Here is a 54,281-nt window from a genome sequence, read left to right as displayed (position 1 = left end):
ATTCGTTTTGTTTATTAATTGTTAGTATTTCAAAGATACATTTTCATATTTTTAATCTATGTCAAAGATATGAGCCCCGATAGAGCCGGTATCCTTTTTGACCGCTTTTTTGCGGGTAAAAAGATATAGGCGAAAGCGGGAAACAGCTCCTGATTATTCGCTTTCTTGCTTAAAACAAAATTATCATTTTTTTTGAAACGAAATAGCTTTATCTTTGCGTTCATCTAAAAATAAATTTATGAGTTTACGTAATTATTTAACGAGCCGTGTGTTTTTTTTACAACTGTTGGGCGCAGCTGCTATTATTGTAGTTTTGGGCTATTTGTTTATGCACTGGCTGACGTTTACAACGGATCACGGACATGAAATTGCGGTTCCGGATTTATCGAAACTGACGGAAGAGCAGGTTGAGGAAAAACTGGACGAACTGGATTTGGATTATGTGCTTTTGGACAGTGTTGATTACAGAAGTGAATATCCTAAATTTAGTGTGGTAGAGCAGGATCCGTCACCAGGAACAAAGGTAAAAGTAGGACGAAAAATATATATTAAAATTAATGCATCGGGTTTTTCATCTGTTCGAATTCCGGATTTAATAGAAAAAACATATCGTGAAGCGGTTCCGACCCTTAAAGCTTTAGGGCTTCAGGAAGGAACGATTACGTATATTCCGAATCTTGGAAAAGATATGGTTTTGGAGATGCGTTATAAAGGAAGAAACCTGAAAGTAGGTGACCGTGTACTTAAAGCGTCTAAAATTGACCTGGTTTTAGGTGACGGAAAAGCAACTTATGTAGATGAAAGTGAGGTTGTAGACAGTACTGCTGCGCCAATTGAAGAAACCCCGGCTGATGAACAATAATAATGAAGAAAATTTAGATCTGGAAGACGAGTTATTCGAACATTACAGATTTGAAGTCCCAAAAGGTCAGGCGTTTTTACGTATTGACAAATATTTGATGTATTTGATTCCGAATGCCACGCGAAATAAAATTCAGAATGCGGCCACTAACGGAAACATTTTTGTGAATGATATTCCGGTAAAGTCAAATTACAAAGTTAAACCTTTTGATGTTATAACGGTTATGCTGTCGCATCCGCCGTTTGAGAATAGAGTAGATCCGGAGGATATTCCGCTGGATATCGTTTATGAAGATGAAGCGCTCTTGCTTATCAATAAACCGCCAGGGCTGGTAGTGCATCCCGGGCATGGCAATTATACCGGAACTTTGGTGAATGCTTTGGCTTTCCATTTTGAAAATCTGCCAATGAACAGCAGCGAACGTCCAGGTTTGGTTCACCGAATTGATAAGGATACGTCCGGACTTTTGATTATAGCCAAAACAGAAGCTGCCATGACACATTTAGCAAAACAATTTGAGGCTAAAACCACAGAGCGTGAGTATGTTGCGCTTGTTTGGGGAAATGTTGCGGCAGACAGCGGTACGATTGAAGGTAATCTTGCCAGACATTTGAAAGACCGTATGCAAATGGCGGTTTTTGCTGATCCTGAAATAGGTAAACCGGCCATCACGCATTATAAAGTTCTGGAACGCTTTGGTTACGTGACTTTAATTTCGTGTAAACTGGAAACAGGAAGAACGCACCAGATTCGTGCACACATGAAACATATCGGTCATCCGTTATTTAATGATGAACGCTATGGAGGCCATTTGATTCTGAAAGGAACTACATTCACAAAATACAAACAGTTTATTGAAAACTGCTTTAAAGCCCTGCCACGTCAGGCGCTGCATGCCAAGACACTTGGATTTGTTCATCCTAATACAGGCGAAATGATGCGTTTTGATACCGAACTGCCTCAGGATTTTCAGGATTGTATCGAAAAATGGAGGAATTATGTGAAATCGCATAATACTGAAGATCAGGAATAATAATTTGATAATGAGATAATTTGTCAATTAGATAATTCTTTTGAATATAATAAAAGCTCCTGGTGGAGCTTTTTATTTTTAATACTATTTATGGGAATTTTGAAATCGAAAAATTGATGAAGTATAAGAATTCAATTGTCTAAAAGAGTAAGTTTGTAGTATAGTAAATACTGTATAAGAAATATATTTTACTTATATGAAAAACAATTTCGATCTCAGAACGGTCAATGTTACCCGATATATTACGCCATTGCGAGAAGGCGGGTCTTTGCCGGCGTTGGCTGAAGCTGATGATGACTTTAAATATGTCCTTAAATTCAAAGGTGCCGGTCATGGCGTAAAAGCACTGATTGCCGAATTGGTCGGCGGACAGATTGCCAAGGCTTTAAAACTACAGCTGCCGGAATTAGTTTTTGCCAATCTGGATGAAGCTTTTGGGCGTACAGAAGCTGATGAAGAGATTCAGGATTTACTGCAGGGAAGCCAGGGACTCAATCTGGCACTTCATTTCTTGTCAGGAGCGATAACTTTTGATCCGGTGGTGACGACTGTGGATGCGAAACAAGCTTCCCAGATTGTCTGGCTGGATGCTTACATTACCAATGTTGACCGAACTTTCAAAAATACTAATATGCTGATCTGGCATAAAGAACTGTGGCTGATCGATCACGGAGCATGTCTTTACTTTCATCATTCCTGGAACAATTGGGAATCGCATGCCAAAAGTCCGTTTGCACTGATTAAAGATCATGTTTTACTGCCTCAGGCTGCACTTTTAAAAGAGGTCGATGCCGAATTTAAAGCGATTTTAACGCCCGAAATTTTAGAAGAAATTGTAAATACAATTCCGTTAGAATGGCTACAGTGGGAAGATACCGACGAAACACCGGAAGGTTTGAGAAATGTGTATTTGCAATTTCTAAAAACGAGATTAGAGAATTCAGAAATTTTTGTAAATCAGGCTCAAAATGCAAGATAGTTACTTATACGAATATGCCGTAATTCGTGTTGTGCCAAGGGTAGAGCGCGAAGAGTTCCTGAATATCGGAATCATTTTGTTTTGCAAAAAAGCAAAATTTATAAAAGTGCTATCGCATATCGACGATGCTAAAATACAAGCCCTTTCAAGCGATTTTGATCTGGATCAGCTACACTGCAATGTAACTGCCCTTAAGAAAATTGCGAGCGGAGACAAAGATGGGGGAGCAATTGGTGAAATGGATATTCCGTCCCGTTTTCGGTGGCTGACAGCTATCAGAAGTTCTGCTATTCAAACCTCAAGACCACATCCCGGAATGTGTGAAGATTTAGACAAGACAATTCAGCGTTTGTTTGAAGAGCTTGTTCTGTAAAATTATAAGTTTTTTCAGGAGCTGTTCCTGCTGTCCGCTATATCTTTTGTGGCGAACCCCGCCACAAAAGTATGCCGCTTCCATCAGGGCTACGGCACTCGTTTTCATAAGAGGTTTTTATGAATTTTGTACACAGATTTTAAAAAAAATCGCAAAGTCTCAGAAGCACAAAGTTTTATATTTTACTCAGATTTTTTCTCATTTTTGTCATTCCGAGGAACGAGGAATCTCCGCAAGAAACTCCGTAATCAGAATCGCCAATCTTTGTCGAATTACGAGTTTAATTTCTCCTTCATCGAAATTACAAACTATCTGGTTACTTTATGCTGAATAGGGAAAAACTTTGCACCTTTGTGACTTTTGGGGATTAAAAAAGAAAAACTTAGAGAACCTCTGCGAAACCCTTTGATAATCTCTGCGGTAAAAACCCCTAAAGTTTTTCATAAATTTATTTATTGAGTCAACTCTTATTTTATTGAGTTAATATTTGTTATTGAAATAATATAACTTGTGTAAAAGCAAATAATAATCCAAATTTAAATTACAGAATGCACTCAAAATACCTATTGATTCTTATTATTCTATTTTCAATCCCAGTAAATTCCCAAATTTTAGAACCTATTTTAGAGACTAAAAAAAATTTTCGCGCAGCAGATTCCCTGTTGAAAGAACCTAGTTTTTCGGTTCATAAAGACAATTATTTTTTGACAGGAATCCCAATCAATACACACGTTACCCGTGATAATGCCGATGTTAAATATCAGGTAAGTTTTAAGCTCAGATTGAATTCAGAGCCTTTGTGGGGAGGCTTTTTTCCTTACCTCATGTACACCCAAAAAGCTTTTTGGGATATTTACGCGAGCTCAAAGCCGTTTGAAGAAATTAATTTCAATCCTGGTGTAGCCATAGTCCGTCCATTTTATTTAAAGGGAGGAAAACTAACATATGGAACAATCTCGCTGGAACACGAATCTAACGGAAGGGATTCTATTTATTCACGAACCTGGAACATGCTTGCTTTTTCTTTAAAATCACAGATTTCACCACGCTGGGTAGTGGGTTTGAGAGGTTGGATTCCACTTGTGGATAAAGATGATAATCCCGGACTGACGAAATATGTGGGTTATGGTGAAGCGAGTGCCACTTATCAAATACAGCCCGGAAGATGGAGTGCGGACATTCTTTTCAGAAAAGGAAGCGGTCTTATCAACTATGGATCTTTGCAGACACAGGTAAACTGGAGACCGTACAAAAACGAAAATTATTATCTCACCCTTCAGTGGTTTGTGGGTTATACAGAAAGTTTAATTGATTATCAGGAACATAAGAGTATGGTACGGATCGGATTTACGATAAAGCCGGAGAATATGGGGATTTTTTAAGTGTAATTTTTTTTTCTTTATAATATGAACTTTGTGACTTTGCGAGATTGGAAAAGACGTTGTGAATTTGTAATCGTAGCGAATTAAAAACACTGACTAAAGAATAAAATAGATTTTATTTCACGCAGATTTTGCAGATTTGAGCAGATTTAAAAAGATCTGCGTACATCTGCTTAAATCTTTTTAAATCTGCGTGAAAAACTTCGGCTTCGCAACTAAGCGAATAAAAAGAACTTCGTGAATCTCTGCGTAACTCTTGGTGAATCTTTGCGGTAAAACCCTAAACCAGCTTTTTCTCCAAATAAATAAACTCCAAAGGAACCTCAGATACCGTAACATGAATCTCACTCTCAGGAAAAGCCTCACGCTCACCAGTATCCACATAACCATGGCGTTTGTACCATGCAATAAGTTCCTCCCGAACGGAAATAACAGTCATAATAATACTCGATAACCCTAAAGCTTTAGCCTGATTTTCAGCTTCAGCCAAAAGTTTTTTCCCGATGCCGCTGTTTTGTAGTTCCGGCGAAACCGTCAGCATTCCCAAATACAATTGATGTCCTTTTTCGACCAATAAAACTGATCCGATAATGGTGTCATTCTCTGTAAATTTTAGAACCGTGTTTTTTGGATCAAGAAAGATTTCGGTCATTTCTTGTTCATCGGTTCTTTTTCCTTCGAGTAAATGCGCTTCGGTTGTCCAGCCTTTTTTAGAGGTTTTGCCTCTGTAAGCGGAGTTGATTAAGGTTACTAATGCGGGGATATCTTCTAAAGTTGCTTTTGTAATCATTTTTTTTATGAAATGTGTAATGTGAAATGTGAAATGTGTGGCTAGGGCTAAAATAAAAGTAAAATTACAATTTGATGTGGAATGAAAAACTGCTATTTTAAATTTATGTAAACTTGTTAGTGCTAATTATTAGAATCGTCAGTTCGAGTGTTTTTTTTGCAGAGAAACGGAACAAAAAAATGTATCGAGAACCATTTTGAATGATAATTTTCTGTTCTCGATACAATCCCGATGAAAAATCGGAATCACTCGAACTGACGAAAAATATCATCAAAAACTAATTAAACTTAACGAGTTATAAGTGGATTTGTAAATAAAATTATTGAAATTTGTATAAAACCCAAATCAATAATGTATGAGCAGAATACACTTGTTCGAATTTGAAGATCAGCAATGGCTTCCGGAATTTATTAGAAATTACATGACCGATTTTCTACAGTTTCTTTCTAATAAAACTGCGATGTACAAAGGCATAGTTCCGATAATCGAAAAAGGGTTAAAAGAAAGCCGGACCAATCAGATTATTGATCTCGCTTCTGGCGGTGGTGGCGGACTTATCTGGCTTAACACCGAATTGCGACAAAACAACCCCGATTTAAAAATTCTGCTCACCGATTATTTTCCCAATATTCCAGCATTTGAGCACACGCAAAAACAAGCCAACAATTTCGATTTTGTAAGAACATCAGTCGATGCCAGAAACGTTCCCGAAAACCTAAAAGGACTTCGAACGCAATTTTTATCCTTTCATCATTTTAAGCCCAAAGATGCACAGCAGATTTTACAAAATGCAATTGACACGAATAGTTCTATTGCGATTTTTGAAGGGCAGGAAAGAAGTTTTCAGAGTATTACGGCTATGATTTTTTCGCCGTTTACCGTATTGGTGACAGCACCCTTTATAAGGCCATTTCATATTGGCAGAATCATTTTTACGTATCTTATTCCGATTGTACCAGTTTTAATTTTATGGGATGGCGTAGTTTCTTCTTTAAGAACGTATTCTGTTGAAGAAATGAACGAATTGATTTCTAAGTTAGATAACAAAGAAAATTTTAATTGGGAAGTTGGAAGGGTGAAATCCGGACCAACTAAGATTTTGTATTTGTTAGGGACGAGAAAGTGATACTATATTTTATGCTGGCACGAGCGTTTTCGTAATTAGTTTTTTGACTTTCTTTGCGTTCACCAGCGGGACACTTGTGCCAGTGTGATAGATTTTAAAATGCTTCACCAATTCTAAAATAGATTCCCCAGTCTCCTTTACCGACGGCAGCATCCAAACCTACATTAAATTTTGTTTTTTTGAATGGATTATAGCGATAACCTAGTCCGGCACCCGGATATAACTTCCAATCGAATTCAGGACTGTCAGATCCGTAAATAGTAGCAAGTCCTGCAAAACCTACCAATCCCATTTTTTTTCCAAAATTATAACGGTATTCACCCTGTATATCCATAAGTCCTGCGCCTCTGTATTTACCTTCAGAATATCCACGAATATCTCTGTTTCCAAGTGTAGATTGTTGTTCAAATGCCACATCTCCAAGTCCAAATTTTCCATAAATTCTCACCGCAATCACATCCTTCTGATCCCGATTTTGAAAATACCTGTTAGCTGCAACTGATATTCTGTTCGAGGCAAGTTCGTTGTCGAAAAACTTGGGATAAGTTGACCAGTCCAGTTTAATTTTATATCCATTAGAAGGATAGTAAACAGCATCTCTTGTGTCGTACAATAAATTGACGACCAATGCATTGCTATGCGAAATAGAAGAGGGCGAGATGTCATCCTCATAAACTGTATTGTAGTGTGAGTAAGTGTAGGAGAGACCACCATAAAATTTTCCTGTAATTTTGCGCTGAACGCCGGCACTTAAAATCGTAATTTTGGTTCCGTAATCATAAAAATCGGCTTCTTCGATATCGTCAACAAAAAATTGTGAATTTTGATTGCCTGTCATAAAGAAAAGTTTTAAGCGCCATCTGTCTTCGCTCATATACCATTTATTAAAAACAGCTACTACATAAGATTTGTTTGTAGTGTAAATACCCGACATTCCGGACAATGATTTAGGTGAAATGCTATCTTCTGAATTGAGTTTGTACATCATCATGGGAATCGCACCAAACATAAATTTCAGGTTTCGGTTATAACTCACGTAAGGCATTACCCTGAGTTCGATTTTCTTTTCTTTTGATTCTTTTGGAAGGCTATCAGCAGTTTTCTGTCCAAATGAATATGGAATAAAACTTATAAAAATCAACAACGGTATAAACTTTATCATTTTATAAATTTATTTAGTAACGGTTACAGTGAGACAACTTTTTTTACTTAGTATAAATATAATATTTTTAAAATTATCATATAAGTAACTGAAATAAAGTTTTTTATATGGCGAAAAAGTTTGCACCTAAAGCTATAAGTGAAGATCAGATTTGTTTTTAAAAAGATAACCACAAAATACACTAAAACGTAATGTAAATTGAGGTTTTAAATTTTGTAATTGCAAAGCTTATCCGAGGAAACTCTTTAACTCCTCATAAGTTTTTGCGTTTACGAGTGTGACGCTTCAGCTAGCGATCGTCCACTGTCATTAAGTTAAGGGATATTGTCGTCAGTTCGAGTGTTTTCTTTAAAAATGCGATAGCTTTTTTTAAAGAAAATGTATCGAGAACCTTAGTATTAGAAAGCTTCTCGATACAATTTTTAATAATAAAGCTATCGCATTATGATTAAAAATCACTCGAAGTGACGTTAACTTAATGACATTGCGCTCGTGCTAGCATGGGGCTAGAATGGGGGAAACCTTAGTGCTAAAAACTTCTCGATACAATTTTTAATCATAAAAGCTATCGCATTATAATTAAAAATCACTCGAAGTGACGAATACGATTCCTCAACTTAAGGACAATGTGTCTGCATAGCGTAGGTTTCGATTTAATTTCTTACTGATTATGAACTTGTACTGTACGTTGTCAAAAATCAAAATAAATACTTAAGTATAAATACTTATTTTTTTTCAAAAAACTGCGTTTTGGCAGTTTTTATTCCAAGTTAAGCTTATAATTTTGCCATGTAAATAAGTAAAATACTTAGATATAAGTTTGATACTTAGAAAATAAAAAAAAGTACTTAACGATTAATTTTTTTTGATATGAGTTCAATTTCAACAAATCAACCGCTTTCAAGTTTAAACATTTTTAGTGGCAAAGGAGTTCAGATGCGTACCTTCCACATTACATGGTTAACATTTTTCTTTTGCTTTTTTGCATGGTTTGGTATGGCATCGCTTATGCCTATCGCCAAAGAGCAATTGCACCTGACAAAAGACCAATTAGGTAACATTCAGATTGCGTCGGTATCGGCAACCATTATCGCGAGATTATTAATAGGCCGATTAGTCGATAAATTTGGACCAAGAATAATTTATACCTGGTTATTACTGATTTGCTCCGTACCAGTATTATTGATTGGTATTTCACAATCGTATGAAAGTTTCCTGTTTTTTAGATTGGCTATCGGAGTTATTGGTGCTTCTTTTGTGATCACACAGTTTCATACTTCAGTAATGTTTGCGCCGTCCATTAAAGGGACTGCCAATGCTACAGCAGGTGGATTCGGTAATGCAGGTGCCGGTTTGGCCAATATTACCATGCCTCTTATTGCAGCAGGTTTCGTGGGATTAGGAGTGTGTACTGAGGAAGACAGCTGGAGATATGCCATGATTGTTCCCGGAGTACTATTATTGGTTTTTGCTTTTTTATATTTCCGATTTACCAAAGATTTGCCAAATGGTAATTATAAAGAACTCGGAATAGAAACAACCAATAAAGAAAATACCTTTATGCTGGCTGTAAAAGACTACCGTACCTGGGTTTTGACCATTGCTTATGCAGCTTGTTTTGGAGTTGAGATCACGATTGATAATTTTGCCCCGATTTATTTTACAGATACTTTTGGTGCCAGTTTGAAAACGGCAGGAATCTGCGCAGGTATTTTTGGATTAATAAATCTTTTTGCAAGACCATTAGGCGGAATCGTTGCCGACAAAGTAGGTAAGAGATATGGTTTTTCAGGGAAAAATTTATTGCTTGCATTACTGCTTCTTGTAGAAGGTGTTGGTGTTATTTTCTTTGGTCTGACAAATCAATTAGGGGTTGCTATATTTTTAATGTTCTTGTTTGGAATGAGTTTAAAAATGGCAAATGGAGCAACTTACAGTCTTGTACCCTTCGTAAATCCAAAAGCGGTAGGTAGTGTTGCCGGAATTGTAGGAGCAGGCGGAAATATAGGGGCGATGTTGATTGCTTTCCTGTTCAAAGCCAAGGCTGTTAAATTCACTAAGGATGTGATTGACGAAAGCGGAGTATCACAAACCAAGGATTTAATTGATTACACAAGTGCTTTTTATGTATTAGGAATCATTATTCTGGTAACAGGATTTGTAGTTTTGGCTATAAAACTTTTAGTTAAAGATAAAGAAGAAGAGAAATTACCTGCAGCTGTAAATTTAGCGTATCAAACAGTAAAATCTTAAATCTAAAAAATAGAAATAGTAAATGTTTTTGTTTAAAAAGAAAGGCTCTCAAGATAATGAGGGCCTTTCTTTTTTTACATGTTCAGCAGTTGTTTTTTTTAGTAAAAATAGCTTTATATTTTTGTCTTTGTGGGTAAAGATAATTTTTAGGAGCAGAAAATTCATTTTCATATGAAATTCAGTCCCGCTTTCCGTTGCAATCTTGTTTGCCGAACCCCGGCAAACAAGGATTTTCACTGCAATCGGGTCTAAGCGAGAAATTTAAATTTTCATATTTTTTTGCCAATTGTAGTCGTTAGTGCTGGTGCGAGCGTCTCGCTCGTACGCACGTCGCGTTCACGAGTAATTAAGTTTTTAAATATTTATCTTATAATCAAAATTTTGAATCAATTTGTACATCTCTAGTTAAGCTATCAAGTAAGTTCTCAAATGACTCATTTGGTGTTTTTCCTCCGGCTAAGTCATATATCAAGTTTTTTATATTGAACTTACAATATGTTCCTTTTCTAGGATTGTATAATCCTGCATATTTCCAATTTAAGCCAGATGAAACTTGTTGTAATGCTAGATATAATAATAATTGCTTTAGATCACTTGATCTAAAGTTTCTATTCACAGTTTTAATCTCAAATAGAGTATCGTCTATTGATAAATCACCTACTAAATCAGGTATAAAGCCATACCCCGTAAATGTTGGCTTAAATTTTACTTGTTTTTTTTTAATTTTTTGTATAAATTCTATTAGATTTTGACAAATTCTTTTTATTTCTGTTATTTCAATTTCATTTAATAAAAAATCTTTCTCAGAAAAATTACCTGATTTCCAGATAGACTTTGCTGTAAACTCAACTATTTTTTTAAGTTTTATTTCGTTTTCTATGTAATCTTCAATATATGATTCTTCTATTATGACTTTTTCAACTATATTAAAGGAAATTTCCGAAACAATGTCATTTCTAACATTTTCCTTTATAGGTATTGGAGCGTTTATATTAAAAATATGAGCTTCATTAAAAACTCTCATAAAGGTTGGAGTGAGTAATGGAAAATGTTGTTTCCAGATAACACTAAATTTTTCAGCAATCTCTCTTTCGGTTATCATACTAATATTATTTTTTTATTCTGATATCTTTCGCTGCACCAATCTCTTATTAGACTCTCTTCCTTGCTAAATAAGTTTTTGTTATGATTGCGCCAATGCTTTCCTTCATCACCAAGTACAAATGAAGCATAGATAAAAGCTCTTCTTTCCCAAGTTGTCATTGTTGTAAATTGATTTTTAATGTCTACTAACCAATAGTGGCAGTTCCAATTTGCCATTGCAACAATGATTTGACGTTTAAGAAAGTGATTGGTTTCAGTTTCATATAATTTAACGAATAACTTTTCTTTTTCTTGAGAATGCCTAATAGATAGTATTTGTACTAAATAGTTTAAATTGATTTCGATTTTAGTTAAGTAACTTTCATTCTTAAAAAGTTCTAACAGAGATTTATCAACTAAAATTTTTCCTTCATCTTTTAAATCTTCATAAATACTTCTAACAGATCGTATTATTGTTGTAAAAACTGGAGCAAGGGTTATTAGATTATTTTGATCTAAAAGTATTTTTATTGCTCGAACTTGATTAAGTCTTGATAAAACTTTAATTGAGTTAATTGCTTGTTTAGTAACAGTTTGGTCAATTCGAGTCTTATTAACTTCTTTCGAAAGAATACTGATTATATCAATTTCTCTAATTGCTTCTTTGAGTGTTTCGTAATCTTCCTCTGCAGTTGGTGAATACGGATCAAAACGTATAGAGATATTTAATAGTTTTTGTTCATCTTCTGAATTTTTGTCTTCTGCAGGTTTTGGATCCAAAAAATGATGAATATCTCTAAATTCATCTGAAGACATTATTTTAGTTTTATTTTTTTGTAATCCCAATTGATCATTTGAAAGTTTTTCAGATAATAGAATTAGAATTTTATATGCCTCTGATTCAGAATTACAAAAAATAGTGTAATCATCAGCATATCTACAAAAGACAATACTTCTTGATTTCAAATGAAAGTCTGTGTGATTTAACGCAAGTTCTGCTAATATTCGTGAAGCAGGACCTCCAACAGGTAAACCATATGATATCGTGCCTGAGAAAACACTTAAAAGTTTAATGATTTTTTTAGGAATATCTGTTGTGTTATCAACTCTTTTAAGTTCATTTTCTAATTTATGATGATTTATTCTAGGATAAAAGTTAGATATATCAGTTTGTAAAACTATATCGTAATCTTTTGAAAATTCTATACATTGCTTCTTATAATCTATCCAATTTGATTCCTTAAAAAGTAAACTTTTGGTTTAATTCCATTCAAATCTATATGAAAATACTTTTTTATCACTTTCTTTGACTCTTGTGTTTTCAATATTTTCTGACAAAGCGATAACCAGACTTAAAAAATATGCATTCCAAAATGGTTCAATCATTGTTGCTTGTCTAAAACCATAGTATCCAACTTGACTTAGTTTAACTAGTGTTAAAGGAGGAGACTCACTTAAAGCTTTTTCTAAATCTTTATGTATATTTTCTAAAATTTTTATTGAGTCTTCTAATTTTTCATCAAAAAGTAGTCTTTCGAATGGAAAAGGAAAAACATCAGTATCTCCGTGCCTAATTATATTTTGTAATGCTTTTTTAAAATTTTGCTTCATTGCTATATGTTTTACTGAATTAGGAAGGTATAGGTTTAATTTTTTGGTTGAATTATAACGCTATCAAACATAATGATTTTACTTACTAAAAACTAATCGGTAAATAAAAGAAAACCATAAACTACACTAAAAAAATAGCATAATTTATGGTTTGAAATAATAAAGGATAACTCTTACCCCAAGAAACTCTTCAACTCCTCATAACTCCCAATCTTCGTACTCACTTTCTCCTCATTAATAACACTCTCAATTTGAACAGGAATAGGAAGCGTAATTCCTAAAGCAGGTTCAACCACATCTAAGAATTTAATTGGGTGGGCGGTTTCTAAGAAAATACCAATGGCATTCGGGTATTTTTCAAGCTCTTTTTTCAAACCTAAATAACCAACCGCGCCGTGCGGTTCTGCGATATAACCATTTGTGTTATAAATATTTTTTAGAGCAACTAAAGTTTCTTCATCAGTATAACTATAAGAAGAGAAGTCTTTTTCGAACGCTTTTAAGTCATTATTGTACAATTCCTGAATCCTGATAAAGTTGCTTGGGTTTCCAACGTCCATTGCGTTAGAGATGGTTGCTTTAGAAGGTTTTGGGTCGTATTTTCCGTTTTCTAAGAATCTTGGTACGGTGTCGTTTACGTTTGTAGATGCTACAAAATGTTCAATTGGTAAACCTAATTTCTTTGCCATGATTCCGGCGCAGATATTCCCGAAGTTGCCACTTGGACAAGAGAAAACCAATGGTTTGTTCTGGCTTTTCAAAGCCTTGTAGGCAAAGAAGAAATAAAACATTTGTGGCAGCCAACGCGCAATATTAATAGAGTTGGCAGAAGTCAGGTTTTTGTGCGCTAAAGTTTCATCTAAAAACGCTTTTTTAACCATATCCTGGCAATCGTCAAAAACGCCATCAACTTCCAGCGCTTTGATATTCTGTCCTAAAGTTGTCAATTGCTTTTCCTGAATGTCGCTCACTTTTCCAGACGGATATAAAATGACAACATCAACGCCGTCAACGCCTAAAAATCCGCTGGCAACCGCTCCGCCTGTATCTCCGGAAGTCGCTACTAAAACGGTGTTTTTTGCCTCTTTTTTGTCTTTGTTGAAATAACCCAGACAACGAGACATAAAACGCGCTCCAACGTCTTTAAACGCCATTGTAGGTCCGTGAAATAATTCTAACGAATAGATTCCGTCTTCGACTTTCACCACAGGGAAATCAAAAACTAAAGTCTCAGCGATGATTTCTTTTAGTTTTGCTGCAGGTATTTCATCACCAACAAATTGTTTGATTGCTTCAAAAGCAATTTCTTCGTGGCTTAAACTTTCAATTTTATCAAAAAATGAAGGATCAAGAGGCGTAATGTTTTCCGGGAAATATAATCCTTTGTCACTCGCTAATCCTTGTATTACAGCTTCCTGAAAAGAAACTTTTGGGGCATTATGGTTTAAACTGTAGTATTTCATTGTGTTGTTTTAATTTAACCGCAAAGAGCGCAAGGAATTATTTTCTTTTGAAAACGCAGTGAGCGCAAAGCTTTGTGGTGATATTTTTTATTTCAATAATTTATATTTTCAATTATCTGTTAGTCTTGTCAGGCTGAGCGGAGTCGAAGCCCCGCAAAGTGAATTAACATAGTTTTGTCATTTCGACGGAGGAGAAATCTTCGCAAGTAACTCCGCAATGCGAATCCAATCTTTGTCGAGCTTATCGCGAAGATTCCTCGTTCCTCGGAATGACAAACTGAGCGTGACATACTTTGTCGCTCAATTTCCGTGGGCTTCGACTCCGCTCAGCCTGACAAACGTTTCGTATAAGTCTTAATACTTAATTCTTCGTACTTAATACTTTTTACAATTCACATTTCACATTTTACAAAACCCTTACGCCATCCGGATTAATTTTCGAAACGTGAATTTCATACGGTAAATTCATTTTCTCGTAAACGTCGCTCATGGCTTTTGCGATTTGGTCAGCTGTATTTTTTCCTTTGCTTAAAGCGAAAATAGACGGGCCGGAACCTGAAATTCCGGAGCCTAAAGCGCCGTTTTCGTAAGCTGTTTGTTTGATTAAATCAAATCCCGGAATTAAAACGCTTCGTATCGGTTCAACGATTTCGTCGTGAAGTGATCTTCCAATCAAATCGTAATCTTTAGTGTAAAGACCAGCGACCAATCCGCCTACATTTCCCCATTGCATAATGGCGCTTTTCAGTGAAACTGTTTGTTTTAATACAGAACGCGCATCAGACGTTTTTAACTCAATTTGTGGATGAACCACCGTTGCATACAATTCTTCAGGACTATCAATTCTGATAATATCCAAAGGCGAATAACTTCTTACCAAAGTAAAAGCGCCTAAAAGGGCAGGAGCGACGTTGTCGGCATGAGCATTTCCGCTGGCTAATTTTTCGCCCTGCATCGCAAACTGAACCAGATCTTTACGGGAATAAGGTCTTCCTAATAATTCATTAATTCCGAAAACCGCTCCCGCAGAACTGGCAGCACTGCTTCCGATTCCGCTTCCGGCTTTGATGTTTTTATAAATTTCGATTTCGAATCCAAAATCCAGTTCGTTCAAAGTTGCCAACATTGCCAAAGCCGCCACACCCGAAACGTTTTTCTCTGTTTCAAGAGGCAAATCGGCACCCACGATTTTAGTGATTCGAACTCCTTTTTGATCGACTTTCCGAACAATCATTTCATCGCCCGCATTGTCTAAGCAAAGTCCGAGTACGTCAAATCCGCATGAGAGGTTGGCGATAGTGGCCGGGCAAAATAGTTTAATTTCCATTTTTAAGGTTCTGAGGTTCTAAGATGCTAAGATTCTAAGGTTTCTTATGCAGCTTTTTATTTTTAGTTTCTAAGGTTTTGAGATTCTAAGAGACAAAGATTAAGTTTTAAAAAAAAACTCAGGACCTTAGCATCTTAGAACCTTAGCACCTTTAAATATTTCCAATTCTAATTACATCTGCAAAAATCCCTGAAGCCGTAACAGCGGCACCGGCACCGGCTCCTTTGATTAATAAAGGCTGATCTACATAACGATCGGTGTAGAAAAGTACGATATTGTCTTTTCCTTCCAAATTGTAGAAAGGGTGGTCTTTTGCAATGAACTGAAGGCCTACGTTTGCTTTTCCGTTTTCGAATTGCGCCACAAATTTTAGGCGGGATTCTTTTTCGTTGGCTTCTTTCAAAATATTCTCAAAATGCGAAGCATGTGTGATCAATGATTTGAAAAAATCTTCGTTATTTGTAGTCTTCATGCACTCGTCAGGTAAGAAAGACAGATTCTCGATGTCTTCTATTTCCATTTGATAACCGCTTTCACGAATTAAAATCAGGATTTTACGGGCAACGTCGATTCCGCTTAAGTCGATTTTCGGATCCGGTTCTGTGAATCCCTGAACTCCTGCTTCTTTCACAACATCATGGAAAGAATTATTTTCATCAAAATTGTTGAAAATAAAGTTCAGACTTCCGGATAAAACCGCCTGAATTTTATGTACTTTATCTCCGGATGCAATCAGATTTTTTACGGTATCGATAATTGGCAATCCCGCTCCAACATTCGTTTCAAATAAAAACGGAGCGTTGTATTGGCGTGATAAGCTTTTCAGTTTTTTATAGTTGTCGTAAGCAGATGAACAGGCAATTTTGTTACAGGTTACAACCGCAATACTTTCTTTTAAGAATTTTTCATACATTTCAGAAACGCTTGCATTTGCTGTAATATCTACGAAAATGCTGTTTCTTAAATTCAGTTCTTTGGCACGTGCGATGAATTCTGTCGGAATAGCCGCTTCTCCTTTGTCTAAAGTTGCCTGCCAGTCTTTTAGGGAAATTCCGTCTTCGTCAAATACCATTTTTCTGGAGTTGGACAAAGCAATCACACGAACATTGATTTTTAAAACATCTTTTAAGAATTTCTTCTGGCTATGAATCTGCTCGATGAATTTCTCACCCACATTTCCAACACCCATTACAAATAAATTCAGCTGTTTGGTATTTTCTTCGAAGAAATTTTCGTGTAATGTGTTGAGTGCTTTTTTAACATCTCTTTCGTTGATTACGGCAGAGATATTTCTTTCTGAAGCTCCTTGGGCAATCGCACGAATGTTTACGTTGTTTTTTCCTAAAGTGCTGAACATTCTTCCACTCAGACCCTGGTGGTTTTTCATATTTTCACCCACTAAAGCAATAATGCAAAGGTCTTTTTCGACAATGCAGGGATCGATTTTGTTTTGTAAAATCTCAACTTCAAATGCTTTGTTGATGGCTTCTTCAGCATTTTCAGCATCCGAATTTAAAATTCCGATACAGATGGAATGTTCAGAAGAGGCCTGAGTGATAAAGATAACATTGATTTTTTCGTGTGACAACACCTCAAACAAACGTTTTGAAGAACCTGAAACCCCAATCATTCCCGGGCCTTCAAGAGTTAATAACGAGATATTGTCAACATGGCTAATTCCTCTTACAGCGGTGCCATTTACCGGAGCCTGATTTGTAATTAAAGTACCAACTGATTCCGGTTCGAAAGTATTTTTGATTAAAATAGGAATGTTTTTTCTTAAAACCGGCTGAATGGTTGGCGGATACAATACTTTCGCACCAAAATGAGACAACTCCATTGCTTCCTGATATGAAATATTAGCAATTGGCTGAGCCTGTTTTACAATTTTGGGATTAGCAGTAAACATTCCGTTTACATCGGTCCAGATTTCAAGCTCTTCAGCATTCATTGCTCCGGCAATAATAGCAGCAGTATAATCAGAGCCGCCACGTCCTAAAGTTGAAGTAATTCCGTCAAGAGTCTGTGCAATAAATCCGGGTAGAATAGTAATTGCAGATTGATTCTCTTCGAAATATTCCTGAATCAGAACATTTGAAATTTCAAAATTTACAACCGCTTTACCAAAATCAGCATTTGTTTTAATTAGCTCACGGCTGTCTTTGTAAACAGCATTTTTATTAATTTGCTGATAAGCCTGTGCAATAATATAGGCAGAAAGTAATTCACCGAAACTCAAAATCGTATCTGCAGTCCTTGGAGATAATTCGCCCAAAAGGAAACAGCCATCTAATAAGGTTTCTAAATGGTTGATGATTCTTTTGATATGGCTTAAAAGGCTGCTCTGTTCACCAACAGGAATAAGTTCTTTTAAGGTGTCAAGGTGTTTTTTCTCAATTTCAGCAACAATATCCCTGAAGCTTTCGTCATTTTCAGCTGCTTTTGCTGCAGCAAGTTGTAACATATCAGTTACTTTACTCAATGCGGAAACTACTACAACGAGCTTGTCTTTTTCAGCTTTTTGTTTAACAATTTCGATAACGAGTTTTATATTTTGTGCATTGGCAACAGAAGTTCCGCCAAATTTTAATACTTTCATTTTTGATGTTTTTTCTTTTATGCAAAATATTTTATGTATCCAACGACTTTCTTCTTTCAGAAAGAAAAGTATAGATAAACAGGATTATATGTAAAAATGTATACCCCTAAGGGGTAGTGATTGTTGTAGTAGTAATTGTTGTAGCAGCAGTTGCAACTCTTGTCTGAGCTGTCATTGAAGATTGATATTTTATGCTGTTACGTTTCATTTTTGATTTTTCAAAAGTACAGTTTTTTGTAAAAGTTAAAAAGTCAAAATGCCTTTTTGCGAATATTTTAATAATTCAAGTGATAAAAAATCAATATTGAGTATTTGTTAAAATTAGGTGTGCTGAGTTGAGTTTTTGATATATTTTGAATTGAAATTCATTTGGTTAATGAATTTATTTTTTGACTGTATTTGTGTTAAACAGATATTGTACTTCTTAATTTAGTATTGTGAAATAAATAATTTTGAAAAATTGCTTCTTTATAAATTTCAATTATTGTGATAAAATGTTGCTTTTTAATGTTGATTTGTTGAATTTTGATGCTTTAATTAGAAATTACCATGAAGGAAATCCATTATATTAGTACTGAAACCATAACTTTAGAGACTTTACAGGAAATTTTAAGTCACGATAAGGCATTAGAATTGTCTGAAGAAGCAAAAGTAAATGTTCAGAAGTGCAGGGATTATCTGGATAAAAAGATAGTTTCGCATCCTGAGCCTATTTATGGAATCAATACCGGTTTTGGATCGCTTTACAGTGTGAGAATTTCGGATGAAAACTTATCGAAGCTTCAGGAAAACCTGGTGAAATCCCATGCATGCGGAACCGGGGATGAAGTTCCTGCTGAAATTGTAAAATTGATGCTGCTTCTTAAAATTCAGTCCTTAAGTTACGGACACTCGGGAATACAGTTACTGACATTAAACCGTTTAATTGATTTTTATAATAATGATATTCTTCCGGTCATATATACGCAGGGTTCTCTTGGAGCTTCAGGGGATTTGGCACCTTTGGCACATTTGTCCTTACCTTTAATAGGAGAAGGGGAAGTTTATTTTGAAGGAGAAAGAAAAGCCGCTGCAGAAGTTTTAAAACATTTTAATTGGGAGCCGATTGTTTTGCAGTCAAAAGAAGGATTGGCATTATTAAACGGAACCCAGTTTATGGGAGCTTACGGGGCTCATATTTTGATTAAAGCCTATAAGTATTCGTATCTGGCAGATTTGATTGGAACCATTTCACTTGAAGCTTTTGATGGCAGGATTGAACCTTTCAGTGAATTAATACATTTTATACGCCCTCATAAAGGGCAGATTATAACGGCACAGCGAATCAATGAATTTTTAGAGGGAAGCGAAATTATAGCACAGCCCAAAAAACATGTTCAGGATCCGTATTCTTTCCGTTGTATGCCTCAGGTTCACGGAGCATCGAAAGATGCGATTGATTATGTCCGAAAAGTATTCAAGACAGAGATTAATTCGGTTACTGATAATCCTAATATATTTATAGAATCTGATCAGATTATTTCAGGAGGAAATTTCCATGGGCAGCCTCTGGCTTTAGCATTGGATTTTATGGCTATTGCTTTGGCAGAATTAGGCAGTATTTCTGAAAGAAGAACGTATCAGTTGATTTCAGGATTGCGAAATCTCCCTGCATTTTTGGTAGATAATCCGGGGCTGAATTCAGGATTTATGATTCCGCAATACACTGCGGCAAGTATTGCAAGTCAGAACAAACAGCTGGCAACACCGTCAAGTGTAGATAGCATTGTTTCGAGTAACGGACAGGAAGATCACGTGAGTATGGGGGCAAACGGAGCAACAAAGGCCTTGAAAGTTATGGACAACTTAGAGCGTATCCTGGCAATCGAATTGTTAAATGCTTCGCAGGCTATTGCATACAGAGAGCCTTTAAAATCAAGTGATTTCATCGAAATGTTTTTAAGCAGTTACAGAGAAATTGTGCCTTTGGTTAAGGAAGACAGAATCTTACATTATGATATTGAGAAGACTATTTTGTTTCTCAATAGTTTCCAAATTGAAAACGATTTGTTAACAATGGCTTAACATTGTAAAATATTAATGAAGTAATTTTGCACTATCAAAAATATAAAAATGTCAATAAACAGTATTTTCCAATTTTTAGTGCCGAAAGACAAGAAATTCTTTCCACTTTTTGAAGAAGCTTCAAGCAATTTAATTGAATTAGCTTCTAACTTACACGAAGCTGTAAACCTTCCATTAAAAGAAAGAGAAGTTCTTTTTCAGAAAATCGATGAATTAGAGCAAAAAGGAGAAGACATTACACGTCAAACCAATCTGGAGCTGAGCAGAAACTTTATTACCCCTTTTGACAGAGAAGATATTCATACCTTAATTACTTCAATTGATAACGTTGCGGATTACCTTCACGGAGCATCAAGCAGAATGAAATTGTATCAGGTTGATAAGATTACAAAATCAATCAGAAAAATGACAGAAATCAACTTAGAGGCCTGTCAAAATATTGATAGTGCGGTAAAAGAACTAAGAAATTTAAAGAATTTCAAAGTCATTAAAGATGCCTGTGCCAGAATTAACAAACTGGAAAACAAATCTGATAATGTTTATAATAAAGCAGTTTTTGAAATTTTTGAAAATGAAACAGACGCTAAAAATATTATTAAATATAAAGAAGTGTTATCTGTTTTAGAATCAGCAACAGACAAGTGTAAGAGTGTTGCAAATATACTTGAATCTATTTCTGTAAAACATTCTTAATTCAATTTTTCATTCTGAAGTTATAATTTTATGACTATACTTATAATTATTATAGTATTAGCTTTAATTTTTGATTACATCAATGGTTTTCATGATGCGGCAAATGCTATAGCTACTGTTGTTGCTACAAAGGTACTGACGCCTTTTCAGGCTGTAGTCTGGGCAGCGTTTTTTAACTTTCTGGCGTATTGGGTTTTTGGATTTGGTGTTGCAGATACCGTAGCAAAAACAGCCCATACCACAGACATTAATCTTGTTGTTATTTTAGCCGGTGTTATTGCTGCAATCTGCTGGAACTTACTGACCTGGTGGTTAGGGATTCCTTCGAGTTCTTCGCATACTTTGATTGGAGGATTTGCCGGTGCAGCTGTTGCTCACGCAATATATATGCATGGTTTCTCGGATTATACAGTAATTGAAAATGGTGTAACGGTTACAAGACATTGGTACGAAATCGTAAGCTGGTACAAAGCAGGAAAAGACGGAGGTATGCCTTCGGGAGTTTTTATTATTATTGCTTTTATTGTTTTGGCACCATTGGTAGGAGCATTAGCCTCTTATTTAATATCAATCTGGTTATTGAATGCTTCACGAAAAAGTATTTTGCCTAAAATATTTACAATAGCCTTGATGATTGCAACTATTTGGTTTGTTTACAGCCAAATGGTTCCTTACGAAAAAATAGAGAAACCAAGATTTGAGTCTCACTTTTGGAGCGTAGCTTTTGATGCACATAATATTAAATGGTTTTTAGTCGCTTTTATTATTCTTACTGTTAGCGCTTTTTGTTTGCTGTTCAGTAGTTTGAATTTACATCAGGCTGATGCGGCTTTGAAAAAAATGCAGTTATTATCTTCTGCAGCTTTCAGTTTAGGGCACGGAGGAAATGATTCTCAAAAAGTGATGGGTATTATTGCAGCTGCGGTTGCAGTATATATCAATACAAATCCGGGTGTTCATATGGAATCGTGGTTAGATGTTGTTCTTCCAAATGATGACAAGGGAATAAAGGGTGTAATGCCGGGCTGGATTCCGTTAGCGTGTTATTCTGCAATTGCTGCGGGAACTTTGAGTGGTGGCTGGAAAATTGTAAAAACAATGGGTTCTAAAATAACAAAAGTAAGTTCGTTTGAAGGTGTTGCTGCTGAAACTGCAGGTGCTTTGACACTTTACTTTACGGAGCATTTAAAAATTCCGGTAAGTACAACGCATACCATTACAGGATCTATCATCGGGGTTGGATTAACGAAACGTGTATCTGCAGTACGATGGGGGGTAACTGTAAGTCTGATCTGGGCATGGGTATTAACGATTCCTATTTCGGCTATTTTAGCAGGATTGATTTACTTTGTATTGAGCGTTTTTATCTAAATTGGTAAAATGATTTTTGTGAAGTGTAAATTACATTTTAAGATATAAAAAAAGCTGGTTTCAATTAAGAAATCAGCTTTTTGTTTTCTTGTGGATATTATAAAAGGCTTATTTTTTCCAGTTTAGCTGTAAGGCATAACAGGTTTTTTTCCCTTTGGTTATGCTGAAAGTGGTTGCTGCATTTTCTTCGATTTCACTTTCGTGAATAACTACAGTGTCTTTTAATGAAAGTTCCTTCATAAAATTCATTTCAAAGCTTTCTACTTCCTGTTTCAGGATTTTTTTTGGGTTGACATGGTCGAGACACCATTCGAGATATTTTACGTTGTTAACGTGGTTTACAATATCAAGATCCGATAAATAAACTGTTTTTTCGAATACAGCTTCTTTGTCGTGATTGATATTGATTTTCGAAAAACCTTCTGTTGTAGCTCTTTTATCCGGAAATAATTCAAAATGTTCATAAGGCAATGCCAAAGCTTCAGGGCGACGTAATTGTGTGTTAAAAACGGCCCAGTATGTTTCACAGCCTACAATTTTTTTTCCGTTGACATGCATTTCCAGCGCACGTACAGAACGTGAATTTTCAAGGCTGTTAATCCAGGTGGTTACCGTTACGATATTGCCTGATTTTGGCAAATCTGTAATTTCAACACGCATCCGGCTTAAAACCCATGCCTGATGATACGCCTGCATATCATAAAAGCTGATACCGCCAACTTCTGAATGTGCCGCTGCAGTCAATTGTACAATATTACACAAATCGGTATATTTTAAAGAACCGTTTGGGGTACATTGTGTGAAATTGATTTCCCAGTTTTTGCTTAGAATGGATGTGAAGTTTGGTGATATTGGCATTTGAGTTTAGACTTCTTAGATTGTTGGACTTCTTAGATTTTAGATTTTTCGAAAATAGAATTAAGAATAAAGAGTAAAGATTTTATTGTACAATTTCGTCAATATACTCTATAATTTTTTCTTTCTCAGTCAAATAATCAAACCATTTGGTATTTTCGTTTCGTTTGAACCAGGTTAATTGTCTTTTAGAAAATCGTCGGGTATTTTTCTTGATTTCCTCAATGGCAAACGGCAACGCGAATTCACCGTCAAAATAACTGAATAATTCTCTATAACCAACCGTTTGAAGTGCATTTAACGCTTTATTAGGATATACTGCTTTTGCTTCTTCAAGTAAGCCTTCGTTCATCATATTATCAACACGCTGGTTGATTCGGCTGTAAATTACTTCTCTGTCCGCTTCTAAACCAATTAAGATGGGAGTGAAGTTCCGGTTGTTTTTCTTTTGATTCAAAAACGAAGAATACGGTTTTCCCGTTCCGATGCAAACTTCTGTAAAACGCATCATTCTTTGCGGGTTTTGAAGTGTCTGCGGATTTTCTAAAGTGATTTTCTGAAAGTATTCCGGATCCAGGTGTTGTAATTGCTCCTGTAAATACTCAATTCCAAGCTTTTCGTAATTTGAATTGATTTCTGAACGTATTTCGGGATTGATTTCCGGGAATTCATCAAAACCTTTCAATACAGCATCGACATACAATCCTGAACCGCCAATGAGAATCGCAAAATCATTTTTTTGGAATAATTCTTCTAGCTTTAAAAGCGCTTCTTTTTCGTAATCACCAACAGTATAGTTTTCGAAAATCGATTTGTTCTGAATGAAATGATGTTTTGCAGCTGCTAATTCTTCCTGATTTGGAACTGCTGTGCCAATCGTCATTTCTTTAAAAAACTGGCGGCTGTCGCAGGAGATTATTTCGCATTTGAAATGCTGTGCCAATGCAATACTCAAGGCGGTTTTGCCTATAGCTGTTGGTCCGACAATGGTAATTAGATGTTTCATATTTTTTAGCCCGGATGGGAATGGAAACCCCGGACTTATCTTTGTTAGTTTTTGTGGCATAAAAGAAGCGACTTTAGAAGATGCTTTTATGACTTAAAAAAACAACAAAGATAAGGAGGAGTTGCAATGTACAGCCGGAATAGCTTCATAAATTAATGATGTAATTCGGTTCCGCATTCGTGACAGAATTTAGCGTTGTCAAAATGAAGCTGTGAGCCGCACACCTGGCAGGAGGTTTTTGTAGTGACGGTATTGTTTCTGAGACTTTTTTTAGCAAATTCGGCAGTTACGATTCCGGTTGGAACAGCTATAATTCCGTAACCCAAAATCATGACCAGAGCAGCGATGAACTGACCCAGGGGAGTTTCTGGAGAAATATCTCCATACCCAACGGTTGTTAAGGTTACGATTGTCCAGTAAATTCCCATTGGAATGCTTGAAAACCCTGAAGCTTCACCTTCAACGACATACATTACCGTTCCAATAATGATAGTACTGATTAAAACGAAATAGATAAAAACCAGGATTTTTTCTTTACTGGCATCAATAGCTTCTTTTAACTGAAATGACTGATGAGAAATCTGCGGGATCTGAAGAATTTTGAATAATCGGAGGAAACGGAGTGCTCTTACAATGGATAAAATGCTGGCTCCCGGAAAAAACATGGATAAATACATGGGCAATACTGCTAATAAATCGATAATTCCATAGAAGCTGAAAATGTATTTTAAAGGTTTTTGTATGGAAATAATCCTTAAAATATATTCTACTGTAAAAAATATGGTGATTATCCATTCGCAGATCCATAACTGGGAATGGTATTTCGAATTTATACCCTGAACTGTGTCGAGCATAATTAATAATACGCTCAATAAAATCAGTCCTAAAAGAACCAAATCGAACATACGTCCCAGCATAGTATTTGTGCCATAAAGAACGATTTTGACTTTTTCCCTAAAGATTTCGTATTGTGATTTTTTGTTTTTCATATCCTTAAAGATAATGAAAGTTTTGTTTTACTAAAATTGAAGTATTTTTAAAGATTTACTTTTTCGGATGTATTGCTGAATAATGTTTTTTACGTCGCGATTGTGCTGCATCGGAATCAGGATTTTTTTCAGGATTTCGATATTGGTAATCTGATAATTTAAATCGTAATAAGCATAACCTTTATAGATGCCGTTTTCGATTAAAATTGCGCTTCTTTCGTTTATGTTTCGGCCTCTGTCGAGCAAAATCATACTTTTGTTTTCGAAACTGTTTTCAGCAATAAACTGCTGAACTCTTAAATTGTAAATTTCAGGAGTAACTTCACCAATGCAGGCACCGTCACACTCCTTGATTTTGTATTGAAAACACTCTTTTTTTGTCTGATACAGACCTGTTAATTTCTGGCATAAATGATACTTTGCCGTGAACTTGAAAAGGGCATTTTTGCCTTCCTGCAACGAAGCAAATGAGGTAATTTCTTTTTTTCGACCATCCGCTTTTCCGAGGTTTACGTTCAGATAACCGTTTGAATCTTTTTCTACATAAATGGCGAATGGAAAAACACTCTTTTTTTGTGAGCGGTTATATCTGGGGCGGTTTATTTTTACCTCCTCACTTTCTTTCAGCAAAGCAATTAACTCGCTTCCTGTTTCTTCATAGGTGATGGTAAAAACTTCTGCCTGTATTTTTTTGCTTTTTGTCGTAATTCCGGTAAAATGCTGGTTGACCCTTTTTCGTATATTCAGGCTCTTGCCTATATAAATTAAATGTCCGCTTTCGTTATGAACATAATAAACGCCGGTTTTAGAAGGCATCTGGTTTACAAGATCCTGAAGTTTTGGCGAAATTCCTTTTTCAATTTCGAATTTCACAAAATCTTTGACAATGGTTTTTTCCAGGTCTTTTTCGAGTAATATTTTGAAAAGCTTAGTTGTAGCGATAGCATCTCCGCTTGCACGATGTCTGTCGGCAATTGGAATTCCGAGTGAACGGACTAATTTTCCTAAACTGTAAGAAGGCTGTTCGGGAATTAATTTTTGAGCTAATTCTACAGTACACAGTGTTTTAGATTCGAAATTATAGCCCAAACGTCTGAATTCGGTACGAAGGATTCGATAGTCAAAAGAGGCATTATGTGCTACAATAATGCAATCGGTCGTAATTTCGATGATTCGTTTGGCAACTTCATAAAACTTAGGAGCAGAACTCAGCATTGCATTGTTGATCCCGGTTAATTTAGCCACAAAAGGCTGAATCGGAATCTCAGGATTGACAAGACTGATGAATTGATCAACGACTTCGTGCCCATCAAATTTATAGATGGCGATTTCGGTAATTCCTTCTTCATTGAATTGTCCTCCGGTGGTTTCTATGTCTAGTATTGCGTACATGTTCAATTTCAATATCAAATATCAATGGCAAAAATCAATTTCAAAAATCAAACCCAATATCAAAAATCAATGTTTTAAATTGAAATCAGGTATTGTGGTTGTCATTTCCATTGTTATTGTAATTGAAAAATTATTTTTTGTTTATTATCATTTTTGATGAAATTGCTATTAATTCTTCAACCTCATTCAAAAGTAATTTTCTGTTTTCTTCGTTTCCTTCTTTAATATAATCTAAAATTTTCAATGAGTTTCTGGATTCTTTTAACTCCTTTACAACTAAGGAAACTTTAAATATAAAATCTTTATTACTTATTGTTCCCTGTGCTTCTCCAAAATTTAAAGAAGCACTTCCGGATGATCTGATTAATTGGTTTTTATAATATTCATTTTCAAAAATCTTTTCCAGCTGTCTGGTAAAGAAAATACATTCTCCCGCAAAACGAACCAGTCTGTCTTCAAAATTGAATATTTTTTCCATTTAAAATTTAAAATTTACATTGTAATTGATATTGACATTGACTTTTGTAATTGATTTTTGATATTGAAGCTTTAGCGCCCTCCAAAAATACTGCTGCCAATCCTCACCATGGTGCTTCCGCACTCAATAGCCAATTGATAATCGCCTGACATTCCCATTGAAATGGTTGAAAAATGAGCTGCTGTAGAAATACATTGCTGGGTATCCCTGCATTGTGCATCTTTGTTTTGCAGGGAATCAAAAATTGATTTTAAATGCAGGAATTCTTTTTTAATTTGGTTTTGGTTTTCTGTAAAAGTTGCCATTCCCATCAATCCTAAGATACGAATATTTTTCATGTCTTTAAATTCAGGTGAGGATAATAATTCTGTCAGTTCTTTTTCATCCAGGCCAAATTTAGTTTCTTCTTCGGCAATGTATATCTGAAGCAGGCAATCAATAACGCGATTGTTTTTTAAAGCCTGTTTGTTGATTTCCTGTAATAATTTCAAGCTGTCAACTCCATGAATCAAACTTACAAACGGTGCCATAAATTTCACTTTATTGGACTGAACATGACCAATCATATGCCATTGGATGTCCTTTGGCATTTGCTCGTATTTATCGGCCATTTCCTGAATTTTATTTTCGCCAAAAATACGCTGACCGGCTTCGTAAGCCTGCATCAGATCTGAAACAGGTTTTGTTTTTGAAACGGCAACCAGAGTTACGTGTTCAGGCAAACTTTTTTTGATTGTATTTAGGTTTGATGCTATTGACATGATAATTATTTTTTAAGAACGAGTAAACTGCTTCGAGATTTTCTCAGCCTTTTTACTTTCGCTGTAATCGTAAAAACCTTCTCCGGATTTTACACCTAATTTTCCGGCTCTAACCATATTAACCAATAACGGACAAGGAGCATATTTCGGGTTTTTAAATCCGTCGTACATTACATTTAAAATCGCAAGACAAACATCAAGACCAATAAAATCAGCCAATTGAAGTGGTCCCATTGGATGCCCCATTCCTAATTTCATTACGGTATCAATTTCATAAACGCCGGCTACATTATTATATAACGTTTCCATTGCCTCGTTTAGCATAGGCATCAAAATTCTGTTCGCTACAAAACCCGGATAATCGTTTACTTCAACCGGAACTTTACCTAATTTTTCAGATAAGTTCATGATAATTTTGGTCACTTCATCGCTGGTATTGTATCCGCGAATGATTTCGACCAACTTCATAATAGGTACAGGATTCATAAAATGCATTCCGATAACGCGCTCCGGATGCGCTACCACAGCTCCGATTTGCGTAATTGAAATCGAAGAGGTATTTGTGGCTAAGATCGTATTGTGTGAGCAGGATTCGTTTAATTGTTTAAAAATATTCAGTTTCAACTCTACATTTTCAGTTGCTGCTTCGACTACCAAATCAACTCCAACAACACCATCTTTAATATCTGTATAGGTAATAATATTGGTAATAGTTCTGGCAACATCCTCCTGGGTTAATGTTCCTTTAGCGAGCATTCTGTCCAGATTTGCAGCAATAGTTGCCATTCCTTTGTCTAATGCTTTTTCAGAAACATCGATTAGTTTTACAGTAAAACCGCTTTGAGCAAAAGTATGTGCAATTCCGTTGCCCATTGTTCCGGCACCAATTACAGCTATAGTTTTCATTTAATTTTGTATTTGTATTTTAAAATTTAAGGTTTAAAGTTACTTTTCAGCAAGCTTTAAACCTTAAATTTACAATTTATATTTTGTCTTATTTTTTAAAACAATCAATTATTTGGTATGCAACACGTAAAGCATCAGTTGCCTGTTCCAATGTTACAACAGGAGTTGTGTTATTATTGATGGCATCTGCAAATGAATTTAATTCGTCTAAAATAGCGTTGTTTTGCTCGACATCCGGATTAGTGAAATAAATTTGTTTTTTTACACCTTCGGCATTTTGAAGAATCATATCAAAATCTCCCGGAACTTCCGGAGCATCTTTCATGCGGACAACTTCACATTTTTTCTCTAAAAAATCAACTGAAATGTAGGCGTCTTTTTGAAAAAAACGTGTTTTACGCATGTTTTTCATCGAAATTCGGCTTGCAGTTAAATTGGCAACACAGCCATTTTCGAATTCAATTCGGGCATTGGCAATATCAGGAGTTTCGCTGATTACCGAAACACCGCTGGCATTGATGTTTTTTACATTTGATTTAACCACACTCAAAATCGCATCAATATCATGAATCATCAAATCCAAAACTACAGGAACATCAGTTCCGCGTGGATTAAATTCTGCCAAACGATGCGTTTCTATAAACATCGGATTTTCGATCATGTTTTTAGTAGCGATAAACGCAGGATTAAAACGTTCTACGTGACCCACCTGACCTTTTACATTGTATTCATTTGCCAAAGCAATAATTTCTTCAGCTTCTTCAACAGTGTTGGCGATTGGTTTTTCTATAAAAATATGTTTTCCTGATTTGATGGCTACTTTAGCACATTTGTAGTGCGAAAGGGTTGGGGTTACAATATCGATTACATCCACGGCGTGGATTAATTTTGCAATTGTGTTGAAGTTTTTATAGCCGAATTCTTTTGAAATCCTTTCGGCATTTTCCTGATTCTCGTCGTAAAATCCAACTAATTCGTATTTGTCAGATTGTTGTAATAAGCGTAAATGTATTTTACCTAAGTGACCTGCACCTAAAACTCCTACTTTTAACATTTGAATGTATTTTAAACAAAAATAGAATTTATTTGTCGAAAGTGAAAAAGAATTTAGCTAATTGTGAATTGTAAATTCTGAATTATGAGCAAGGGCTTTCGACTTTTGACTTTTGATCTTCAGCTTTATTAATTTAATAATTAAAAATCAATATTTGATTTCCTGTTTTGTTTCTTATTTTTGCGAAAATAAAACCTACCCATTTTGAAAGACACTGCCAAACATCAAGGACTTCGCAATCAATTAGTAAGCACTTTAGAACAAAAAGGGATTACTGATAAAGCGGTTTTGGATGCGATAAAAAAAATCCCGAGACACCTTTTTTTAAATTCGAGTTTTGAAGATTACGCATATCAGGATAAGGCATTTCCTATAGGAGCAGGGCAGACTATTTCGCAGCCTTACACTGTGGCTTTTCAATCGCAGTTGCTGGAAGTAAAAAAAGATCACAAAATTCTCGAAATTGGTACAGGTTCAGGTTATCAGACTGCTGTTTTGTTTATGCTGGGAGCAAAGGTATTTAGTGTCGAAAGGCAGAAAGAGCTGTTTAAAACAACTTCTAATTTATTTCCAAAATTAAATATCAGACCTAAACATCTTTCGTTTGGCGATGGATATAAAGGACTTCCGAATCATGCTCCGTTTGACAGTATTATTGTTACTGCCGGGGCTCCTTTTATTCCGAAGCCGTTAATGGCACAGTTAAAAATAGGAGGAAGACTGGTCATTCCGCTTGGAGAAGATGTACAGATTATGACTTTACTAATTCGTAAAAACGAAACACAATTTGAAAAGCATGAGTTTGGAGAGTTTAGATTCGTTCCTTTATTAGAAGATAAAAATTAATCATTTAAGCCGTTGGGTGTAATTATTAAAAACGTCAGTTCGAGTGTTTTTTGTGCAGAGAAAGAGAATAAAAAATCTATCGAGAACCGTTTTTAATGATAATTTTTCTGTTCTCGATACAATCCCGATGAAAAATCGGGATCACTCGAACTGACGAAAAATTATCATCAAAAACTAATTACATCCCACGGGTTCATTTAATTCTTCCAATCGACCCTGTTTCTGAAGGAATAAGTTCCAAAACAGAAGTAGGGGCAAGACCTTCTTCAATTCTGTGCGAGACATACAAAATAGCTACGTTGGTTTCCTGTCTGATGGTATTGATTAACTGGATCACCAAATCTACATTTTCATCGTCCAGACCTTCTACAGGTTCATCCAGAATCAATAAAGGCGGATGTTTTAAAACGGCACGAACTATCAGCGCTACTCTTTGCTGTCCGATTGACAAGTCTATAAAACGTTTCTTTTTCAGGTGACTCATTTCAATTGCTTCCAGCCATTGTGCTACAATTTGTTTTTGCAAAGTAGTTGGTTCAATATATAATCCTATAGAATCAAAGAACCCGGACAGGATCATTTCTTCCAGCGTATGGCTTTTCTGAAATAAATCCATCATAGAAGTGGTGTAAATTCCGATTTGCTTTTTGATTTCCCAAACGCTTTCACCGCTTCCTTTTTTTCTTCCGAATAAAAATAAATCCTGACCATATCCTTTTGGGTTATCTCCAGTAATTAAGGATAGAATAGTACTTTTTCCGGAACCGTTAGGGCCAATCAGCTGCCAGAATTCGCCTTGCTTTATAGTCCATGAAATGTTATTCAGAATTTTTCGATCCTGATAACTTACCGAAACATTCTCCATTTTTATTAATTCACTTTCGTGAAAAGTACCCTGTTCATGAGCCTTTGGAATGGCGGATGTATTTAAGGTTTTAAAATGGGTTGCAGACTTTGAAATAGGATATAAAGTAAAGGAGTTGTCTTTGATCTGAACCTTATTCAGTACAAAATCCATTAGATCAACCGTACGATTTACGAGCTGAATAATAGAAATTGTATCAGTCAGTTTTTCTAAAGAAAGAGCCAAAGCCAGACGGGAAGCCTGATCTAAATGATCGAAAGGATTATCGAAAATGATAAAATCCGGATTTTGGCTGATACAGTATTTTAAGAACTCTTTTTTGCGTTCGCCTGATGAAAATGTCCGCAATTGCCTGTGGGATTCCGGAGAAGCTTCAACAGATTCGTATTGATATTCTCTTTCGATGAATTTTTCGATTGAAATATCGGAAAATAAAATTCCTTTTTGGTTATTAAAAACGGCTAATTCTTCTTTTGCTTCGCCGGAGAGCAGTGTGTCTATGAACTTTTTTTTATTGACCTGATTGGTTAAAAGAATGTCCCAATGTTGTTTTTGATGCATTATGTATTTCTTGAAAGGATATTGTTGTGAGGCTGCTATTGGCAGATTGTTATTTAATTATTCTCTTAACCCGGAATTTTTTCGATCAATATTTCATTACCTGATTTGTCAAAATAGGTACAGGTCATTTCCATGATATCAACACGCCATTTTGCGATTCCACATTGGCCGGAGTGATTGCAGAACGTGATATAATCCGTCTGCCCATCCTGGTGTGCTACAAGGAATTCTATAAAACGCTCTTTATTAGCTGTATCTTCAACTTTTATTTCAGGATATTTTTCGTCTGAAATAACAGAATAGTTATTTACACCATAATATTCAACGTGGCCGTCATTTACAAAGGTATCATACCCTTTTACGCCCAAAATAATTAAATCCTGTATATAATTTGGAAAATCGGCACCGCTTTTTACTTTGGCGTGCGCCTCTTTTATTTGTTCGATTGTAAACATAAAATTTGATTTAAGGTTCTACTTTTATTGCTTCAAAAATACAATTAATGGTTTTATAAACTGATCAAAAGATTCAATGTGTGGCAAATGTCCGATATTTTGAATTTCTACTAGTTTGACATTCGGGATGGCTTTTTGAGTTTTTTTGCCCAGTTCGGCATAATTGCCCAGTGTTTTTTTGACTTCTTCAGATGCCCATTGTTTTCCTAAAGCCGTCTTATCCCTTGTTCCGATGATTAAAAGTGTAGGACTTTTGATATTTTTAAATTCATATAAAACAGGTTGGGTAAAAATCATGTCGTACATCAAAGCCGAATTCCATGCTACAATATCGTAGTCAGGTGCAGTTGTCCAGCCGGCACCAAGTTCAGCCCATTTTTGGAAATCGGCGTTCCATTTTCCATCATAATAATTGGTCATTTGGTATTTTTTGATGGCTTCATAATTCTGTTTTAATTCGCTTTCGTACCACCAGTCTATGGTTTTATATGGTACGACTGTCTTCCAGTCTTCTAAACCAATTGGGTTTTCAAGTATTAATTTCTCAGCAGTTTCTGGATACATCAACGCAAATCTTGTTGCCAGCATTCCACCCATGGAATGTCCTAAAACAGCTGTTTTTTCAATTCCCAAATGCGCTAAAAGTTTTTTGGTATTCTCAGCAAACTGCTGAAAAGTATATTGGAAATTATCCGGTTTTGATGATTTTCCAAAACCAATCTGATCCGGTACAATAACCCTGAAGCCTTCTTTTGAAAGGGCTTTTATGGTAGTTTCCCAATACGCTCCGTTGAAATTTTTTCCGTGAAATAAAACGATGTTTTTATTATTGTAATTCGCAGGAGTTACATCCATATAAGCCATTTTAAAAAGCTGACGCTGATTGTTCAGATCAAAAAACCTGACCGGAAAGGGATATTCATAATTAGTTAAATTAATATCCAGTTGTTTTATTTTTTCCTTTTGTGAAAAGCAAAGAAAAGGAATTATGAGTAGTAGAATTTTTATTTTTTTCATCTCTGTATGTTTTAATTGGCTGTCTTATAAAATTAAAGCTTACCATTATAAAAAGCAAAACATAAAATCCTAAAGTTATCAGAAAATTAATTCTGTAAGAAAGATTTTTCTTTTTAAAAGAAAATGGGATAAGTTGTAAGTAGTTACGGAAGATACAGGATGGAACAGGACAGACTCTCAGTGGCTTATAATTAAATTAGTTATAACTATTTAACCAATTTTAACCAATTATGAAAAAAATTACCATAACGTTTAAGCATGCGCTTAAAGTTTTTATGATTTGCGGATTAATGACCACAGCCAGTCATTTGGATGCCCAGACACTGGCTTTTCCGGAAGCTACAGGCTTTGGAAGATTTACAACAGGAGCGAGAGGTGCTGCCAATCCTCAGATTTATTTAGTAACCAATTTAAATGACAGCGGACCGGGGTCTTTTCGCGATGCCGTTAGTCAGGAAGGAAGATTTGTAATTTTTAAAGTAGGGGGAATTGTTAATTTACAATCTCAAATTGTTGTAGCGGCTAATACTACCATTGCCGGACAGACTGCTCCGGGAGAAGGAATTGTATTTTTAGGACCAAGAGTTACCTTTACTGGTTCTAATAATACCATTGCGAGATATCTTCGAATTCGTTACGGCGGAACTTCTCAAAATCAGGACGCATCTGGACTTGCAAATGGTGCCAATATGATTTTCGATCACATGACTTTTACCTGGGGTACAGATGAAGTTTTTTCAATCAATTCGGATGGGAAAGGAGTGAGTCCTGATAATATCACGATTCAGAATTGTATTATCGGTCAGGCGTTGCATCGCCACAATCACTCTGCAGGAGGTTTAATTCAGCCCCCGGCAGGAGGAAAAGTAAGTTTGATTGGAAATTTATATATCTGTAATAAAACCCGAAACAATAAAATAAAAGGAATTAATGAGTTCGTAAACAATGTTGTTTATAATTGGGGGAATTACGGAAATACATACGGTCACAGCGAATCGGGAGAAGCTTACATAATGGGAGGTGATTCTGCAGGAAGTTCTGATGTAAATATTATCAATAATTATTTTATCGGTGGACCAAATACCGAAGCTTCAACTGCAACTCCCTTCAACAGAGGAAATGCGAACTTTAATTTATATGGTTCAGGGAACTATTTTGATAATAATAAAAACGGTATTTTAGACGGGAACCTGGTTCCTGCAGATTTAACAGGATATCCTACAGGAGATGCAGCAACCATTTTGTCAACGCCTTATGATTATCCAATGAAAAATACAACATTGTCAGCTGAGGATGCTTACAATAAAATTGTATCTGGTGTTGGAGCTTCCTATCCAAGACGTGATCAGGTCGATAATTTAATGATTTCAGATTTGATGTCTAAAGGAACAACTGCTACGTATGTGTATGTACAAACTGATTTGACCAGCAAATTTGGTTTCATCAATGGTGGGGCAGGTCATGTATATGGTGCTCCGGCTCCTTTAGATACAGATAATGATGGTATGCCGGATGTATGGGAAGATGCTAACGGATTGGATAAAAATACGGCAGATGCTTTGGCAGTGAGCACTACAAACGCTCCATATCTGAATATCGAGGTGTATATTAACGGATTGACCAGTACTGCGCCTGCAGATTTTATTATTCCGCCATCTAATGTCAATTTTACGAATGTGGTTTCTACTGAAGTTCCGCCAGCAAGTTCTTTAACAATCAACTGGATTGACGGTGCGACAAATGAAGACAATTATATCGTAGAGCGTTCAGAGAATGGTACTGATTTTAATGTAATTGCGACCCTTGGGGCAAACACTACAAGTTATAATAATACAGATTTGCTTCCTAATACACAATATTATTATCGCGTTAAAGCAAAAAATAGTACAGAGTCGTCTGTATATGAAACAGCAACCATTACTACGCCTCCAATTCCGTCGGTTCCTACGAAAGCATCTGCACCAAATCCGGGAACAGGACTAACAAATATCCAGCTTTCAGGAGGTAATTTAACGTTGAAATGGACGGGTAGTACGAACACAACAAGCTATGCAGTTTACTTTGGTACAGATCCTTTAAACCTGGCTAAACAAGCCGATGTAGCTTATGTTGCTGCTCCAACATATCAGCTTACAGGATTGAGTCCGGCTGTAACATACTATTGGAGAATTGACGCTTCTAATGCAAAAGGAACAACAATCGGAGATGTGTGGAATTTTCGTGCCTTAACACCTGAACTTGTGGGACACTGGCCATTTAAGGAAGCAGCTGGGGAAGGTGAGCAAATTGCGGATCTTTCAACTTATGCAAATAACGGACAATTGGATGCAGCTTTTGATAATACTTCGGTTAGGGTAACAGGAAAAGAGAACAAAGCCATAGATTTTGCTACATTATTGCCCAATAAACTAATGGTCAGTATTCCAAATGATGATCACATACTCTTTGATAAAAATTCTTTTACTGTTTCATTCTGGATGAAAGCAGATGCCAGTTTAATCCCTGCTGGTTCAACATCAAGTTCTTATATATTATGCAAAGGCTCAATGACAAAAAATACAACGACAGGGGCAACAGGCAAAAGGTTTAATTTAGAAGTTAAAAGCAACCAGCTACGATTTGCTATAGATGATGATAAGAATAAAACAGAAATCAATTCAGGAACGAATTCAGCACCTAACTATTTTAATGGAAATTGGGTCAATGTGATTATCATGAGAGACCTTGCCACTTCAAAACTGAGGATATATACCAATGGTGCTCTTACTAAAGAGGGAGCTGACGGAACAGGAACTTCGGTGGGGATTGGTGAGCCAACTGATTTAGTAATAGGTAATATCGGGGCGTTGGAGTTAAATGCTAATACTACCCCGGCACCGTACAAAGGATTGTTTGACGAACTTAAAATTTTCAATTATGCATTGACTGCGTCTGAAGTTCAGGTATTATTTAATGAAGCAAAATTGAATAACGAAAAATTCAATCAAAACAAAAACAATGTTGTCGTGTATCCTAATCCTGCAAAAGAGAAAATTTTTATCAATATTCCTGATAGTAATTTATCTTTTGTGACTGCGACTTTAAGCGATGTAACCGGCAAAATTGTCGTTAAAGAAAAGATTTCATCTGATGGGAATGGCATTTTTACTCTTAATATAGCGAATAAAAATGTGTCAGAACTTTATATCTTAAATGTCTCTGGAGAAAATTTAAACAACAGTTTCAAAATAATGACAGAATAATTAAAAACAGTTTACAGACAAAAAAAACCGTTACATTTATTTGTAGCGGTTTTTTTTATTTTAAGTAATGCGGTTTATTTACAAACCGACAAAATCATCGCTTTTTGGGAAAATACTCAACGCCTGAACAGCAATTTCCGGAGTTGGGGAAGCCAGTTTACGCAGTTTGGTATCCATCCAGGCACCGTCAACAGTTATTGTAGCACAAAGCGTATCGTCTTCTCTTCTAAATTCGTGAATGATTGACCAGCGTGAAGCATCGGCTTTCATTTTGGATGTTTTGGTATGGATGAAAATCTTATCAGAAAGTTTTAACTCTTTTCTGAAAACACATTCTTCCCTAAATAAAACAGGACCAAAGTTTTGTTCCTGCATTACTCTCAAAGTCAAACCAAGTTCTTCAAGGATTTCGATACGATGCTGCGCGCCAAAGTCGTAATAAGCACTGTGACGAACATGAAAATTTGGGTCAAGATCTGACCAGCGAAAGGATATTTCTTTTATAAATGAAGCCATTTTTATTGTATTTTGTAAATAATTTTAGGATACGAAATTACTAATAAAAATGAAACGGTTTTATTGAAAGTTTTAGTCTTGTCCTCTCTGTTGACATTACTTATTAGAACCTTTTTTAGGTTTCCTATGGGATGATTATTTTTCGTTTCATTTTTCTTTCGATTTCGGGTAATAGTTTATCATTTAAAATGGTATTCATGCTTTTCTCAATATTTGGAAAATTTGGTGGACTAAGTATATTTTTCTTTTTAATGTTCGCGATATTTCCAACATTAAAACTTGAAACTACTTCATTGTTATTTAAATTTATAAAAGCATTATTTAAAAAATATATGTCATTTTATCTCCAGCAATAATTACTGTTTGTTCAAATTGTAATCCAAAATAACCATTTACAATAAGTAAATAGTCCAAATTGTATTTCGTTTTTATATTTTTTAAATCTTCGCTTAAATATTCATGTTTTTCGGTGTAATAATTTTGATAACTTTCACTATTAACAGGTTCTTTTATTTGAGTGATTTTAAGATTTAAAGAGTCTAAATTTTTTAAATATGCATTAATTATTCTTTCAGTCGGGTTTCCTGTTCCTGTTGCTAAAAACTTATATGCACCATAAAAGAGATCCTTATTCTCTAAAACTTTTGCATCAACAATTGGATTTCCCATTGCCTGTCTAGTTATCTTGCATGGACCATCTATATTAAAAATCACACCTATTTTTTTCTGTTCAGAATTTTGTGAATAGCTAAAATTAAAAAGTGCTATTATACTTATTATAAGAAAGGTTTTTTTTAGTTTCATTTTTATTTAATTAATATTGAATTTAAATTTTTAACAAAAATATCCGAAATGATGTAAAGTGTTTTTTCTAAATGGGATATTTAACGAAGATAATTTTTTTGACTTATTGCATTATTAAACTATTAACATCTGAAAAAGTATTGACTACTTCTCATTTTACTATTCAGTTTCTTCATAATCAGGGCAAAGTAAGTACCTGACTAAAGACTGAACCAAATTTTTGCGTAAACTTAAAATAGATTAAAAGAAACATTCTGATGAAAATTAGTGCCTAGCCCTGATAGAAATGAAAATCCTTTTATGGCGGGGTTCGCCATAAAAGATTGCAATGTATAGCAGGAACAGCTCCTGATAATGACACGTAAAAGCACTGATATGCCAACTCTGTCAGGTTTTGAAAATGTCATGTTGTCAGATGATTTTTGAAGCTTCGACAGTAAAACTGACAAATTACTTTGGATTTTTATATTGGCACAAAGATTGACTTATGCCACATGAGTTTGAAATTAAATCAAAAATTAAATATATAAAAAATGGGTAAAATAATCGGAATTGACTTAGGTACGACGAACTCTTGTGTTTCTGTAATGGAAGGTAACGAAGCAGTTGTTATCCCTAATGCAGAAGGAAAAAGAACAACTCCTTCTATTATCGCTTTTGTTGAAGGTGGAGAAATTAAAGTAGGAGATCCTGCAAAAAGACAAGCAGTAACGAATCCTACAAAAACGATTGCTTCTATTAAACGTTTTATGGGACACACTTTTGCTGAAACTGAAGGAGAAGCAAAAAGAGTTCCTTACAGTGTTGTAAAAGGTGACAACAATACGCCACGTGTGGATATTGACGGTCGTTTATACACTGCTCAGGAGTTGTCTGCAATGACACTTCAAAAAATGAAAAAAACTGCTGAAGACTATTTAGGTCAGACTGTAACTGAGGCAGTTATTACAGTTCCTGCTTACTTTAACGATGCACAGCGTCAGGCTACAAAAGAAGCGGGAGAAATCGCTGGTCTTAAAGTTATGCGTATCATCAACGAGCCAACTGCTGCTGCACTTGCTTACGGATTAGACAAAAAAGGAACTGACCAGAAAATTGCTGTTTACGATTTAGGTGGAGGTACTTTTGATATCTCTGTTCTTGAATTAGGAGACGGTGTATTTGAAGTATTGTCTACAAATGGTGATACTCACTTAGGAGGTGATGATTTTGACCAGGTTATTATTGACTGGTTAGCTGACGAATTCAAATCTGAAGAAGGTATTGATTTACGTTTAGACCCAATGTCATTACAGCGTTTGAAAGAAGCTGCTGAAAAAGCTAAGATTGAATTATCTGCTTCTGCTGAAACAGAAATCAACTTACCATACGTAACTGCTACTGCTTCCGGACCAAAACACTTAGTTAAAAAATTAACACGTGCTAAATTTGAGCAATTAGCTGATTCTTTAGTAAAACGTTCTATGGAGCCTGTTGCTAAAGCTTTAAAAGATGCTGGTTTATCAGTTTCTGATATTGACGAAGTGATCTTAGTAGGTGGATCTACACGTATCCCAAGAATCGTTGATGAGGTTGAGAAATTCTTTGGTAAAAAAGCTTCTAAAGGAGTTAATCCTGATGAGGTTGTGGCTATCGGAGCTGCTATCCAGGGAGGTGTATTGTCTGGAGATGTAAAAGATGTATTGTTACTTGACGTTACTCCGTTATCTTTAGGTATCGAAACTATGGGTGGTGTAATGACTGTTCTTATCGAGGCTAACACTACTATTCCAACTAAAAAATCTCAGGTATTCTCTACTGCTGCTGATTCTCAGCCATCTGTTGAAATCCACGTTTTACAAGGTGCCAGAGCAATGGCTGCTGATAACAAAACTATTGGTCGTTTCCACTTAGACGGTATCCCGCCAGCACCAAGAGGAGTTCCTCAAATCGAGGTTTCTTTTGATATTGATGCTAATGGTATCATCAAAGTTTCTGCTACTGACAAAGGAACTGGAAAATCTCACGATATCCGTATCGAAGCTTCTTCTGGATTAACAGCTGAAGAAATCGAAAAAATGAAAAAAGATGCTGAAGCTAACGCTGATGCTGACAGAATTGCAAAAGAAAGAGCTGAGAAACTGAACGAAGCTGACAGTACTATCTTCCAGACTGAATCTCAATTGAAAGAATTAGGAGATAAATTGACAGACGATCAAAAAACAGCTATCGAATACGCTTTAACTGAATTGAGAATGGCTCACCAGTCTCAGGATCTTGACGCAATCCAAAAAGGATTAGACAATGTAAATGCAGCCTGGAAAACAGCTACAGAAGCAATGTACGCTCAGGGTGGTGAAGGTCAACAAGCTGCTCCACAACAAGAGCAGGCTTCTGGAGACAATGTTGAAGACGTTGAATTCGAAGAGGTCAAATAATTACTGATTAACATCAGTTAATAATAAGTGTTAAACCGCTGTAAACGAAATGTTTACAGCGGTTTTTCTTTTTTATTCTTTTTCGTTTCTGCTGTTTTTTAATCATTTTTTGTCATATATTTGTACCATATTTGTACCGGCACTTAAAAGGAGACAAAGTGGCACTTATGTCTACTTATGGTACCTTAACGAGGAGACAAAGATGATAAAAAGAATAAATAAGCAATGTCTTAACTGCGGGGATGATTTTCTGCCTAAAACTGTGGCTTCTGTTTACTGCTCACATTTATGCAGTAAAAAAGCATACAAACTCAAGATACTGCGCCTTAAAAATGAAGCGGAGCTCAAAGCGCTGGCAGATAAAATACCTGAGGACAGGGCATTTATTTCTGTTCCGGAAGCTGGTATGCTTTTTGGTGTTGCCAAAAGGACCCTTTATAGGCTTGTCGGCCAGAGGAAAATTCCGTCAGTTAATCTGGGAACCCGCCTTGTAAGGATAGACCGTAGAGTCATGGAAGAGATGTATGGCCCTGCCCGCAGCCTGCCGCAGGCTGAAAGTGCACCGAAGAAAAAATTATACAGCCTTGAAAAAGAAGACTGCTATTCCATCGGTGAAATAGCTCAGAGATTTCAAATATCAGAAGGTTCAGTCTACAATCATATCAGGAAATATTCAATACCAACCAGACAGATCGGAAAGCATGTATATGCTCCAAAAGCAGAAATTGATAACTTGTATAACGGAAATGATTTTATATGAAGCAATTAGCAAAGACCAAGGTGACTGTGCGTCTGCGGAAAGCAGAAGACCGAAAAGAATGGTATGTTTATATAGAAAGCTATCCTGTAGAGGTTTCCGGAAAGAAAGCGCCCCAGAGAATCCGTGAATATTTAAACAGATCCGTAACAACAGTGGAGTGGGACAAGAAAAGAGCTGCCCGCACAGATGCAGAGGGTATAAAATCGTATAAACCCAGACGCAGCGATAACGGAATAATAATCTGCAGAAGCGAAAGCGACCGTGAGATAATGCTCTATGCTGACGCAGTGCGTAATATCCGGCAGAAAGAATACGATAATACAGATCTGTACAGTGATGCTGAGAGCCTATTAGCTGAACAGAAAGAAAAAGCAAAAGAGGATTTTATTAAATACATTGCTGCTACGGCGGCTAAAAGGCACGCCCAAAGTTCAAAATCCATTCAGATCACTTGGCAGCGGAGCAGAGAATTTTTAAAAAGCTATTCCAAAGGCAGCTTAATATTTTCCCAGATTGACAGCAGAATGGCGGAAGATTTTAAACTGTTTTTATTATCAGCTCCGCGCGGGGGAGGCAAAAAAGGAACCATTTCCCGCAACACTGCGGGAACGTATTTTTCCATATTTAAAGCAGCTTTGAAACAGGCCTTTATTGATGGATATTTAAACGTTGATTTATCTTCAAAAATAAAGGGTATTCCCGAGGAAGATTCAAGACGTGAATATCTGACTATTGAAGAATTGAATGCATTGGCCGAAACTCCCTGCGAAAAAGACGTCCTTAAAAGAGCGGCGCTTTTCTCAGCGCTCACAGGTCTGAGGCATTCCGACATTCAGAAGCTCCGCTGGAAAGAGATCAGTTTGGAAGACGGCAGGGCTAAGCTGCATTTCACGCAGAAAAAGACAAAGGGTGTCGAATACATGCCTATTTCCCAGCAAGCTTTAGATCTCTGCGGAGAACCGAGGCTTCCCGGGCAGTTTGTTTTTGAGGATCTGCCGGACCCGTCGTGGATTTCACGCCCTCTGAAAAAATGGGTTGAATCGGCAGGCATTAGAAAAAACATTACTTTCCACTGCTTCCGCCATACATTTGCAACACTGCAGCTGTCGAGCGGGACAGACATCTATACGGTAAGCAAAATGCTAGGGCATACCAACGTAAAAACTACTGAAATCTACGCCAAAGTAATAGATGAGAAGAAAAACAGAGCTTCGCAGGCAATACAATTGGAATTTTTAAAGAAATAAGCGCAATGAAAATTAAATACTTTGAATATATCACAGTTTACCTGTCTGTTTTTTTAGTCTGCGTCTTTGTCGGCATAATCGGAAGACTGGTGCTGCTGGAAAAAGGTGCTGATGAATATACAGCCGGTGTTTTTTTCTGGATCAGCACTGGATTTGGAATTTTAATGTTTGCAATTCTAAGTTTATTTCTTAACGATTTGGCTGAGAGATTACTGAATCGTTTTTTGAGGGCAAAAAAAAATGAATCGCCTGAAAGCCGGATTCCAGGTGAAGACCTTGAAAAAATAGAAGAGGTGCGGCAGGATGTTTTAATTAAACCCGCATTATCTGAGAATAAAAATGCAGCCAGAGATATTGAACAGATAAGGGAGGAACGGCAAAATGCAGTCAAAAATCAAAAACAGGCCAGAATTGATGCTGCCATCCGTTATTCGCAACAGGAGTTCGCGCTTTATGCGTCGGATGATGATCTGAAACAATTAGGCAAGAATATAATCATATATGCTGAAGGAATAAATTTCGAGAAGATTAGACCGGTAAAAGTAAAGGATCTGTCCAATCTCGATCTGTATCATTTCGGCTGGAATATCTGGAATTGTTTTAAAGTCAGCAGACAGGACAGAGCCGCACAGTTTTTAAAACTGACTTTTGCTGACGCTTTAAAAGATGTTGAAGTCAAAAGTATTAAAACGCATCTGAAAGATGATGAACAGAAAGGGCTTATAAAGATAATAGAAGATTTTACAGATTTTTAATTGCCAATACTCATAAAGCACTGTGTTTTTCAAGTGTTTTTGTTGTGAAGAAGGACACAGCAGAAACACTTTTTTCATTTGCACCATAATTATTAAAAACGATGGCTATGGATATAAATGAAATCTCTTTTGAAAACCTGCCCAAAGCAGTAGCACACTTAGTGAAAGAAATTGCCGAGATTAAACTTATGATTCAGAATGTACAGGTATTTGAGTCTAAAGAAAAAAGTATTCCTATTGGCATTGAAGAGGCCAGCCGGTTAATAGGGAAAGCAAAGCCTACAATTTACGCTCTTGTAAGGCAAAGAAAAATTCCGTGCTATAAATATGGTAAAAAGCTGTACTTTTTTGAAGAAGAACTTTTAGAATGGATCTCTAAAGGGAAAAAGAAAACAATCCAGGAAATCGAATCAGAAGCATTGAAATATAATCATAATAAATAGATGGATAATTTCCTGCAAGAATACAAGGGGCCTAGGTTCGAATCCTTCTGGGATCACAAAAATTAATTTTTAGCTTGCTTTAAATTGATTAAATCACTGAAAACCCGCACTTCACAAAGATGCGGGTTTTTTAATTCTCTTTATTAGATTCAAAAACGCACATTCTTTCACTAATTTTTATGGCACATTCATGGCAATTTATTTTGGTAAAAAAAACTGCCACAAAAAATGATGTAAAGCCTTGTTATTCAGTAGGTAAAGCACGTTAACGACTTGATTTAAAGATATTATAATTCGACCTTTATTAACTTATTAAATTGTTGAATTATGTTAGAAAGCAGTTTTGGAATTACCTTCTTTTTGAAGAGTTCCGCAAAAAGTACAAATGAAAAATACATTTATCTAAGAATTACTGTAGATGGAGTTCCCAAAGAAACATCCACAAAGAGAAAGTGGGATATAAAAAGGTGGGAGCAAAAGACTGCCAGGGCTACAGGAAATAAAGAAGATGCCAAGGCTCTGAATTTGTTTTTAAACTCTCTGGAACTTCAGATAAGTAAATACAGGGATGAACTTTCGGAAAAGCGGGAGACGGTAAGCAGTATTAAACTCATTAATTTTGCGTTAGGCAAAACTAATGTAAAGTCTACAGTTATAAAGGAATTTCAGCTACATAATGATCAAATGCTGGCTTTAGTCGAAAAAAAGGAGTATGCTATTGGAACCCACGAGCGTTACGAGATTTCTAAAAAGCATGTTACAGAGTTTATGTTTTATAAATACGGCGTTGAGGATATGGAATTCAGCGAGCTGAATTTTGAATTTGTAAAAGATTATGAGTTTTATCTAAAGACAGTAAAGAATATCAGTAATAATACTGCTCTAAAATACATTACTAATTTTAAGAAAATTGTTCTTTCGGCAGTGGACAAGGAAATTATTTCTGCAGATCCATTTAAACGTTTTAAATCTAAAAAGATTAAGGTGCCTAAAAAACCTTTAACTAATCACGAATTGTCATTGCTTGAGAAGCATAAGTTTTCAACTGGCCGCCTAGCAGTTGTCAGGGATGTTTTTATTTTTCAATGTTATACAGGTCTTGCTTACATTGATGTTTTTAATTTGAAACAATCTGACCTAAAAGTGGGGGTTGATGGTGAAAAGTGGATATTGACTGGAAGGCAGAAAACGGGAAGTCCTATTAGCATTCCTCTACTACCAAAAGCTGTTGAGCTTATCGAAAAGTACAAAGATCATCGTATTTGTGTGGAAAGAAATTCAGTGCTTCCTGTGAGTTCAAATCAGAAAATGAATGAATATCTTAAGGAAATAGCTGATTTGTGCGGTATTACAAGTGCATTAAATACGCATAAAGCAAGAAGAACCTTTGGGAGCACAATTACATTGAATAATAATGTTCCAATTCATGTGGTAAAGGAAATGCTTGGTCATCAATCAGTAAGTCAAACTGAACAGTATGCAATAACGGAAGAGCTTGCTATCGGTCGTGAGATGCAGGGATTAAAACAGAGACTGGCAGATAAGGAAGACGATCCCGGTAAATTAACTTTACAAACAATCGAAAGAATGGAGAAAGATTTAAATGAAATGAAAAAGAAATTGGGTTTGATAAATCAGAAGTGAACTAAATAAAAAAGCGAAGATCAAATGATGAGATTTTTCTCTGTAATTTGCCTTCGCTTTAAGTTTTAATAAATGTTATTAAAACCTAATATTTACAACTTCAATTTTCTTTAAGTCTTTTTTATTAGACGCCAGATACCCCACCAAGCTAGAGGTGCTAGGACAACTACACTTGCCATACCGGGAAAATATTTATATGGTCCATTTATCAAAAAAGGAAAATAAAAATGTGCCAGTTCTGTAAAGCCCATTGAAATAAATAGAGTCCAGATGGCGAAGTAACCTAGCTCATGTCGTCGCTTTATCAGAAGAGGAATTGAGAGCCAAATGCCTATTGGTAAAACTAACATTCCTGCAACAAGTCCAAGCGAAATTTCAGGAACTGTCCCTCCCGTGATTTTCTCAGAGACAACTTTAAAAAAATTCATCCTATTTTCCTCTACTTTATGCAGGAATAGAAATGCAAACATTGTCGACCAGAAAGGAGCTCTAAGTAATGGCCATTTTGTCCTAGACGGAATATAAAGCCAAAAAATAAAGCCGCCCAAGTACCCGACAGCGAATAATGCGTATAGAGTCCCTAAATAATAATAGCCAATTGCAGGAATAAGGATAGATAGGAGGAAAGCAATTGTAATATTACCTCCTCCTTTTGCTGAAATATTTTTAATAGCCGCCATAGTTTCTGATAATTATGTCTAACAATTAGCAAGTACAATTTTACTTATGAATTCTTACATTGTAGTATAATTGGTATTGCTTTCTTCAAACTTTTAGTTCAATTTTTCTTTAGATTTTTATTTTACAAGTTTTTTAAAAAATACTTCACCTTGAAATTAATCAATATAAAACTACGAAAATGGCTTTTTAAATTTGATAACCTGAATTTTAATTATAAGAAATAAAAAAGCCATTTCGCACGAAATGGCTTTAAATTTTGATTATACTAATTTCCTTCAAATTTTGATAGATGCTGTAATTTTTTAATACTGTGAAAAAAATGAAACAAAGCCCATCACACCAGTAATTACCAACACACATTTCCAACAATTTAGCCTATTATTCATATAAAGATGTTTTTATGTTTATTATATAAGATTACTGCAATTTTTGTGCCACGATAAAAATGACCTGCAGGGAACAGTTAAGTAAGAGAAGAGCATTTTATTTTTAGAAGTATGTCGAAATCCCCATATTAAATCCATCAGTAATTGACGGAGCGTTGGAAAAAATGTCTCTTTGTTTTAAATAGCGATAGTTTAGACGAATTACGGTTTGAGAAGTTGGTCTGAAACTAATGGCAGGCATTATACTCCATACATCTTCACCAATATTGCCTCCTGTCTCTTTAAATTTTCCCACATTCCAATCCACATATTCTAATCTGCAGGCGATGTTTATAGTTGTTTTTTCCCATCCCAGAATTGTTTTTGTCAAGATGGGCTGTACAATATCTATAAAGCCCCCCTTTTGTTTATTTCCGAATTGTTGAGAATAAGTTTCGGGAACATCAACATAAATCCAGGCAAATTCTGTAGTGATAAAGGTTTTGATTTTTGGCAGAGTAGTGTTAAAATCCAAGGCAAAAACTGCTACACGTCTCTTCTTATCAATAACAATTCCATCATCCTGGAATTTGTTATATATTCCACTCATGTATGAAATTCCCAGTTCACCTATTTTATTATTCCTAAGGGCTATTTTTCCTGTAAATAACGGTTCACCACTATTTATTTCTTCAAATCTTTCAGGGTTGTTTTTTGCTGCCGGCAGGAAAGTTTTATTTTCGGTGTTCTCAATTATAGAATTATCAAAACTTCCGGATAAATAGGCTTCATATCCAAACATCCAGTTTTTTGTATATTTTTTTCCAAAAAGTCCCACGCCGGCATTACTAAATGTATCTGGTAACATTTGAGTTGATGAAATTGGCCGGTCGGTAAATTCCCATTTGGGGCCGTCATGATTTTGATTGAAAGAACCAATTGGATTCAAAATTATTCCAGCCCTTAAATTTACCAAAGGATCAAATTCAACGTCTACAGATGCAAATTCAATTGCAATTTCTTTTCCTCCATCTTCAAATTCAATTTCACTTAAAAACTTCACTCTTTTACTAATGGCTGATGACATGAAAATAGATAATCTTCTGGCTTGAAATTGATGACCTTCTGATACTCCGTCTGTGGTAAGTTTTTGCCAGTTCATTTCAACGTACCCACCAATAGAAATTGGCGTTTTGTTTATATTCAATGACGGTCTATTGTAAACAGCATCCATGTTTAAGATGTTTTTTACAGTATCTTTTGGTACCCTTTTTAGTAAACTGGGGTCAATTTGTGCAAAACAATTTGCGTAAATGAAGAAAGAGATTGCCAGAAATAAAGTTAGTTTTAATCTCATTTTAAAGATATTTTTAGAATATTATTTTCTATTGCGACCGGAAATTTTCTAAGATCTGTATTTGCGGGACCGTTCTCTAAAATACCCCGGTTGCTGAATTCACTTCCGTGTGCGGGGCATTGTAATTTATCTCCAAAAACCTGTAATTCCGCACCCTGATGTGTACATAACATAAACATGGCGCAATAGTCGTTTGCATCAAAACGATACACACAAATTGGTGCTTTTAATATTTCATTTTGAATGATTATGTATTTTTTAAAGTCTGTTTCTGTTCCTTTTTGTATTATAAAGTCAGAAACGGGAACTAAAAGATCAGAGTCTTTAATCTCTCTTGAAAGAATCTGGGAAGAAGCACAGCTTTGTAATAAACTTGCCCCGGTTATCCCTGCTAAACATCCAAGACCACATGTTTTTAAAAATTGTTTTCTATTCATTATCATAATGATTTTATAAATTTCAGTAAAGCTTCTTTATCTTCTGTAGACAGTTTTTCAAATGCATTTCTGCTTTGTTGCGCCTCACCGCCATGTAATGTTATGGCTTGTTCAATAGTGTGTGCACGACCGTCATGCATCAGGAATAAGTTTCCTCCTTGTGAATTTTCTGAAAGACCTATCCCCCAAAGCGGAGGAGTTCTCCATTCATAGGTTTTGGCACTTCCCTCAGTGTAGCCATCATCTAATGCGCTTCCCATATCATGTAAAAGCAAATCAGTATAAGGGGCAAAAGTTTTATAAGAAAGGGCGTTTATAGGAGAATAACTTGTCTTAAGTTCACTTTTATGACATCCCACACAATTAATTTGAGTAAATATGTTTTTACCGCGAATAACACCGGTATCATTTTGATTTCGCTGAATTGGAGCTTTTAAGGTGCTTAAGTAAAAAATGACATCATTGACTTTAGCAGTTGAGATTTCAGGATCAATTTCTAAATTAGAATAATGATCAATAGGATTAAATACAGATGTAATTCCCATATCCTGATTGTAGGCATTAACTGTTTGATGCAATAAATCAAATGCAGAGGCTTTTTTGCCATATCGTCCAATATGTTTGCTGTTTTGGGTTATTGCATTGGAAGCTGGAATTGAATAACCAGGAATAGTAACCCAGTTTACAGTTCCTGAAATACCATCTCCATTACTATCCTCAGGATCTGTCATCTGAATTAAATCATTATTCGACACATATTGTAAAAAGCCCAACCCTGTAAATGCCGGGGGGGTAAATTTAGAGAATGTTGCCCCGGCTGGGATTTGTTCTGGTAAGTAACCTGGTAAAGCTCTGTATTGAAGCTGCGGGCCTCCTTGATTTAAAAATTGATTTCCTGTTTCATCAATTTGTCCAAACCGGGTAAGTGTTGTAAATAAATGCCCTTTTCCGTCTCCCGCATGACAATTGATACAGCTCGTTCCAACAAATGTTGGTCCCAGGCCTGTTTCTCGTGTAAAAACTTCATTTACTGCTGCATCACCTCTTAAGAATTGTGCAGATTCAGAATTCGACAAACCATCAACTGGACCATCCAATAGTTCATCATCGGCTGGGATTTCAACATAACTTGCATCGCAAGATAAGAGTGCAAAACATAAGATTATCAGCAATAAAGGTTTTCTTAAAAAAAATATTTTTATGGAACATGATTTAATTTTTAGACAAATCTAAATATTTTTTTAAACAAATATCAATTTTGGAGAAGAAATTATTTTTTTTGAGAATGCATTAATTATAATTCTACATTTGAAAACGGAAATAATAAGTTTTCAAATGGCAGCCTGATTAAAGATTCAAATTGGGAAGTGCCAACTTTAATTTTCATTGTGGAATAATTTTACATAAGAAATCGGAAGCAAAAATATTGCATCGTGTTTCTTTAAATTTTCCCACGTTCCAATCCTGAAACTACTTTGTATAGCCTTCCGATGGAGTGGGAAAAGAAACCTTCCTGCTGAAAGAAAGTGCAAAAATCAAAAAGTTTAATATTTATAAATATTAAACTTTTTATTACTTATCTTAAAATGATTTTACAAATGTGATTCTAAATTGCCTTCCATCGTAGGACGGCGCCAGAAAAGAGGTGCAGTTGCGTTCTTTTTTGCCGAATATTTTTCTTGTCAGATATGGATTGAGCCAATATGCTGCTTTGGTACTTAAAATCCCGATTCCTGCTCCAGCTGCTACATCGGTAAGCCAGTGCCTGTTGTTGTAAATTCTAAATAATCCTGTTCCGGTAGCAATTGCATATCCAGCCACACCATACCATATAGATTGATCTTTATATTCCTGATAGAGAAACTCAGCTCCCGCAAAAGCTATAGCAGCGTGGCCTGAAGGAAAAGAATTATTAGTTGTTCCATCGGGACGCTCAATATTAGTTATGGATTTTAGTGCCATAACACTTCCTAAAGTAAAAATGGTGGAAGTGGCCAATATCACCGAACGGTCCCTTGTATTATTTTTTCCTTTGACACCCAACCCGTTAAGAGCATAAACGGAAACAGCGGGAACGTATCTTGAAAAATCGTCAATGGTTACCTTTGTGTCTATGTTTTCAGTAATTTTATTACGAATCTGAAAATTAAAACTTTTTATTTGTCCGCTTTCAATTCCCCAAAATCCATATCCTATTAATACCCCTGGAATAATAAGCTGCTTGTAATTGAAACGAATATTTTTAACCGTATCACTAAAAGTGCTGTCTCTCCCGCTGAAACTTTGTGAAGAGGCCGTAAAATTGATCATCAAAAGCAATAAAATATTAATTTTTCTCATACAAATAATTATTTGAAATTATATCAGATGTCGATAATTGGTTTAAAATGATCTCTTATAAATGTGCAAAATACTTATTTGATACGGTTAATTAAGGATATTATTTTTTGCTGAAGAATTCCTTGTAACATTTTAGATCTTTACACCCAAAGATTGAAAATTAATTAGGTATAAATTCTTAATATTTTGTTATTCATTTAATCTTAAGGAAATCCTAAGTAATTGTTGCCTAATTTAAGGTAACTTAGTGTAAACAATATTGTTAAGCCCTAAAAAAATTGGACAAAACACGGTTTTATTATTATTAATTAAAAAATATCAATTATGAGCACACAGGAAAAAGAGGGGCATGATCACCCCGAACATCACAAACATAAGGAGCATCACACACACCCTGAACACCACGAAGGGGAAGCAGGAAAAAATCATCCTGAGCATCATGATGAGGATGAGCACCACACCGAGGAAGAGCACCATCAGGAAGGTGAACACCACAAAAAAAACAAATAATACCCGAGATGTTTACAACGCTCCCTATTCTATTGATGACAGGGGGCGTTTTTTTATTGTATGGGTATATTTTTGAATAAAAATACTTTTCAAATCGGCAGGCTTTCCTGATGATTTGTATTAAATCTTATTTACTTTTTTTAATTTATCCAGTTTTTTTGTAAATTTACAATGATGAGCTATCAAAGATCCATTTTTGTAATTTTACTTGCAGTACGTCTACTGACATTACTGCTGATTCCATGTGGAGATATTGACACTCCTGTTAGCGTTCAGAAGGAAATTGTTTCTCTTAAAAAAAATAACGACCATAAACACAAGCCTGTTTGCTGTTCTTTTTGCCAGTGTGCAAGCTGCTGCGGCGCCGTTGCCCTTACCGAGGTAAATGAACTTTTTTTTTATTTTACTTTTCAATTTAAGGCAGGTACTATAAATACCTATGAATCCTTTCCTTCTTATTACCTTAGCTGCATATGGCAGCCCCCGCAGATAGGCTACACTGAAGCATAGCCAATAAAATCTTTCATTTTTTTTCTTAGTTGCCTGATAAGGTATTTGTGAAGGTACGGTAATACATTAGTAATGCAATTATCGATATACCTGCAGCCAGGCCATTTTGTTTCCTGTATTAGGTCTGGAATTTAGTTTAGCTGCAATTAAAATGAATTACAAATTAAAAAGGTTGAGCATAGTTTTTTACATCAGCGGGTTATCGCATCTGCATAACTATCTTTAAAAATAAATCTTATTCTATAGGATTCTCATCAAATCCCTAACCAGTAATTAACAAGTTTATAATGAATATTCTCATAATTGATGACCAGCCAAAAAGTGTAAATTTCCTGCGTCTTGGGCTTGAGGACGAAGGACATTTTGTCCATACCGCCGAAGATGGACGGGAAGGAGTCCTTCGTGCAACAACAAGAAACTATGACCTTATACTGATAAGCTGGATACTGCCATCAGTCTCAGGCATGGAAGTGTGCCAGGCAATAAGAGTATCTGATATTCATACGCCTATAATTTTTCTCACAGCGAAAGACTATCTTGAAGATACTATTATAGGGCTTGAATGCGGTGCCAATGATTATATAAAAAAGCCTTTTACCCGTGGGGAACTGCTATCAAGGATTATGGTCTATGAAAAAAAAGGACAAAAAAATTCAGAACGTGAATATTCACTCTCCGATATCACTATAAAAATGAGCAGCTACAAGGTACTTAAAGCCGACAGGGAGATAACGCTGACCCGTAAAGAATTTCTTCTGCTGGCTTATCTTGTGCGGCATAAAGGAGAAGTATGCTCCCGAGTGGATATTATAAGAGAAGTATGGGGTACAGATTATGAATACGACACGAGTATCATCGATGTTTTCATGAGTAACATACGAAAAAAACTCCGTGTTAACGCCGATGATAAAAGGCTTCGAACCGTCAGGGGCATTGGATTTATAGCCGACGAGATCTAAAAATAATAGAATTTGAAATTTAATGTTTTATTATTTACAAATAGGAGTTGTAAACTAAGAATTTGCAACTCTATTGCTGTGTTCAATATTTATAGTGAAAAAACAGCAGTGAAGCCCATTATTCCAGTAAGCATTAAAGCATATCTGCAGCAATTAAGTCTATTTTGCATTTTATTATATCCCGGGATTAAAAGTAAGCAGTTTAACAAATATTTTCTAAAGATACAGTATTATGCATCAAACCAAAATTATTAAACTAATAATGGAATAGGTAAGTGCTTATTAACAATTGTATTTTGGCAAGTGAGAAAAGATCAATTTGATCCTTTATTTTAACGTACCTTCGTATCATAAAAAAAATGTTTTGAAAGCAAGAAAGAACTGGATTGCCAAAGTTGATAGCCATTTGCGACTGTATATTTCAATATGCACAGCAATTGGTGTTTTTTTTATTCTGGGAGATCTTCAAAAAGCTTCTATTCACTGGATGGCTTCCTGGCTGGCGTTCTCAGGTATGTTTCTGTTTTTATCGTGGATGACCATTTTTAAATGTCATCCTAAAGAACTTCACAAAATAGCTGAAAAGCAGGATTCGGGCCGATCTCTAATTATGATTTTAATTTTACTGGCATCCCTGGTGAGCATGATTGCCATCATTTTATTTTACAAAACTTCAGCAGAAATGAAAGGTATAGAACTGACAACCCATATTTTATTGACCATCTTCTCAGCCATATTTGCATGGTGGCTCGTTCACACCACTTTTACTTTTAAATATGCGCACCTTTACTATGCAGTTGGGGAGGAAAAAGAAGGAAGGCGGGTATTTGGCGGGCTTGATTTTCCTGATGAAAATACACCCGACTATCTGGATTTTTGTTATTTTTCATTTGTGCTTGGAACAACCTTTCAGGTTTCAGACGTCAATATTACAGCACGCCATATACGAAGGATCGCACTGCTGCATGGATTGCTTTCTTTCTTTTTTAATACCATCATTTTAGCGTTAAGCATCAATATAATCGCTGGGCTCATTCAAAAATAACCTTCGGTTCGATTAAGTGAATTGATAGTGCATAATGCATAAAGGACTAATAATCTGAGTCAAATCAGGCATAGTCTTCAGGTGTTTTTGGTTAAAAGGCATTGCTTTACTGCTTCTTTTATCGGCAGCAGGCAGGAATACTATTGCAATTAGAAGGAATTTCCAATCAGCTGTCCCAGGAACAGTAAAAAAAACAGGGAGCAGTCATCATAAAGATTGCTGCTCCCTGTTTAAAATGTAAAATACTGTCTGTTTGCTGACAATAATGATTTTTTCCAGTCCTTATTTTTGTAATACGGGTTATGTTCGGCCGGTGATTCTTATTACATTTTTAATCTCTGTATCCTCACAGCGTTTAAAATAGCTAAAAGAGATACCCCGACATCAGCGATTACCGCTTCCCAAAGCGTAGCCACACCTCCGGCACCTAATGCCAGAACTATTACCTTAACCACCATTGCAAGGATTATATTCTGCCACACAATTTTCTTGGTTAGTTTTCCAATTTTTATGGCAGTAACAATCTTAGAGGGCTGGTCGTTTTGTATCACGATATCTGCTGTTTCAATTGTGGCATCGCTGCCAAGCCCTCCCATTGCTATGCCTGCATCTGCCAGAGCGACAACAGGAGCATCATTTACACCATCCCCGACAAAGGCAATTTTCTTACCTTCATTTTTCAGTGCCGTTACCTTCTCCACTTTTCCTTCCGGGAGTAAATCCCCGTAAGCATTGTCTATTCCAAGATTTTTGGAAACTTCATCCACAACGGTCTGTTTGTCTCCCGAAAGCATCACGGTTTGTATTTTCAAATCATGAAGATCTTTGATCGCTTGTGGAGCATCTTCCTTTATTTTATCTGCAATTGTAATGTGGCCCTTATATTGCTGGTC

The 54,281-nt window shown here is 35.7% G+C and carries 49 protein-coding genes (1 of these 49 cut by a window edge); 22 read left to right on the top strand and 27 right to left on the bottom strand.

Annotated elements, in window-relative coordinates; all coding sequences use genetic code 11:
• The first annotated feature begins 238 nt into the window (after positions 1-238).
• The 5 genes from GXM17_RS11795 to GXM17_RS11775 all read left to right on the top strand — a co-directional run bounded on the left by GXM17_RS11795 (position 239) and on the right by GXM17_RS11775 (position 4,629).
• Positions 239-862 carry a PASTA domain-containing protein gene (locus tag GXM17_RS11795; protein ID WP_163399528.1) on the top strand — a complete coding sequence of 208 codons (624 nt, stop codon included), beginning with the start codon at positions 239-241 and terminating at the stop codon, positions 860-862.
• On the top strand, positions 852-1,895 hold the full coding sequence (locus tag GXM17_RS11790; protein ID WP_163399527.1) for an RluA family pseudouridine synthase: 1,044 nt from the start codon (positions 852-854) through the stop codon (positions 1,893-1,895). The genes GXM17_RS11795 and GXM17_RS11790 overlap by 11 nt, the downstream gene beginning before the upstream one ends.
• A 196-nt stretch (positions 1,896-2,091) precedes the next feature.
• Complete coding sequence (locus GXM17_RS11785; protein WP_163399526.1) at positions 2,092-2,874, top strand: HipA family kinase; 783 nt, start codon at positions 2,092-2,094, stop codon at positions 2,872-2,874.
• Positions 2,864-3,247, top strand: a complete 384-nt coding sequence (locus tag GXM17_RS11780) for a DUF3037 domain-containing protein (protein ID WP_163399525.1) — start codon at positions 2,864-2,866, stop codon at positions 3,245-3,247. Before GXM17_RS11785 ends, GXM17_RS11780 begins: the two co-directional genes overlap by 11 nt.
• Before the next feature lie 662 nt (positions 3,248-3,909).
• Positions 3,910-4,629 carry a phospholipase A gene (locus GXM17_RS11775; RefSeq protein ID WP_244307386.1) on the top strand — a complete coding sequence of 240 codons (720 nt, stop codon included), beginning with the start codon at positions 3,910-3,912 and terminating at the stop codon, positions 4,627-4,629.
• Positions 4,630-4,909: 280 nt separating this feature from the next.
• Here the strand turns inward: GXM17_RS11775 and GXM17_RS11770 are convergent, their stop codons facing one another.
• On the bottom strand, positions 4,910-5,419 hold the full coding sequence (locus GXM17_RS11770; protein WP_163399523.1) for a GNAT family N-acetyltransferase: 510 nt from the start codon (positions 5,417-5,419) through the stop codon (positions 4,910-4,912).
• A 355-nt stretch (positions 5,420-5,774) separates the two neighbouring features.
• Here GXM17_RS11770 and GXM17_RS11765 point away from each other — a divergent pair, with 355 nt between their 5' ends.
• Entirely contained in the window at positions 5,775-6,545 is a 771-nt protein-coding gene (locus GXM17_RS11765; protein WP_163399522.1) for a hypothetical protein, read from the top strand.
• A 94-nt stretch (positions 6,546-6,639) separates the two neighbouring features.
• Here GXM17_RS11765 and GXM17_RS11760 read toward each other — a convergent pair whose 3' ends face one another.
• Positions 6,640-7,707, bottom strand: coding sequence for a BamA/TamA family outer membrane protein (locus tag GXM17_RS11760; RefSeq protein WP_163399521.1), 1,068 nt, complete (start codon positions 7,705-7,707; stop codon positions 6,640-6,642).
• Between the two features lie 870 nt (positions 7,708-8,577).
• Between GXM17_RS11760 and GXM17_RS11755 the strand changes: the two genes are divergently transcribed.
• Complete coding sequence (locus GXM17_RS11755; RefSeq protein WP_163399520.1) at positions 8,578-9,960, top strand: MFS transporter; 1,383 nt, start codon at positions 8,578-8,580, stop codon at positions 9,958-9,960.
• 373 nt (positions 9,961-10,333) lie between these two features.
• On the opposite strand, the gene GXM17_RS11750 is transcribed toward GXM17_RS11755, so the two are convergent.
• The 6 genes from GXM17_RS11750 to thrA all read right to left on the bottom strand — a co-directional run bounded on the left by GXM17_RS11750 (position 10,334) and on the right by thrA (position 18,043).
• Positions 10,334-11,062, bottom strand: a complete 729-nt coding sequence (locus GXM17_RS11750; protein ID WP_163399519.1) for a hypothetical protein — start codon at positions 11,060-11,062, stop codon at positions 10,334-10,336.
• Positions 11,059-12,249: an RNA-directed DNA polymerase gene (locus GXM17_RS11745; protein ID WP_280115300.1), complete on the bottom strand. Its 1,191-nt coding sequence runs from the start codon at positions 12,247-12,249 to the stop codon at positions 11,059-11,061. The genes GXM17_RS11750 and GXM17_RS11745 overlap by 4 nt, the downstream gene beginning before the upstream one ends.
• 54 nt (positions 12,250-12,303) lie before the next feature.
• Positions 12,304-12,654, bottom strand: a complete 351-nt coding sequence (locus GXM17_RS11740) for a hypothetical protein (RefSeq protein ID WP_163399518.1) — start codon at positions 12,652-12,654, stop codon at positions 12,304-12,306.
• Between the two features lie 173 nt (positions 12,655-12,827).
• Complete coding sequence (gene thrC, locus GXM17_RS11735; RefSeq protein WP_163399517.1) at positions 12,828-14,117, bottom strand: threonine synthase; 1,290 nt, start codon at positions 14,115-14,117, stop codon at positions 12,828-12,830.
• A 406-nt stretch (positions 14,118-14,523) separates the two neighbouring features.
• Complete coding sequence (locus tag GXM17_RS11730; protein ID WP_163399516.1) at positions 14,524-15,444, bottom strand: homoserine kinase; 921 nt, start codon at positions 15,442-15,444, stop codon at positions 14,524-14,526.
• Between the two features lie 151 nt (positions 15,445-15,595).
• Positions 15,596-18,043, bottom strand: coding sequence for a bifunctional aspartate kinase/homoserine dehydrogenase I (thrA, locus tag GXM17_RS11725; protein ID WP_163399515.1), 2,448 nt, complete (start codon positions 18,041-18,043; stop codon positions 15,596-15,598).
• A 549-nt stretch (positions 18,044-18,592) separates the two neighbouring features.
• Between thrA and hutH the strand changes: the two genes are divergently transcribed.
• The 3 genes from hutH to GXM17_RS11710 are packed head-to-tail and all read left to right on the top strand — an operon-like array spanning position 18,593 to position 22,171.
• Entirely contained in the window at positions 18,593-20,107 is a 1,515-nt protein-coding gene (hutH, locus tag GXM17_RS11720; RefSeq protein ID WP_163399514.1) for a histidine ammonia-lyase, read from the top strand.
• A gap of 48 nt (positions 20,108-20,155) precedes the next feature.
• On the top strand, positions 20,156-20,800 hold the full coding sequence (locus tag GXM17_RS11715) for a DUF47 domain-containing protein (protein WP_031455407.1): 645 nt from the start codon (positions 20,156-20,158) through the stop codon (positions 20,798-20,800).
• Positions 20,801-20,830: 30 nt separating this feature from the next.
• The gene (locus tag GXM17_RS11710; protein ID WP_163399513.1) at positions 20,831-22,171 is read left to right on the top strand and encodes an inorganic phosphate transporter; all 1,341 of its coding nucleotides are present in this window, start codon (positions 20,831-20,833) and stop codon (positions 22,169-22,171) included.
• Positions 22,172-22,279: 108 nt separating this feature from the next.
• Here GXM17_RS11710 and GXM17_RS11705 read toward each other — a convergent pair whose 3' ends face one another.
• The 8 genes from GXM17_RS11705 to GXM17_RS11670 all read right to left on the bottom strand — a co-directional run bounded on the left by GXM17_RS11705 (position 22,280) and on the right by GXM17_RS11670 (position 29,612).
• Positions 22,280-23,029, bottom strand: coding sequence for an acyl-[acyl-carrier-protein] thioesterase (locus tag GXM17_RS11705; protein ID WP_163399512.1), 750 nt, complete (start codon positions 23,027-23,029; stop codon positions 22,280-22,282).
• 82 nt (positions 23,030-23,111) lie between these two features.
• The gene (gene miaA / locus GXM17_RS11700; RefSeq protein ID WP_163399511.1) at positions 23,112-24,032 is read right to left on the bottom strand and encodes a tRNA (adenosine(37)-N6)-dimethylallyltransferase MiaA; all 921 of its coding nucleotides are present in this window, start codon (positions 24,030-24,032) and stop codon (positions 23,112-23,114) included.
• Positions 24,033-24,184: 152 nt separating this feature from the next.
• On the bottom strand, positions 24,185-25,021 hold the full coding sequence (locus GXM17_RS11695) for an ion transporter (RefSeq protein ID WP_163399510.1): 837 nt from the start codon (positions 25,019-25,021) through the stop codon (positions 24,185-24,187).
• Positions 25,022-25,051: 30 nt separating this feature from the next.
• Complete coding sequence (locus GXM17_RS11690; RefSeq protein WP_163399509.1) at positions 25,052-26,413, bottom strand: exonuclease domain-containing protein; 1,362 nt, start codon at positions 26,411-26,413, stop codon at positions 25,052-25,054.
• A gap of 130 nt (positions 26,414-26,543) precedes the next feature.
• On the bottom strand, positions 26,544-26,891 hold the full coding sequence (locus tag GXM17_RS11685) for a four helix bundle protein (protein WP_163399508.1): 348 nt from the start codon (positions 26,889-26,891) through the stop codon (positions 26,544-26,546).
• Positions 26,892-26,962: 71 nt separating this feature from the next.
• The gene (locus tag GXM17_RS11680; RefSeq protein WP_163399507.1) at positions 26,963-27,652 is read right to left on the bottom strand and encodes a YggS family pyridoxal phosphate-dependent enzyme; all 690 of its coding nucleotides are present in this window, start codon (positions 27,650-27,652) and stop codon (positions 26,963-26,965) included.
• Positions 27,653-27,664: 12 nt separating this feature from the next.
• Positions 27,665-28,558, bottom strand: a complete 894-nt coding sequence (locus GXM17_RS11675) for a 3-hydroxyacyl-CoA dehydrogenase family protein (protein ID WP_163399506.1) — start codon at positions 28,556-28,558, stop codon at positions 27,665-27,667.
• Positions 28,559-28,646: 88 nt separating this feature from the next.
• On the bottom strand, positions 28,647-29,612 hold the full coding sequence (locus tag GXM17_RS11670) for a Gfo/Idh/MocA family protein (RefSeq protein WP_163399505.1): 966 nt from the start codon (positions 29,610-29,612) through the stop codon (positions 28,647-28,649).
• Between the two features lie 204 nt (positions 29,613-29,816).
• On the opposite strand from GXM17_RS11670, the gene GXM17_RS11665 reads away from it, so the two are divergent.
• A complete protein-coding gene (locus GXM17_RS11665) occupies positions 29,817-30,458 on the top strand; it encodes a protein-L-isoaspartate(D-aspartate) O-methyltransferase (RefSeq protein WP_163399504.1) in 642 nt (213 codons plus the stop codon).
• A 193-nt stretch (positions 30,459-30,651) separates the two neighbouring features.
• Here GXM17_RS11665 and GXM17_RS11660 read toward each other — a convergent pair whose 3' ends face one another.
• The 3 genes from GXM17_RS11660 to GXM17_RS11650 all read right to left on the bottom strand — a co-directional run bounded on the left by GXM17_RS11660 (position 30,652) and on the right by GXM17_RS11650 (position 33,356).
• Complete coding sequence (locus tag GXM17_RS11660) at positions 30,652-31,884, bottom strand: ATP-binding cassette domain-containing protein (RefSeq protein ID WP_163399503.1); 1,233 nt, start codon at positions 31,882-31,884, stop codon at positions 30,652-30,654.
• 65 nt (positions 31,885-31,949) lie between these two features.
• Complete coding sequence (locus GXM17_RS11655; RefSeq protein WP_163399502.1) at positions 31,950-32,339, bottom strand: DUF1398 domain-containing protein; 390 nt, start codon at positions 32,337-32,339, stop codon at positions 31,950-31,952.
• Between the two features lie 24 nt (positions 32,340-32,363).
• Complete coding sequence (locus GXM17_RS11650) at positions 32,364-33,356, bottom strand: alpha/beta fold hydrolase (RefSeq protein WP_163399501.1); 993 nt, start codon at positions 33,354-33,356, stop codon at positions 32,364-32,366.
• Between the two features lie 230 nt (positions 33,357-33,586).
• On the opposite strand from GXM17_RS11650, the gene GXM17_RS11645 reads away from it, so the two are divergent.
• Positions 33,587-36,598 carry a LamG-like jellyroll fold domain-containing protein gene (locus GXM17_RS11645; RefSeq protein WP_244307385.1) on the top strand — a complete coding sequence of 1,004 codons (3,012 nt, stop codon included), beginning with the start codon at positions 33,587-33,589 and terminating at the stop codon, positions 36,596-36,598.
• A 78-nt stretch (positions 36,599-36,676) separates the two neighbouring features.
• Here GXM17_RS11645 and GXM17_RS11640 read toward each other — a convergent pair whose 3' ends face one another.
• A complete protein-coding gene (locus GXM17_RS11640) occupies positions 36,677-37,114 on the bottom strand; it encodes an acyl-CoA thioesterase (protein ID WP_163399500.1) in 438 nt (145 codons plus the stop codon).
• 321 nt (positions 37,115-37,435) lie between these two features.
• Positions 37,436-37,918 (bottom strand): hypothetical protein, encoded by a 483-nt coding sequence (locus GXM17_RS11635; protein WP_163399499.1) that lies wholly within the window; start codon positions 37,916-37,918, stop codon positions 37,436-37,438.
• 533 nt (positions 37,919-38,451) lie between these two features.
• Between GXM17_RS11635 and dnaK the strand changes: the two genes are divergently transcribed.
• From dnaK to GXM17_RS11605, 6 genes are all read left to right on the top strand, one after another.
• On the top strand, positions 38,452-40,335 hold the full coding sequence (dnaK, locus tag GXM17_RS11630; protein ID WP_163399498.1) for a molecular chaperone DnaK: 1,884 nt from the start codon (positions 38,452-38,454) through the stop codon (positions 40,333-40,335).
• Positions 40,336-40,537: 202 nt separating this feature from the next.
• The gene (locus tag GXM17_RS11625) at positions 40,538-41,095 is read left to right on the top strand and encodes a helix-turn-helix domain-containing protein (protein WP_167522119.1); all 558 of its coding nucleotides are present in this window, start codon (positions 40,538-40,540) and stop codon (positions 41,093-41,095) included.
• On the top strand, positions 41,092-42,342 hold the full coding sequence (locus GXM17_RS11620; RefSeq protein WP_163399497.1) for a site-specific integrase: 1,251 nt from the start codon (positions 41,092-41,094) through the stop codon (positions 42,340-42,342). Before GXM17_RS11625 ends, GXM17_RS11620 begins: the two co-directional genes overlap by 4 nt.
• Before the next feature lie 5 nt (positions 42,343-42,347).
• On the top strand, positions 42,348-43,097 hold the full coding sequence (locus tag GXM17_RS11615) for a hypothetical protein (protein WP_163399496.1): 750 nt from the start codon (positions 42,348-42,350) through the stop codon (positions 43,095-43,097).
• 107 nt (positions 43,098-43,204) lie between these two features.
• Positions 43,205-43,540 carry a helix-turn-helix domain-containing protein gene (locus GXM17_RS11610; protein WP_163394678.1) on the top strand — a complete coding sequence of 112 codons (336 nt, stop codon included), beginning with the start codon at positions 43,205-43,207 and terminating at the stop codon, positions 43,538-43,540.
• Between the two features lie 327 nt (positions 43,541-43,867).
• On the top strand, positions 43,868-45,184 hold the full coding sequence (locus GXM17_RS11605) for a site-specific integrase (protein ID WP_163399495.1): 1,317 nt from the start codon (positions 43,868-43,870) through the stop codon (positions 45,182-45,184).
• A gap of 110 nt (positions 45,185-45,294) precedes the next feature.
• Here GXM17_RS11605 and GXM17_RS11600 read toward each other — a convergent pair whose 3' ends face one another.
• The 5 genes from GXM17_RS11600 to GXM17_RS11580 form a co-directional block, all read right to left on the bottom strand.
• Positions 45,295-45,864 carry a hypothetical protein gene (locus GXM17_RS11600; RefSeq protein ID WP_163399494.1) on the bottom strand — a complete coding sequence of 190 codons (570 nt, stop codon included), beginning with the start codon at positions 45,862-45,864 and terminating at the stop codon, positions 45,295-45,297.
• Between the two features lie 490 nt (positions 45,865-46,354).
• Positions 46,355-47,587, bottom strand: coding sequence for a hypothetical protein (locus GXM17_RS11595; protein WP_163399493.1), 1,233 nt, complete (start codon positions 47,585-47,587; stop codon positions 46,355-46,357).
• Positions 47,584-48,024 carry a Rieske (2Fe-2S) protein gene (locus tag GXM17_RS11590; RefSeq protein WP_163399492.1) on the bottom strand — a complete coding sequence of 147 codons (441 nt, stop codon included), beginning with the start codon at positions 48,022-48,024 and terminating at the stop codon, positions 47,584-47,586. Before GXM17_RS11590 ends, GXM17_RS11595 begins: the two co-directional genes overlap by 4 nt.
• A gap of 2 nt (positions 48,025-48,026) precedes the next feature.
• On the bottom strand, positions 48,027-49,196 hold the full coding sequence (locus tag GXM17_RS11585) for a di-heme oxidoredictase family protein (RefSeq protein WP_244307384.1): 1,170 nt from the start codon (positions 49,194-49,196) through the stop codon (positions 48,027-48,029).
• 409 nt (positions 49,197-49,605) lie between these two features.
• Positions 49,606-50,364, bottom strand: a complete 759-nt coding sequence (locus GXM17_RS11580) for a phosphatase PAP2 family protein (protein WP_163399491.1) — start codon at positions 50,362-50,364, stop codon at positions 49,606-49,608.
• 324 nt (positions 50,365-50,688) lie between these two features.
• On the opposite strand from GXM17_RS11580, the gene GXM17_RS11575 reads away from it, so the two are divergent.
• From GXM17_RS11575 to GXM17_RS11560, 4 genes are all read left to right on the top strand, one after another.
• Positions 50,689-50,874, top strand: a complete 186-nt coding sequence (locus GXM17_RS11575) for a hypothetical protein (protein WP_163399490.1) — start codon at positions 50,689-50,691, stop codon at positions 50,872-50,874.
• A 174-nt stretch (positions 50,875-51,048) separates the two neighbouring features.
• Entirely contained in the window at positions 51,049-51,384 is a 336-nt protein-coding gene (locus tag GXM17_RS11570) for a hypothetical protein (protein ID WP_163399489.1), read from the top strand.
• A gap of 287 nt (positions 51,385-51,671) precedes the next feature.
• Positions 51,672-52,343, top strand: coding sequence for a response regulator transcription factor (locus GXM17_RS11565; RefSeq protein WP_163399488.1), 672 nt, complete (start codon positions 51,672-51,674; stop codon positions 52,341-52,343).
• A 364-nt stretch (positions 52,344-52,707) separates the two neighbouring features.
• Positions 52,708-53,388: a DUF1345 domain-containing protein gene (locus tag GXM17_RS11560; RefSeq protein ID WP_163399487.1), complete on the top strand. Its 681-nt coding sequence runs from the start codon at positions 52,708-52,710 to the stop codon at positions 53,386-53,388.
• 323 nt (positions 53,389-53,711) lie between these two features.
• Here the strand turns inward: GXM17_RS11560 and GXM17_RS11555 are convergent, their stop codons facing one another.
• A protein-coding gene (locus tag GXM17_RS11555) for a heavy metal translocating P-type ATPase (protein WP_244307387.1) crosses the window boundary here: on the bottom strand, positions 53,712-54,281 show its final stretch. 1,335 nt of this gene lie beyond the right edge of the window; only the last 570 of its 1,905 coding nucleotides appear in the window; its start codon lies beyond the right edge, outside the window — the gene reads right to left on this strand; its stop codon occupies positions 53,712-53,714.

Source organism: Flavobacterium fluviatile, from assembly GCF_010645065.1.
GTDB classification, from domain to species: Bacteria; Bacteroidota; Bacteroidia; order Flavobacteriales; family Flavobacteriaceae; genus Flavobacterium; species Flavobacterium fluviatile.
Note: the sequence above shows the minus strand (reverse complement) of the source record. Positions and strands in the feature narration are given on the sequence as shown.

What these genes read in the sequence shown, in the direction of transcription:
- GXM17_RS11650 (WP_163399501.1), bottom strand. Translation starts at nt 33,356, where the DNA reads ATGAAAAAAATAAAAATTCTACTACTCATAATTCCTTTTCTTTGCTTT.
- GXM17_RS11760 (WP_163399521.1), bottom strand. Translation starts at nt 7,707, where the DNA reads ATGATAAAGTTTATACCGTTGTTGATTTTTATAAGTTTTATTCCATAT.
- GXM17_RS11730 (WP_163399516.1), bottom strand. Translation starts at nt 15,444, where the DNA reads ATGGAAATTAAACTATTTTGCCCGGCCACTATCGCCAACCTCTCATGC.
- GXM17_RS11605 (WP_163399495.1), top strand. Translation starts at nt 43,868, where the DNA reads ATGTTAGAAAGCAGTTTTGGAATTACCTTCTTTTTGAAGAGTTCCGCA.
- GXM17_RS11635 (WP_163399499.1), bottom strand. Translation starts at nt 37,918, where the DNA reads ATGAAACTAAAAAAAACCTTTCTTATAATAAGTATAATAGCACTTTTT.
- GXM17_RS11740 (WP_163399518.1), bottom strand. Translation starts at nt 12,654, where the DNA reads ATGAAGCAAAATTTTAAAAAAGCATTACAAAATATAATTAGGCACGGA.
- GXM17_RS11795 (WP_163399528.1), top strand. Translation starts at nt 239, where the DNA reads ATGAGTTTACGTAATTATTTAACGAGCCGTGTGTTTTTTTTACAACTG.
- GXM17_RS11570 (WP_163399489.1), top strand. Translation starts at nt 51,049, where the DNA reads ATGAGCTATCAAAGATCCATTTTTGTAATTTTACTTGCAGTACGTCTA.
- GXM17_RS11655 (WP_163399502.1), bottom strand. Translation starts at nt 32,339, where the DNA reads ATGTTTACAATCGAACAAATAAAAGAGGCGCACGCCAAAGTAAAAAGC.
- GXM17_RS11705 (WP_163399512.1), bottom strand. Translation starts at nt 23,029, where the DNA reads ATGCCAATATCACCAAACTTCACATCCATTCTAAGCAAAAACTGGGAA.
- GXM17_RS11680 (WP_163399507.1), bottom strand. Translation starts at nt 27,652, where the DNA reads ATGTCAATAGCATCAAACCTAAATACAATCAAAAAAAGTTTGCCTGAA.
- miaA (WP_163399511.1), bottom strand. Translation starts at nt 24,032, where the DNA reads ATGAAACATCTAATTACCATTGTCGGACCAACAGCTATAGGCAAAACC.
- GXM17_RS11685 (WP_163399508.1), bottom strand. Translation starts at nt 26,891, where the DNA reads ATGGAAAAAATATTCAATTTTGAAGACAGACTGGTTCGTTTTGCGGGA.
- GXM17_RS11690 (WP_163399509.1), bottom strand. Translation starts at nt 26,413, where the DNA reads ATGTACGCAATACTAGACATAGAAACCACCGGAGGACAATTCAATGAA.
- GXM17_RS11675 (WP_163399506.1), bottom strand. Translation starts at nt 28,558, where the DNA reads ATGAAAACTATAGCTGTAATTGGTGCCGGAACAATGGGCAACGGAATT.
- GXM17_RS11770 (WP_163399523.1), bottom strand. Translation starts at nt 5,419, where the DNA reads ATGATTACAAAAGCAACTTTAGAAGATATCCCCGCATTAGTAACCTTA.
- GXM17_RS11640 (WP_163399500.1), bottom strand. Translation starts at nt 37,114, where the DNA reads ATGGCTTCATTTATAAAAGAAATATCCTTTCGCTGGTCAGATCTTGAC.
- GXM17_RS11695 (WP_163399510.1), bottom strand. Translation starts at nt 25,021, where the DNA reads ATGAAAAACAAAAAATCACAATACGAAATCTTTAGGGAAAAAGTCAAA.
- dnaK (WP_163399498.1), top strand. Translation starts at nt 38,452, where the DNA reads ATGGGTAAAATAATCGGAATTGACTTAGGTACGACGAACTCTTGTGTT.
- thrA (WP_163399515.1), bottom strand. Translation starts at nt 18,043, where the DNA reads ATGAAAGTATTAAAATTTGGCGGAACTTCTGTTGCCAATGCACAAAAT.
- GXM17_RS11615 (WP_163399496.1), top strand. Translation starts at nt 42,348, where the DNA reads ATGAAAATTAAATACTTTGAATATATCACAGTTTACCTGTCTGTTTTT.
- thrC (WP_163399517.1), bottom strand. Translation starts at nt 14,117, where the DNA reads ATGAAATACTACAGTTTAAACCATAATGCCCCAAAAGTTTCTTTTCAG.
- GXM17_RS11715 (WP_031455407.1), top strand. Translation starts at nt 20,156, where the DNA reads ATGTCAATAAACAGTATTTTCCAATTTTTAGTGCCGAAAGACAAGAAA.
- GXM17_RS11595 (WP_163399493.1), bottom strand. Translation starts at nt 47,587, where the DNA reads ATGAGATTAAAACTAACTTTATTTCTGGCAATCTCTTTCTTCATTTAC.
- GXM17_RS11755 (WP_163399520.1), top strand. Translation starts at nt 8,578, where the DNA reads ATGAGTTCAATTTCAACAAATCAACCGCTTTCAAGTTTAAACATTTTT.
- GXM17_RS11625 (WP_167522119.1), top strand. Translation starts at nt 40,538, where the DNA reads ATGATAAAAAGAATAAATAAGCAATGTCTTAACTGCGGGGATGATTTT.
- GXM17_RS11660 (WP_163399503.1), bottom strand. Translation starts at nt 31,884, where the DNA reads ATGCATCAAAAACAACATTGGGACATTCTTTTAACCAATCAGGTCAAT.
- GXM17_RS11575 (WP_163399490.1), top strand. Translation starts at nt 50,689, where the DNA reads ATGAGCACACAGGAAAAAGAGGGGCATGATCACCCCGAACATCACAAA.
- hutH (WP_163399514.1), top strand. Translation starts at nt 18,593, where the DNA reads ATGAAGGAAATCCATTATATTAGTACTGAAACCATAACTTTAGAGACT.
- GXM17_RS11565 (WP_163399488.1), top strand. Translation starts at nt 51,672, where the DNA reads ATGAATATTCTCATAATTGATGACCAGCCAAAAAGTGTAAATTTCCTG.
- GXM17_RS11600 (WP_163399494.1), bottom strand. Translation starts at nt 45,864, where the DNA reads ATGGCGGCTATTAAAAATATTTCAGCAAAAGGAGGAGGTAATATTACA.
- GXM17_RS11780 (WP_163399525.1), top strand. Translation starts at nt 2,864, where the DNA reads ATGCAAGATAGTTACTTATACGAATATGCCGTAATTCGTGTTGTGCCA.
- GXM17_RS11645 (WP_244307385.1), top strand. Translation starts at nt 33,587, where the DNA reads ATGAAAAAAATTACCATAACGTTTAAGCATGCGCTTAAAGTTTTTATG.
- GXM17_RS11580 (WP_163399491.1), bottom strand. Translation starts at nt 50,364, where the DNA reads ATGAGAAAAATTAATATTTTATTGCTTTTGATGATCAATTTTACGGCC.
- GXM17_RS11765 (WP_163399522.1), top strand. Translation starts at nt 5,775, where the DNA reads ATGAGCAGAATACACTTGTTCGAATTTGAAGATCAGCAATGGCTTCCG.
- GXM17_RS11590 (WP_163399492.1), bottom strand. Translation starts at nt 48,024, where the DNA reads ATGAATAGAAAACAATTTTTAAAAACATGTGGTCTTGGATGTTTAGCA.
- GXM17_RS11710 (WP_163399513.1), top strand. Translation starts at nt 20,831, where the DNA reads ATGACTATACTTATAATTATTATAGTATTAGCTTTAATTTTTGATTAC.
- GXM17_RS11610 (WP_163394678.1), top strand. Translation starts at nt 43,205, where the DNA reads ATGGATATAAATGAAATCTCTTTTGAAAACCTGCCCAAAGCAGTAGCA.
- GXM17_RS11620 (WP_163399497.1), top strand. Translation starts at nt 41,092, where the DNA reads ATGAAGCAATTAGCAAAGACCAAGGTGACTGTGCGTCTGCGGAAAGCA.
- GXM17_RS11670 (WP_163399505.1), bottom strand. Translation starts at nt 29,612, where the DNA reads ATGTTAAAAGTAGGAGTTTTAGGTGCAGGTCACTTAGGTAAAATACAT.
- GXM17_RS11750 (WP_163399519.1), bottom strand. Translation starts at nt 11,062, where the DNA reads ATGATAACCGAAAGAGAGATTGCTGAAAAATTTAGTGTTATCTGGAAA.
- GXM17_RS11790 (WP_163399527.1), top strand. Translation starts at nt 852, where the DNA reads ATGAACAATAATAATGAAGAAAATTTAGATCTGGAAGACGAGTTATTC.
- GXM17_RS11785 (WP_163399526.1), top strand. Translation starts at nt 2,092, where the DNA reads ATGAAAAACAATTTCGATCTCAGAACGGTCAATGTTACCCGATATATT.